58 protein-coding genes and 1 tRNA gene (2 of these 59 only partly in view) are annotated in these 55345 nt (G+C 61.0%); 32 read left to right on the top strand and 27 right to left on the bottom strand.

The genetic code is table 11. The annotated features are described in order from the left end of the window. Positions 1-257: the 5' portion of a DNA-3-methyladenine glycosylase gene (locus FBZ97_RS23060; RefSeq protein WP_186449535.1), read on the bottom strand. Its footprint begins 433 nt before the window's first position; the window shows 257 of its 690 coding nt (coding positions 1-257); the start codon lies at positions 255-257; its stop codon lies beyond the left edge, outside the window. Here FBZ97_RS23060 and gluQRS point away from each other — a divergent pair. Next, positions 256-1137, top strand: coding sequence for a tRNA glutamyl-Q(34) synthetase GluQRS (gene gluQRS, locus FBZ97_RS23055; RefSeq protein ID WP_113332376.1), 882 nt, complete (start codon positions 256-258; stop codon positions 1135-1137). The genes FBZ97_RS23060 and gluQRS overlap by 2 nt on opposite strands. On the opposite strand, the gene FBZ97_RS23050 is transcribed toward gluQRS, so the two are convergent. Further along, positions 1102-2049, bottom strand: a complete 948-nt coding sequence (locus tag FBZ97_RS23050; protein WP_145322074.1) for a YihY/virulence factor BrkB family protein — start codon at positions 2047-2049, stop codon at positions 1102-1104. The genes gluQRS and FBZ97_RS23050 overlap by 36 nt on opposite strands. 100 nt (positions 2050-2149) lie before the next feature. Here FBZ97_RS23050 and FBZ97_RS23045 point away from each other — a divergent pair, with 100 nt between their 5' ends. The 6 genes from FBZ97_RS23045 to FBZ97_RS23020 all read left to right on the top strand — a co-directional run bounded on the left by FBZ97_RS23045 (position 2150) and on the right by FBZ97_RS23020 (position 6919). Then, positions 2150-2983, top strand: a complete 834-nt coding sequence (locus tag FBZ97_RS23045; protein ID WP_113354210.1) for an SDR family oxidoreductase — start codon at positions 2150-2152, stop codon at positions 2981-2983. A gap of 121 nt (positions 2984-3104) precedes the next feature. Next, on the top strand, positions 3105-3308 hold the full coding sequence (locus FBZ97_RS23040; RefSeq protein WP_015341309.1) for a twin transmembrane helix small protein: 204 nt from the start codon (positions 3105-3107) through the stop codon (positions 3306-3308). Between the two features lie 111 nt (positions 3309-3419). Beyond that, positions 3420-3998 carry a cob(I)yrinic acid a,c-diamide adenosyltransferase gene (locus FBZ97_RS23035; protein WP_113354211.1) on the top strand — a complete coding sequence of 193 codons (579 nt, stop codon included), beginning with the start codon at positions 3420-3422 and terminating at the stop codon, positions 3996-3998. Between the two features lie 197 nt (positions 3999-4195). Further along, on the top strand, positions 4196-4945 hold the full coding sequence (locus tag FBZ97_RS23030; protein ID WP_113421399.1) for an electron transfer flavoprotein subunit beta/FixA family protein: 750 nt from the start codon (positions 4196-4198) through the stop codon (positions 4943-4945). Positions 4946-4966: 21 nt separating this feature from the next. Further along, positions 4967-5896: an electron transfer flavoprotein subunit alpha/FixB family protein gene (locus FBZ97_RS23025; RefSeq protein ID WP_113421398.1), complete on the top strand. Its 930-nt coding sequence runs from the start codon at positions 4967-4969 to the stop codon at positions 5894-5896. 144 nt (positions 5897-6040) lie between these two features. Further along, positions 6041-6919, top strand: a complete 879-nt coding sequence (locus FBZ97_RS23020; protein WP_113231607.1) for a 3-hydroxybutyryl-CoA dehydrogenase — start codon at positions 6041-6043, stop codon at positions 6917-6919. Positions 6920-7075: 156 nt separating this feature from the next. Here FBZ97_RS23020 and FBZ97_RS23015 read toward each other — a convergent pair whose 3' ends face one another. Continuing rightward, a complete protein-coding gene (locus FBZ97_RS23015; protein WP_113354214.1) occupies positions 7076-7741 on the bottom strand; it encodes a TlpA disulfide reductase family protein in 666 nt (221 codons plus the stop codon). Positions 7742-7764: 23 nt separating this feature from the next. On the opposite strand from FBZ97_RS23015, the gene argH reads away from it, so the two are divergent. The 5 genes from argH to FBZ97_RS22990 all read left to right on the top strand — a co-directional run bounded on the left by argH (position 7765) and on the right by FBZ97_RS22990 (position 14322). Further along, a complete protein-coding gene (gene argH / locus FBZ97_RS23010) occupies positions 7765-9165 on the top strand; it encodes an argininosuccinate lyase (RefSeq protein ID WP_113354215.1) in 1401 nt (466 codons plus the stop codon). A 99-nt stretch (positions 9166-9264) separates the two neighbouring features. After that, positions 9265-9459, top strand: a complete 195-nt coding sequence (locus FBZ97_RS23005; protein WP_015341316.1) for a lipoprotein — start codon at positions 9265-9267, stop codon at positions 9457-9459. A 13-nt stretch (positions 9460-9472) separates the two neighbouring features. After that, on the top strand, positions 9473-10744 hold the full coding sequence (gene lysA / locus FBZ97_RS23000) for a diaminopimelate decarboxylase (RefSeq protein ID WP_113421397.1): 1272 nt from the start codon (positions 9473-9475) through the stop codon (positions 10742-10744). A gap of 349 nt (positions 10745-11093) precedes the next feature. Next, entirely contained in the window at positions 11094-13841 is a 2748-nt protein-coding gene (locus tag FBZ97_RS22995) for a TIGR02302 family protein (RefSeq protein ID WP_113421396.1), read from the top strand. 55 nt (positions 13842-13896) lie between these two features. Next, positions 13897-14322: a cupin domain-containing protein gene (locus tag FBZ97_RS22990; RefSeq protein WP_113421395.1), complete on the top strand. Its 426-nt coding sequence runs from the start codon at positions 13897-13899 to the stop codon at positions 14320-14322. Between the two features lie 45 nt (positions 14323-14367). Here the strand turns inward: FBZ97_RS22990 and FBZ97_RS22985 are convergent, their stop codons facing one another. From FBZ97_RS22985 to FBZ97_RS22975, 3 genes are all read right to left on the bottom strand, one after another. After that, positions 14368-14727 (bottom strand): response regulator, encoded by a 360-nt coding sequence (locus FBZ97_RS22985; RefSeq protein ID WP_113332370.1) that lies wholly within the window; start codon positions 14725-14727, stop codon positions 14368-14370. Positions 14728-14886: 159 nt separating this feature from the next. Next, positions 14887-15435: a hypoxanthine phosphoribosyltransferase gene (gene hpt / locus FBZ97_RS22980; protein ID WP_069612924.1), complete on the bottom strand. Its 549-nt coding sequence runs from the start codon at positions 15433-15435 to the stop codon at positions 14887-14889. Positions 15436-15576: 141 nt separating this feature from the next. Continuing rightward, entirely contained in the window at positions 15577-16242 is a 666-nt protein-coding gene (locus tag FBZ97_RS22975) for a hypothetical protein (RefSeq protein WP_113421394.1), read from the bottom strand. Positions 16243-16452: 210 nt separating this feature from the next. Here FBZ97_RS22975 and ftsE point away from each other — a divergent pair, with 210 nt between their 5' ends. The 4 genes from ftsE to FBZ97_RS22955 all read left to right on the top strand — a co-directional run bounded on the left by ftsE (position 16453) and on the right by FBZ97_RS22955 (position 19849). Further along, complete coding sequence (ftsE, locus tag FBZ97_RS22970) at positions 16453-17112, top strand: cell division ATP-binding protein FtsE (RefSeq protein ID WP_015341323.1); 660 nt, start codon at positions 16453-16455, stop codon at positions 17110-17112. 88 nt (positions 17113-17200) lie between these two features. Beyond that, positions 17201-18148, top strand: a complete 948-nt coding sequence (locus FBZ97_RS22965; RefSeq protein ID WP_113421393.1) for an ABC transporter permease — start codon at positions 17201-17203, stop codon at positions 18146-18148. 69 nt (positions 18149-18217) lie between these two features. Continuing rightward, positions 18218-18940: a YdcF family protein gene (locus FBZ97_RS22960; protein ID WP_186449534.1), complete on the top strand. Its 723-nt coding sequence runs from the start codon at positions 18218-18220 to the stop codon at positions 18938-18940. A gap of 105 nt (positions 18941-19045) precedes the next feature. After that, positions 19046-19849, top strand: a complete 804-nt coding sequence (locus FBZ97_RS22955) for a 1-acyl-sn-glycerol-3-phosphate acyltransferase (protein WP_069612921.1) — start codon at positions 19046-19048, stop codon at positions 19847-19849. Between the two features lie 27 nt (positions 19850-19876). Here FBZ97_RS22955 and FBZ97_RS22950 read toward each other — a convergent pair whose 3' ends face one another. Then, positions 19877-20410, bottom strand: coding sequence for a gamma-glutamylcyclotransferase (locus FBZ97_RS22950; protein ID WP_186449533.1), 534 nt, complete (start codon positions 20408-20410; stop codon positions 19877-19879). A 50-nt stretch (positions 20411-20460) separates the two neighbouring features. Here FBZ97_RS22950 and FBZ97_RS22945 point away from each other — a divergent pair, with 50 nt between their 5' ends. Further along, on the top strand, positions 20461-21474 hold the full coding sequence (locus FBZ97_RS22945) for a DUF2125 domain-containing protein (RefSeq protein ID WP_113421390.1): 1014 nt from the start codon (positions 20461-20463) through the stop codon (positions 21472-21474). A gap of 3 nt (positions 21475-21477) precedes the next feature. Here FBZ97_RS22945 and FBZ97_RS22940 read toward each other — a convergent pair whose 3' ends face one another. From FBZ97_RS22940 to FBZ97_RS22925, 4 genes are all read right to left on the bottom strand, one after another. Further along, entirely contained in the window at positions 21478-21906 is a 429-nt protein-coding gene (locus tag FBZ97_RS22940; RefSeq protein ID WP_113421389.1) for a GNAT family N-acetyltransferase, read from the bottom strand. 27 nt (positions 21907-21933) lie between these two features. After that, complete coding sequence (locus FBZ97_RS22935; protein ID WP_113421388.1) at positions 21934-22863, bottom strand: prephenate/arogenate dehydrogenase family protein; 930 nt, start codon at positions 22861-22863, stop codon at positions 21934-21936. Beyond that, positions 22860-23969: a histidinol-phosphate transaminase gene (gene hisC, locus FBZ97_RS22930; protein ID WP_145322072.1), complete on the bottom strand. Its 1110-nt coding sequence runs from the start codon at positions 23967-23969 to the stop codon at positions 22860-22862. Before hisC ends, FBZ97_RS22935 begins: the two co-directional genes overlap by 4 nt. A 102-nt stretch (positions 23970-24071) precedes the next feature. After that, entirely contained in the window at positions 24072-24851 is a 780-nt protein-coding gene (locus FBZ97_RS22925; protein WP_069612917.1) for a class I SAM-dependent methyltransferase, read from the bottom strand. Positions 24852-24904: 53 nt separating this feature from the next. On the opposite strand from FBZ97_RS22925, the gene gloB reads away from it, so the two are divergent. The 3 genes from gloB (at position 24905) to FBZ97_RS22910 (ending at position 27392) form a co-directional block, all read left to right on the top strand. Further along, positions 24905-25675 carry a hydroxyacylglutathione hydrolase gene (gene gloB / locus FBZ97_RS22920; RefSeq protein ID WP_113421404.1) on the top strand — a complete coding sequence of 257 codons (771 nt, stop codon included), beginning with the start codon at positions 24905-24907 and terminating at the stop codon, positions 25673-25675. Further along, positions 25675-26100 (top strand): cupin domain-containing protein, encoded by a 426-nt coding sequence (locus FBZ97_RS22915; RefSeq protein WP_113333931.1) that lies wholly within the window; start codon positions 25675-25677, stop codon positions 26098-26100. Before gloB ends, FBZ97_RS22915 begins: the two co-directional genes overlap by 1 nt. A 134-nt stretch (positions 26101-26234) precedes the next feature. After that, complete coding sequence (locus FBZ97_RS22910) at positions 26235-27392, top strand: alpha/beta hydrolase-fold protein (protein ID WP_113421386.1); 1158 nt, start codon at positions 26235-26237, stop codon at positions 27390-27392. Between the two features lie 21 nt (positions 27393-27413). Here the strand turns inward: FBZ97_RS22910 and FBZ97_RS22905 are convergent, their stop codons facing one another. Next, positions 27414-28313 (bottom strand): EamA family transporter, encoded by a 900-nt coding sequence (locus tag FBZ97_RS22905; protein WP_145322070.1) that lies wholly within the window; start codon positions 28311-28313, stop codon positions 27414-27416. Positions 28314-28449: 136 nt separating this feature from the next. Then, positions 28450-29226 carry a DUF3108 domain-containing protein gene (locus FBZ97_RS22900; RefSeq protein WP_112336429.1) on the bottom strand — a complete coding sequence of 259 codons (777 nt, stop codon included), beginning with the start codon at positions 29224-29226 and terminating at the stop codon, positions 28450-28452. A gap of 237 nt (positions 29227-29463) precedes the next feature. Between FBZ97_RS22900 and rpmB the strand changes: the two genes are divergently transcribed. After that, positions 29464-29763: a 50S ribosomal protein L28 gene (gene rpmB, locus FBZ97_RS22895; protein ID WP_069612914.1), complete on the top strand. Its 300-nt coding sequence runs from the start codon at positions 29464-29466 to the stop codon at positions 29761-29763. Positions 29764-29880: 117 nt separating this feature from the next. Next, on the top strand, positions 29881-30516 hold the full coding sequence (locus tag FBZ97_RS22890; RefSeq protein ID WP_145322068.1) for a queuosine precursor transporter: 636 nt from the start codon (positions 29881-29883) through the stop codon (positions 30514-30516). Between the two features lie 98 nt (positions 30517-30614). Here the strand turns inward: FBZ97_RS22890 and FBZ97_RS22885 are convergent, their stop codons facing one another. From FBZ97_RS22885 to FBZ97_RS22870, 4 genes are all read right to left on the bottom strand, one after another. Further along, positions 30615-31610, bottom strand: coding sequence for an esterase-like activity of phytase family protein (locus FBZ97_RS22885; protein WP_145322114.1), 996 nt, complete (start codon positions 31608-31610; stop codon positions 30615-30617). 110 nt (positions 31611-31720) lie between these two features. Next, positions 31721-33622, bottom strand: coding sequence for a cobaltochelatase subunit CobT (gene cobT / locus FBZ97_RS22880; protein ID WP_145322066.1), 1902 nt, complete (start codon positions 33620-33622; stop codon positions 31721-31723). Between the two features lie 119 nt (positions 33623-33741). Beyond that, positions 33742-34731 carry a cobaltochelatase subunit CobS gene (cobS, locus tag FBZ97_RS22875; RefSeq protein ID WP_095436016.1) on the bottom strand — a complete coding sequence of 330 codons (990 nt, stop codon included), beginning with the start codon at positions 34729-34731 and terminating at the stop codon, positions 33742-33744. Positions 34732-35040: 309 nt separating this feature from the next. Next, positions 35041-35661 (bottom strand): J domain-containing protein, encoded by a 621-nt coding sequence (locus tag FBZ97_RS22870; RefSeq protein ID WP_069612909.1) that lies wholly within the window; start codon positions 35659-35661, stop codon positions 35041-35043. Between the two features lie 107 nt (positions 35662-35768). On the opposite strand from FBZ97_RS22870, the gene FBZ97_RS22865 reads away from it, so the two are divergent. Beyond that, on the top strand, positions 35769-36056 hold the full coding sequence (locus FBZ97_RS22865) for a BolA family protein (RefSeq protein ID WP_113333926.1): 288 nt from the start codon (positions 35769-35771) through the stop codon (positions 36054-36056). A gap of 15 nt (positions 36057-36071) precedes the next feature. On the opposite strand, the gene FBZ97_RS22860 is transcribed toward FBZ97_RS22865, so the two are convergent. The 3 genes from FBZ97_RS22860 to FBZ97_RS22850 are packed head-to-tail and all read right to left on the bottom strand — an operon-like array spanning position 36072 to position 39102. Then, the gene (locus tag FBZ97_RS22860) at positions 36072-37382 is read right to left on the bottom strand and encodes an HlyC/CorC family transporter (RefSeq protein WP_113333925.1); all 1311 of its coding nucleotides are present in this window, start codon (positions 37380-37382) and stop codon (positions 36072-36074) included. Then, the gene (gene aroB, locus FBZ97_RS22855) at positions 37382-38512 is read right to left on the bottom strand and encodes a 3-dehydroquinate synthase (protein WP_145322064.1); all 1131 of its coding nucleotides are present in this window, start codon (positions 38510-38512) and stop codon (positions 37382-37384) included. Before aroB ends, FBZ97_RS22860 begins: the two co-directional genes overlap by 1 nt. Beyond that, positions 38509-39102, bottom strand: a complete 594-nt coding sequence (locus tag FBZ97_RS22850; RefSeq protein ID WP_069612905.1) for a shikimate kinase — start codon at positions 39100-39102, stop codon at positions 38509-38511. The genes aroB and FBZ97_RS22850 overlap by 4 nt, the downstream gene beginning before the upstream one ends. A 160-nt stretch (positions 39103-39262) precedes the next feature. On the opposite strand from FBZ97_RS22850, the gene FBZ97_RS34510 reads away from it, so the two are divergent. From FBZ97_RS34510 to FBZ97_RS22830, 5 genes are all read left to right on the top strand, one after another. Next, positions 39263-39430 carry a hypothetical protein gene (locus tag FBZ97_RS34510; RefSeq protein ID WP_167078112.1) on the top strand — a complete coding sequence of 56 codons (168 nt, stop codon included), beginning with the start codon at positions 39263-39265 and terminating at the stop codon, positions 39428-39430. Continuing rightward, the gene (xerD, locus tag FBZ97_RS22845) at positions 39427-40416 is read left to right on the top strand and encodes a site-specific tyrosine recombinase XerD (protein WP_145322062.1); all 990 of its coding nucleotides are present in this window, start codon (positions 39427-39429) and stop codon (positions 40414-40416) included. Before FBZ97_RS34510 ends, xerD begins: the two co-directional genes overlap by 4 nt. A gap of 63 nt (positions 40417-40479) precedes the next feature. Continuing rightward, complete coding sequence (locus FBZ97_RS22840) at positions 40480-41433, top strand: acetyl-CoA carboxylase carboxyltransferase subunit alpha (protein ID WP_145322060.1); 954 nt, start codon at positions 40480-40482, stop codon at positions 41431-41433. A 230-nt stretch (positions 41434-41663) separates the two neighbouring features. Then, the gene (locus tag FBZ97_RS22835) at positions 41664-42977 is read left to right on the top strand and encodes a L,D-transpeptidase family protein (protein WP_145322058.1); all 1314 of its coding nucleotides are present in this window, start codon (positions 41664-41666) and stop codon (positions 42975-42977) included. After that, a complete protein-coding gene (locus FBZ97_RS22830; protein ID WP_113354234.1) occupies positions 42970-43203 on the top strand; it encodes a sulfurtransferase TusA family protein in 234 nt (77 codons plus the stop codon). The genes FBZ97_RS22835 and FBZ97_RS22830 overlap by 8 nt, the downstream gene beginning before the upstream one ends. 383 nt (positions 43204-43586) lie before the next feature. On the opposite strand, the gene FBZ97_RS22825 is transcribed toward FBZ97_RS22830, so the two are convergent. After that, positions 43587-44789, bottom strand: coding sequence for a GTP-binding protein (locus FBZ97_RS22825; protein WP_145322056.1), 1203 nt, complete (start codon positions 44787-44789; stop codon positions 43587-43589). 15 nt (positions 44790-44804) lie between these two features. Next, positions 44805-45923 carry a D-alanyl-D-alanine carboxypeptidase family protein gene (locus FBZ97_RS22820; RefSeq protein ID WP_183809896.1) on the bottom strand — a complete coding sequence of 373 codons (1119 nt, stop codon included), beginning with the start codon at positions 45921-45923 and terminating at the stop codon, positions 44805-44807. Positions 45924-46166: 243 nt separating this feature from the next. On the opposite strand from FBZ97_RS22820, the gene FBZ97_RS22815 reads away from it, so the two are divergent. Continuing rightward, positions 46167-47327: a M20 aminoacylase family protein gene (locus FBZ97_RS22815; protein ID WP_145322052.1), complete on the top strand. Its 1161-nt coding sequence runs from the start codon at positions 46167-46169 to the stop codon at positions 47325-47327. 122 nt (positions 47328-47449) lie between these two features. Next, positions 47450-47526, top strand: a tRNA-Arg gene (locus tag FBZ97_RS22810). A gap of 361 nt (positions 47527-47887) precedes the next feature. Here FBZ97_RS22810 and FBZ97_RS22805 read toward each other — a convergent pair. Next, a complete protein-coding gene (locus tag FBZ97_RS22805) occupies positions 47888-48154 on the bottom strand; it encodes a BON domain-containing protein (protein WP_113354283.1) in 267 nt (88 codons plus the stop codon). Between the two features lie 195 nt (positions 48155-48349). Here FBZ97_RS22805 and dxr point away from each other — a divergent pair, with 195 nt between their 5' ends. Both dxr and FBZ97_RS22795 read left to right on the top strand, forming a co-directional pair. Continuing rightward, positions 48350-49543, top strand: coding sequence for a 1-deoxy-D-xylulose-5-phosphate reductoisomerase (gene dxr, locus FBZ97_RS22800; protein WP_145322050.1), 1194 nt, complete (start codon positions 48350-48352; stop codon positions 49541-49543). A gap of 120 nt (positions 49544-49663) precedes the next feature. Beyond that, on the top strand, positions 49664-50293 hold the full coding sequence (locus FBZ97_RS22795) for a LysE family translocator (RefSeq protein ID WP_145322048.1): 630 nt from the start codon (positions 49664-49666) through the stop codon (positions 50291-50293). Between the two features lie 89 nt (positions 50294-50382). Here the strand turns inward: FBZ97_RS22795 and hemA are convergent, their stop codons facing one another. The 4 genes from hemA to FBZ97_RS22775 form a co-directional block, all read right to left on the bottom strand. Continuing rightward, positions 50383-51594 (bottom strand): 5-aminolevulinate synthase, encoded by a 1212-nt coding sequence (hemA, locus tag FBZ97_RS22790; protein WP_069612971.1) that lies wholly within the window; start codon positions 51592-51594, stop codon positions 50383-50385. A 219-nt stretch (positions 51595-51813) separates the two neighbouring features. Continuing rightward, complete coding sequence (locus FBZ97_RS22785; protein ID WP_113354285.1) at positions 51814-52608, bottom strand: xanthine dehydrogenase family protein subunit M; 795 nt, start codon at positions 52606-52608, stop codon at positions 51814-51816. A 15-nt stretch (positions 52609-52623) separates the two neighbouring features. Continuing rightward, the gene (locus tag FBZ97_RS22780) at positions 52624-54969 is read right to left on the bottom strand and encodes a xanthine dehydrogenase family protein molybdopterin-binding subunit (protein ID WP_113390820.1); all 2346 of its coding nucleotides are present in this window, start codon (positions 54967-54969) and stop codon (positions 52624-52626) included. Positions 54970-55050: 81 nt separating this feature from the next. Beyond that, positions 55051-55345, bottom strand: the 3' portion of a protein-coding gene (locus FBZ97_RS22775) for a (2Fe-2S)-binding protein (RefSeq protein ID WP_113354287.1). Its footprint extends 194 nt past the window's final position; 295 of the gene's 489 nt are visible here — the last part of the coding sequence; its start codon lies off the right edge, out of view; it ends in the stop codon at positions 55051-55053.

Below are 55345 nucleotides of genomic sequence, written 5' to 3'. Positions count from 1 at the left end.
ATGCCGGCGATCATTTTCCCCCAGATCGCGTCGGCACTGGCGCGGGAAACGACCTGCGACACGATGATATGGGCAAGCCCTTCGAAGCCCGGTTCGCGCAGGCGCAGCGGCAAGGTGCCGGCCTCTGCGGCAACGGGCCGCAGGCGAGGATCGATCTTCAGCAGCGCGGCCAGTCCCTGTTCGATATCGCGCTCGTTGCGAATGATCTGCATGACGCCTCGTGGTCCCCGGTTCAAATTCGTGGCAGAAGAAAGCATGATCGAGATTCCCCGTCAAAAGCCGAAGTTCCGTTTTGCCCCGAGCCCGAACGGCCCGCTGCATCTTGGCCATGCGCTGTCGGCGATCCTCAATCACGACATGGCGGCAAAGGCAGGCGGCGATTTCCTGCTGCGCATCGAAGACATAGATCAGGCGCGCTGCACACCCGATTTCGAAAAAGGCATCTATACCGATCTCTCCTGGCTCGGCCTTCGCTGGCGGGAGCCGGTGCGCCGGCAGTCCGAGCATTTTCCGGCCTATCAGACAGCGCTGCAGACGCTTGTCGAGCGCGGCCTCGTCTATCCCGCATTCCTGACGCGCGGCGAGGTCAAATCGCGCGTCGCCGCTTTCGAAGCGGATGGTAAATCCTGGCCACGCGATCCTGACGGCACGCCGCTCTATCCGCCCGATGACCGCGAGCGCAGCGATGCCGAGCGGCAGCGCCTGCTTGCTTCGGGCATGAAGCATGCCTGGCGTCTCGATATGGAAAAGGCGCTGGCGGCAGCGGACGAACCATTGCATTGGCGGGAAAGCGGCGATGGCGAGACGGGCATTATTCCGGCCGATCCCGCCACTTGGGGCGATGTCGTGCTGTCACGCTCGGATGCGCCCTCCAGCTATCATCTTTCTGTTGTCGTCGACGACGCCGTGCAGGGCATTACCCATGTCGTGCGCGGGCTCGATCTTTTCCACGCCAGCTCGATCCATCGCCTGCTGCAGACACTGCTCGGCCTGCCGGAGCCGCTTTATCACCACCACCGGCTCGTCCTCGGAGAGGACGGCAAGAAGCTTTCCAAGAGCATGGGCGATACCGGCATAGCCGAATGGCGCCGGCAGGGCCTCTCACCGGCGGAGCTTCGCCGCCGCATCGGCCTCTGATGCGTCCCTTGGCTCCGTCGATGCCTTTTCCGTCGGCACCTCAGCCGGGCGGCCTGCCGCCTTGCCGAACAGCAGGCGGCGCACGCGGAATTTCATCAGCGCCGCATTGATCTCCGCCCCCATGATGAAGATGACGGCGAGCATATAGAGGAAGATCAGCACGATCATCACCGACGCCAGGCCGGCATAGGTGGCGGTGTAATTGGCGAAGGTGGAGAGATAATAGGCGAAGAGCACCGCGCCGATCGACCAGAACACCAGCGTCAGTATCACGCCGGGAATGACGTCGAACAACCGCCTGCGTCCGGCCGCCAGCCACAGATGCAGGATCAGCAGGCCGGCCAGGAGCAGAAAAATCGTGCCGTAGATCCGCCAGCTGAAGACGATGTCGAGGATATCGGCAAGCTTCGGCAGCCATTGCCTGGTGTAATTGAGGGCGAGCGGCACTGCGACGAGCAGGATACTGAGGATGGCGAAGATCAGCACCGCGATCAGCACGTAACCGAGGCTGGCGAGGCGATTGAAATACCAGGGCCGGGTTTCGGGCACGCGATAGGCGCGGTTCAGCGATATGCGCAGCGCCTCGACGCCGTTCGAGGCGAAATAGGCGGCCGCAAGCACGGAGATCGTCAAAAGGCCGCCGCGCGGAATGGTCAGCACCTGCACCACCTGATCTGCAAGCGGCTTGGCGATCGCCTCCGGCCAGGTGTCGAAGATCAGATGCACAGCCGTCGACGAGAACTGGCTGGCGCCGAGAAAGCTTGCGAGTGCCGTGCCGAAGATCAGGAAAGGGAAAACCGCGAGCAGCGTCGACAGCGCCACATGACTGGCCATGGCAAACCCGTCATCTTCGACGAAATGGAACACTGCGTCGTAGATCACCTTGTAAGTCGTCCGCAGGGCTGTCGGCATCCCATCTCCGCTTGACGTCGGCGCTCACCTGCCGGTTGTCGATTGTATCGGGTTCCTGAATATGGGAAACGAGTCCCGGTTTGTACAGGAATCATCTTCCATGACGGAACAACGCACGATCCTCATCACTGGTTGCTCCTCCGGCATCGGCGCTTACTGCGCACGGGCACTGAAGGGCGATGGATGGCGCGTCTTTGCAACCGTGCGCAAGCAGGAAGATCTCGCCTCGCTCGAGGCAGACGGCATCGAAGCGCTGCTCCTCGACTACACAAAGCCCGAGACCATCTCCGCCGCCGTAGCGACAGTGCGCGAGCGCACGGGCGACCGCATCGACGCCCTCTTCAACAATGGCGCCTACGGGCAGCCGGGCGCCGTCGAGGATCTGACGACCGACGTGCTGCGCGAGCAGTTCGAGACGAATTTCTTCGGCTGGCACGAGCTGACGCGCCAAATCCTGCCGGTGATGCGAAAGCAGGGGCATGGCCGCATCGTCAACTGCTCGTCCATTCTCGGACTGGTTCCCTACCGTTTCCGCGGCGCCTACACGGCCTCGAAATTTGCACTCGAAGGGCTGACGATCACACTCAGAATGGAGCTGCAGGATAGCGGCATCCATGTGAGCCTCATCGAGCCCGGCCCGATCGCGACGCGTTTTACGGCCAATGCGCTCGCCAAGATCAACGAGCATATCGACCTCGAAGGCTCGCCCCATGCGGTGGAATATCGCAGGCAGCTGAAACGGCTTGATGGATCAGGCCCGATCAATAAACATAAATTGGGTCCGGAAGCGGTCTATGATGTGCTAAAATCCGCTTTGAACGTGAAAAACCCGCGCCCGCATTATCTGGTAACGACACCCGCCAAGCAGGGCGCCTTCTTGAAAAGGCTATTGCCGGCTAACCTTTTCTATCGTCTGATGCGCCGGCTGGACTAGAACAATCCTACGAAAGGCGCGAAGCGTGTTTTCCGCTTGGGATTGCTTGAAATGATGACCTTGAGTGACTTGAAGCTTCGACGGAGCGCTGAGCCACTCTGAAGACAAGGATGGAGGAGCCATGTCTACCGTTACCTATGTTGCCGCCATCATTGTCATGGGACTTGTCGCGATCGTTCTCATTCGCGGCCTGCTGAACATGATGAAAGGCGACAACCCGAACCTTTCGAACCGGCTGATGCAGCTGCGCGTGCTGCTGCAGGCAGTCGCAGTGATCCTGATCATGCTGACGCTCTGGCTGACGGGCGGCGGCCGCCCGGCCTAAAGCAATTCCAGGAAAAGCGCGAAGCGGTTTTCCGTCCGAAATTGCTTAAAATAAAGGGTTAGGGCATTTCGCGATTCAAAAAAGGCGAAAGGCTCTAACCACAGGAACCCGATGGTCAAGCTCAACAAGATCTACACCAAGACCGGCGACGACGGCACGACAGGCCTTGCCGCCGGCCCGAGGCGGCTGAAGCACGACCTGCGCGTCGAAAGCTACGGCACGGTCGACGAGACCAATTCCGCAATCGGCGTCGCCCGGCTGCACACGTCGGACATGCCCGAGATCGACGCGATGCTGATGCGCATCCAGAACGATCTGTTCGATCTCGGCGCCGATCTTTCGACCCCCGAAACAGACGAGCCGCCCGCCTATGAACCCTTGCGCATCATCGATCACCAGGTCGAGCGCCTCGAGCAGGATATCGACCGGCTGAACACCGATCTCGAGCCGTTGCGATCCTTCGTCCTGCCCGCCGGCAGCCCCGCTTCCGCCCATCTTCACCTTGCCCGCACGATAGCGCGTCGCGCCGAGCGCCTCATGGTGGCGCTGTCGCGGGAGCGAGGCGAACGGGTGAGCCCAGCGGCGCTGAAATATATCAACCGCCTTTCCGATTTTCTCTTCGTCGCGGCACGGCACGCCAATGATCGCGGCCAGGCCGATGTTCTCTGGGTTCCCGGCAAGAATCGATAGCGGCGCGAATTCGATCACCGAAGGCAGATATATTGACGTTAACGTAAACGTTATTTATGCCTTTCAAGCAATTCGTCTCTCGGCGGCCTGGAAGCGTTGTAATTGGGGAAAAAACGCGTATCCATGTCGCCATTCGACAAATGGAATGGCGCTAAGCAGCGCATGTTCTCGGGCGGTCATGTTGAAGGAAGGATTCCATGAAGATACTGGTTCCCGTTAAGCGGGTCGTTGACTACAACGTAAAGATCCGCGTGAAGCCGGATGGTTCTGGCGTTGAGCTTGCGAACGTGAAGATGTCGATGAACCCGTTCGACGAGATTTCAGTCGAAGAGGCGCTGCGTCTGAAGGAGGCCGGCAAGGCCGAGGAAGTGGTGGTCGTTTCGATCGGACCTGCCAAGGCTGAGGAAACTCTGAGAACGGCGCTTGCCATGGGTGCGGATCGTGCCATCCTCGTCGAGACCGACGATGCCGTCGAGCCGCTCGCCGTCGCCAAGATCCTGAAGGGCGTCGCTGAAGCCGAACAGCCGGGCCTCATCATCGTCGGCAAGCAGGCGATCGATGACGACTCCAACCAGACCGGCCAGATGCTGGCGGCCCTCCTCGGCACGGCCCAGGCAACCTTCGCCTCGAAGATCGAGATCGGGGATGGCAAGGCTCAGGTGACGCGCGAAGTCGATGGCGGCCTGCAGACCATCGAGGTCAAGCTACCGGCCGTCGTCACCACCGACCTGCGCCTGAACGAGCCGCGCTACGCCTCGCTGCCGAACATCATGAAGGCCAAGAAGAAGCCGCTCGACAAGAAGAGCCCGGCCGATTTCGGCGTCTCGACCGAGCCGCGCCTGAAGGTGCTGAAGACCGAAGAGCCGTCGGGCCGCAAGGCGGGCGTCAAGGTTGGCTCGGTTGCCGAGCTGGTCGAAAAACTCAAGACCGAAGCCGGCGTGCTCTGAGGATAGGAAAGGATAAGACCCATGGCCATTCTTCTTCTGGCTGATCACGACAATGCCCACCTCTCCGACCAGACCGCCAAGGCGCTGACGGCTGCCACAAAGATCGGCGGCGACATTCACGTGCTGGTCGCCGGCGCAGGCGCCAAGGCTGCAGCGGAACAGGCGGCAAAGCTTGCCGGTGTCTCGAAGGTGCTGGTTGCCGAAGATGCAAGCCTTGCCAACAATCTGGCGGAACCGCTGGCGGCCCTGATCGTATCGCTTTCCGGCTCCTATGACGTGATCATCGGCGCGGCCACTTCGGTCGGCAAGAACGTGCTGCCGCGCGTTGCCGCCCTGCTCGATGTCGCCCAGGTCTCGGAAATCATCGAAGTGGTTTCCGCCGACACCTTCAAGCGGCCGATCTATGCCGGCAACGCCATTCAGACGGTGCAGTCGACCGACGCCAAGAAAGTCATCACCGTGCGCACGGCCTCGTTCGCCTCCGCCTCTGAAGGCGGCTCGGCCGCGATCGAGACGGTGTCTGCAGCTGCCAATCCCGGCCTTTCCACCTTCGTCGGCGATGCCTTGTCGACGTCTGATCGTCCGGAACTGACCTCTGCCAAGATCATCATCTCGGGTGGCCGTGCACTCGGCTCGGCGGAGAAGTTCAGGGAAGTCATCCTGCCGGTTGCCGACAAGCTCGGTGCCGCCGTCGGCGCCTCTCGCGCGGCCGTCGATGCCGGCTATGCGCCGAACGACTGGCAGGTCGGCCAGACGGGCAAGGTGGTCGCACCGCAGCTCTATATCGCCTGCGGCATTTCCGGCGCCATCCAGCATCTGGCCGGCATGAAGGATTCGAAGGTCATCGTCGCCATCAACAAGGATGAGGAAGCCCCGATCTTCCAGATCGCCGACTACGGCCTCGTCGCCGACCTCTTCGAAGCGCTGCCGGAATTGCAAAAGGCGCTCTGATCGCGCCGATAGAGTTTCTCGCAGTTGCGAGAGACTGGAAAATCGTCTTTTATAGGTCTATCAATCTTTGCCGGGCTAGAAATGGCCCGGCAAATTTGAATTAAAAGCATAGCGCATCGCCAGGAGCGCGCCGGGGAGTTGGCAATGAGTTCGCTGAAGACGATCGGTATTATCGGCGCGGGCCAGATGGGCTGCGGCATTGCCCATGTGTCCGCCATGGCCGGCTACAAGGTCCATATCTACGATCTCTCGCAGGATCGCATCGAAAGCGGCCTTGCCACCATCAACGGCAATCTCGCCCGCCAGGTCGCATCCGGCAAGACAACCGACGAAGAGCGCAAGGCAGCGCTCTCCCGCATCACCGGCTCGGCCGATCTCAACGATCTCGCCCAGGTCGATCTCGCCATCGAGGCGGCGACGGAAGACGAAAGCGTCAAGCGCAAGATCTATGCGCAGGTATGTCCGGTGCTGAAACCCGAAGCGCTGCTCGCAACGAACACCTCGTCGCTCTCCATCACCCGCCTTGCCTCCGCAACCGACCGTCCCGAACGCTTCATGGGCATCCACTTCATGAACCCGGTTCCGGTGATGAAGCTCGTGGAGCTGGTACGCGGCATCGCGACCGAAGAATCGACTTTCTCCGCTGCCAAGGACTACGTCTCCTCGCTGGAAAAGACGATCACCGTCGCCGAAGACTTCCCCGCCTTCATCGTCAACCGCATCCTGCTGCCGATGATCAACGAGGCGATCTACACGCTCTATGAAGGTGTGGGCACCGTCGATGCCATCGACACCGCCATGCGGCTCGGTGCGAACCACCCGATGGGGCCTCTGCAGCTTGCCGATTTCATCGGCCTCGACACCTGCCTCTCGATCATGCAGGTGCTGCATGACGGGCTCGCCGATTCCAAGTATCGTCCCTGCCCGCTGCTGGTGAAATATGTCGAAGCCGGCTGGCTCGGCCGCAAATCGGGCCGCGGCTTCTACGACTATCGCGGGGAAACGCCGGTTCCGACGCGGTAAGATACCCTCGCCCCATTGGGGAGAGGATCGCGCGACAGCGCGGGGTGAGGGGGCGTTACCGGCAAACGGTACTGTTTACCCAGCAACGCGCTTGCTATGACACACCCCCTCATCCGCCCTGCCGGGCACCTTCTCCCCCAGGGGAGAAGGAGAAAATCAAATACCCGCCGCAGCCTTCACCAAGTTCTTGGCATCCTCGCTGTCCCAGGCAGCGGGTCCGTTCATGGCCGACAGCAGGCAGCCCTTGTCGTCGATGAGAAGCGTCACCGGCAGCCCAAAAGCGAGGCCCTGTTTCTTCAATACATTGAACACGCCCATCGTATTGTCGCGATAGTAGCCGAGCTTGTCGATCGCATATTCGGCACGAAAGGCCTTGGTCTTTTCGTCGTCGCCCGTATCGATATTGACGGCAACCACTTCGAACTTGTCGCTGCCGGCGCTCTTTTCGAGCGCGTTCAGGGCCGGCATTTCCTCGCGGCACGGCACGCACCAGGTCGCCCAGACATTGAGCAGCACAGTCTTGCCGGCGAAACTGCTGATCGACAGCAGCTGGCCGTCAGCCCCCTTGAAAGAAACACCCTGAAGCGAGATCGGCGCCGGCGGCACGCTCATGGCGGCGACCTGGCCCTTGGTAAAGGGCGTCAGGGCAGCGGCGCGATCCCTGGCGGTCCCGCATTGATCGGCCGAAGCCGTTTCACCAATGCCATTGCCATACCCCGCCTCCTTCACGTATACCGCTGCCGCACCGGCAATAACCCCGGCGACGGCAGCGAGCATAACGAGTTTCATGGACGGCAGACCGAACGGCTTCTTTGCTGTCATTTCATTCTCCAGGTGGGCATCTCATGACTGACGGCACGGACACCAAATCCTCCAACCAGATGTGGGGCGGGCGTTTCGCTTCCGGCCCCGCGGCAATCATGGAGGAGATAAATGCCTCGATCGATTTCGACAAGAAGCTGTTTGCCCAGGATATCCGCGGCTCAATCGCGCATGCGAGCATGCTCGCCAATCAAGGCATCATTTCAACCGAGGATAAAGACAAGATCGTTCACGGGTTGAACACGATCCTGTCAGAGATTGAAAGCGGCAATTTCGAGTTTTCGCGCCGCCTCGAAGACATCCATATGAACGTCGAGGCGCGGCTTGCGGCCTTGATCGGCCCGGCCGCCGGCCGCCTGCACACCGCCCGCTCGCGCAACGACCAGGTGGCGCTTGATTTCCGTCTGTGGGTGAAGGAAGAGCTGCAGAAGTGCGAACAGGCGCTGACCGATCTGATCGCCGCCTTCCTCGATCGCGCCGAGGAACATGCCGAAACCGTCATGCCTGGTTTCACCCATCTGCAGACGGCCCAGCCCGTCACCTTCGGCCATCACTGCATGGCCTATGTCGAAATGTTCGGCCGCGACCGCTCGCGCGTGCGCCATGCCATCGAGCATATGGACGAATCGCCGATCGGCGCCGCTGCCCTTGCCGGCACCGGCTTCCCGATCGACCGCCACATGACGGCCAAGGCGCTCGGCTTCCGCGAGCCGACCCGCAACTCGATCGATACCGTCTCCGACCGCGATTTTGCCCTCGAATTCCTGTCGATCGCCGCCATCGCCGGCATGCACCTGTCGCGCCTTGCCGAAGAGATCGTCATCTGGTCGACGCCGCAATTCGGTTTCGTGCGCCTCTCCGATGCCTTCTCCACTGGCTCCTCCATCATGCCACAGAAGAAGAACCCGGATGCCGCCGAACTCGTGCGTGCCAAGACCGGCCGCATCAACGGCTCGCTAGTGGCGCTGCTGACGATCATGAAGGGCCTACCGCTCGCCTATTCCAAAGATATGCAAGAGGACAAGGAACAGGTCTTCGACGCTGCCGAGAGCTTGGAACTGGCGATCGCCGCCATGACCGGCATGGTGCGCGACATGACGATCAACACAGCCCGCATGAAAGCAGCCGCCGGCTCCGGCTATTCCACCGCCACCGATCTCGCGGATTGGCTGGTGCGCGAAGCCGGCCTGCCCTTCCGCGATGCCCATCACGTGACGGGCCGGGCCGTGGCGCTTGCAGAAAGCAAATCCTGCGATCTGGCGGAGCTCTCGCTTGCGGACCTGCAGGCGATCCATCCGGATATCACCGACAAGATCTTCGATGTCCTGACGGTCGAAGCCTCCGTTGCCAGCCGCAAGAGTTTTGGCGGCACGGCGCCCTCGGAAGTGCGTAAACAGATCGCCTTCTGGCGCGCTCGCAACTGAGAAAATCGCCGAAAGTCACAACCAACAATCAGGGTGCACAAGGCCTGGAAACTTCGCTAAGAAGAGTGACTTCCGCGTTTGCCGCCCAAGAGGATTTCGATGCAGATCAACATGCCGCACATCATCCGCCTGACCGTCGTGCTTTCGGTCGTCGGCCTTGCCGTGGTCGGATGTGGCCGCAAGGGCCCTCTCGATCCGCCGAGTGCCCATGCTACCAAAGGTGGTGATGTCTCCAAGCCGACGAAGGAGCCGGGTACGGAGGACAAGAAGTTCTTCCTCGACCCGCTTCTCTAATTAGGCAACGACCGTGAACCATTTTGAGTATCGCGACGGCATCCTCTACGCCGAGGATGTACCGGTTCCGGAGATCGCCAAGGCGGTCGGTACCCCCTTTTACGTCTATTCGACGGCAACGCTGGAGCGCCACTACCGCGTCTTCGCCGAAGCCTTCGGCGATGTCGATGCCATGGTCTGCTACGCCATGAAGGCCAATTCCAACCAGGCGGTGCTGAAGACGCTCGGCCGCCTGGGCGCTGGCGTCGATGTCGTCTCCGTCGGTGAGCTGCGCCGCGCGCTGGCCGCAGGCATTCCGGCGAGCCGTATCATGTTCTCAGGTGTCGGCAAGACCGCGCAGGAAATGGATGTGGCGCTCGAAGCCGGCATCTACTGCTTCAATGTCGAATCCGAGCCGGAACTGGAAGTGCTGAACCAGCGCGCCGTCCGCGCCGGCAAGGTCGCTCCCGTTTCCTTCCGCATCAATCCGGACGTTGACGCCCGCACCCATGCGAAGATTTCGACGGGCAAGAAGGAAAATAAGTTCGGCATATCCTGGCAGCGCGCCCGCGCCGTCTATGGCCGCGCCGCCAGCCTGCCTGGGATCAAGGTCACTGGCATTGACATGCATATCGGCAGCCAGATTACCGAGCTGCAGCCATTCGACGACGCCTTCAAGCTGCTGCGCGATCTCGTGGAGACCCTGCGTGGTGACGGTCACGACATCTATCACGTCGACATCGGCGGCGGTCTCGGCATTCCCTATCGCGACGACAACAATCCGCCGCCTTTGCCGGATGCCTATGCCGAAATCGTCAAGAACCAGCTGCGCGGCCTCAACTGCCGGATCGTCACCGAGCCCGGTCGCCTGATCGTCGGCAATGCGGGCATTCTCGTGACCGAAGTCATCTATGTGAAGGATGGCGGCGACAAGAGTTTCGTCATCGTCGATGGCGCCATGAACGACCTCATCCGTCCGACGCTCTATGAGGCCTATCACGAGATCCGCCCGGTCGTAACGAATGCTGCCGATATCAAGCGCATCAAGGCTGATGTCGTCGGCCCGGTCTGCGAGACGGGCGACTATCTGGCACTCGACCGCGAGATGGCGCTGCCGAAGCCCGGCGATCTGCTGGCCGTCGGCTCAGCCGGTGCCTATGGCGCCGTGCAGGCCGGCACCTATAACAGTCGGCTTCTGGTTCCCGAAGTGCTGGTCAAGGGCAATGAATTCCACGTCATCCGCCCGCGCGCGACTTACGAGGATTTGATTGGCCTGGATTCCATCCCGGCCTGGCTCGAAGGTTAATCGGCTTTATCGGCAATTTCGGGCAGGACCGCAAAAGCTGCTTTGCCCGATCACGTTTCGGCGAAGTCCGGTGAAAAAACAGCCTTTTGCGCCCGTTGCCCTCGTCTTCGCCACAAAGAATGTTATCTTTGATTGAATGGCGTCTCGCCGGGCGCCGCGTGCGCGAGCGTGTGGGACGCCGCGCCATCCCCAACGGGCCACTAGAGCGGATGATTTTGGATCGAATCGATCGAAACTCTGAATTCGCTCTAGAATCAGGGAAGTAGAGCATGACGCCGTCCGAAAACCGCTTACACTTTTCGGCATCATGCTCTGGCCATCAACGTCAGATCGGGAGAAGACCGGACCGATGACCAGCCCCAGCAACCCTAAGAAGGGCGCTTTCGCCACCCGTCCGGCGCTGGCGCGCATGGTTGCGGTCAAGCGTCTCTTTGCGCAGCTGGTGCTCGTCAGCGAGCAGCTTCTGCCACGGCTGCTGTTGCCGGCATCCATTCTGGCTCTTTTCCTGTCCGTCGCCTGGTTCGGCATTTTCCGCATTGCGCCGGATGTCCTGCGCTTTCTGCTGCTTGCCGTTTTCGCGGTCGGCTTCGCCATCTCCCTCTATCCGCTGCGCCGCCTGCGCTGGCCGAACACCGTCGAGGCGGACCGGCTGCTGGAGGAGCGCAACGGTCTCGCCCACCAGCCTGTCACGGTGCAGGAAGAAGAGCCGGCGCTCGACACCCCCTTTGCCCGCGCGCTCTGGCGCGAGCACCAGACGCGTATGGCTGAGCGCATCGCCGCCTTGGATGCCGGCCTGCCACGGCCGGATATCACCCGCTACGACCGCTTCGCATTGCGCGCAGTCCCGGCTTTGCTGCTGGTAACAGCCTTCAGCTTTTCCATGTCCAATAGCGGCGGCTCGCTCGGTGATGCCTTCACGGCATCGAGCTCGACATCGAGCAACCCGGATGTCCGCGTCGATGCCTGGGTTACCCCGCCCTATTACACCGGCGAAGCGCCCGTCTATCTGACGGGCAATGTCGACAATGCCGGCAATAGCCTGAACGTGCCGCAATTCTCCGAACTCACTGTGCGTGTTTCGGGTGCTGCGACGGATGAGAAAGTGCTGTTCCAGACGACTGGCGCCGAAAAGGGCGTCGAAATCCCCGAGCAAGCCGCTGACGCTGACAAGCAAGGCCCCGCTGGCGCAAAGCCTGCAACGCCTCCTGCCGTACCACCGGCAGCGAACGGCACCGGCAATATTCCGGCCGCGGACGGAATGGTTGCCCGCACCCATGTTCTCAAGCTTGAAAAGGGCGGCGAGCTGACCGTCAACGGCAAGTCCTGGTCCTTCAATGTGGTCGTCGACAAGCCGCCGGAGATCACCTTCGACGGCATTCCGCACGCGACGGCGAGCGGCGCATTGGAACTCGGCTTCAAGGTCAAGGATGACTACGGCGTCGAGGAAGCCCATGCCGAGATCGTGCCGGTGGAATCCGATCCGGCTGCCAAACCCCTATACGGCTTGCCCGAATACAAGCTGGAACTTCCGCGTCGCGACCGCCGCAATGGCAAGGGTCTGGCGAGCCACGATCTGACGCAGGATCCGCTTGCCGGCAAGCGCGTCCGCATCACCCTCGTCGCCAAGGACGGTGCCGGCCAGACGGGCCGCAGCTCACCCTACGAGATGGTATTACCGTCACGCAATTTCAGCCAGCCGCTTGCCGCAGCCGTTGCGGAAGAACGCCAGGTGTTTGCGCTTGACACGCGGAAGATGCCGGAAGCGATCGAGCTCAACAAATCGCTGACCATACGGCCCGAAGAGACAATCCCCGATCTCGGCAATTATCTCGCCATCAAATCCGCACTGACGCGCATGAGGCTCGCGAGCAACGAGGCCTCGCTGAAGGATACCGCCGACTATCTCTGGCAGATCGCGCTCGGCATGGAGGACGCGCAGCTGACCGATGCGGAAAAGGCCTTGCGCGACGCCCAGCAGAAGCTTTCCGACGCCCTGCAGCGCAACGCCCCCGACGCCGAAATCAAGAAGCTGACCGACGAGCTGCGCAAGGCGATGGACGCCTACATGAAGGAGCTGGCCGAGCGCATGCGCAACATGCCGGCCCAGCCGAACCAGCGCTCCGCCAATATCCTGCGCCAGCAGGACCTGCAGCGCATGATGGATCAGATCGAGAATCTCGCCCGCTCCGGCAATCGCCAGGCCGCACAGCAGATGCTTTCCGAACTGCAGCAGCTGATGAACAGCCTGCAGGCCGGCAAGCCGCAGCCGGGGCAGCAGCAGAACCAGGCCAACGACAAGATGCGCGAGCAGATGGACAAGCTCGGCCGCATCATGCGCGACCAGCAGAAGCTGATGGATCAGACCTTCAAGCTCGATCAGGCCATGCGCGACCGCATGCAGCGCGGCGATTCCAACGAGGACGGCGACGGCCTGATGGATCAGCCCATGCCCGGCCTCAACGACCCGATGCGTCCGGATATGGGCCAGCGCAATCAGGGCCAGCAGGATCAGCAGCAAGGCCAGAACCAGCAGGGTCAGAAAGGCAAGGACCCCACCGATGGCATGACGGCCGATCAGCTGCGCGACGCGCTGAAGCAGCTGCGACAGCAACAGGAGGATCTCGGCAAGCAGCTCGGCGAGCTGCAGAAAGACCTCGGCTCGCTCGGCATGAAGCCGAACCAGAATTACGGCAAGGCGCAGCAGGAAATGAAGGGCGCATCCGGTCAGCTTGCCGAGGGCAATGGCGAAGGCGCCGTTCAGGGCCAGGGACGCGCGCTGGATGCCCTGCGCAAGGGGACGCGCGAGATGATGAACCAGCTCATGGCCCAGATGCAGCAGGGTCAAGGTCAGGGACAAGGTCAAGGCCAGATGCCGGGACAGATGGGCCAAGGCGGTCAAAACGGCCGCGACCCGCTCGGCCGGTCACGCAATGACGGTGGTTTCTCCGACAATCCCAACGACAACATGGTGCCAGAGATTTTTAAAGCAGAGCGCGCCCGTCAAATTCTCGACGCCATTCGCGAGCGGCTGAGCAACAATCCATCGCTCAGCGAAGAACGGCGCTATCTGGAACGTTTGCTGAATTTGGGTCAGTAAGGCAGCCTACCATCAAAGAAGTTGCCTGTTTTCATGCTTCGCAAAGGGGGATGAGATGGAGACCAAGCTTGCCCATATTTCGGATCTGCCTGTCACGACAGGTCTGCCCGGCGTTGCCGACGCGGATGCGAGGCTGAGCGGCAAGCACGAGATTCGGCTGGCCAAAGCTGTGGGCATCACGCAATTTGGCGTGAACCTCGTCACCCTCGATCCCGGAGGAATGTCTTCATCGCGCCACTGGCATATGGCGGAGGACGAGTTTCTCTATATTCTGACGGGCACCCCGACGCTGGTCGACGAAAACGGTCACCATATTCTCGGGCCCGGCGATGTCGTGGGATTCCCGGCGGGACAACCGAATGCGCATCATCTGCTCAACCATTCCGCCGCCGCGGTGACGATGATCGTTGTCGGCTCAAGAAAGCCGGCAGAAGAAACCATCTACTATCCGGATGACGATTTCGGCCCTATCCGCAAATGATGATGACGTCGGCACAGGAAACGACTGCGCCGATAGTCGGGAGCTTCAGGCAGCCAAGGCCCGGGCAACAGCCTTGCGGATGTCTGGCAGCGCGAAGGGCTTCGCAACGACGTCGACGATCTTTTCCATGAGGTCGTCGGCGCGCTCGCGCTGTTCCGCATAGCCGGTCATCAGCAGGATTTTCATGCCCGGGCAGGTCGAATGGGCCTGATGGGCAAGCTCGATGCCATCCATCACGGGCATGCGGATATCCGACAACAGGAGATCGTAGCCGCCCTCTTTCAGCTTTTCTAAGCCTTCCGCTCCGTCGGCCGCCTCTTCGGTCTCGTGACCGTCCAAGCGCAGCGCGCGGGCGACGAAGGTGCGAAGTGAATCTTCGTCTTCCGTGATCAGAATTTTTGCCATGGTCCGTGCTCCTGGTCCGTCATGTTCCGCGACCGAAATCACCAGAATTCCGTTTGCGATAGGTAAACGGCGGACAGGCGATCAAGCTCCGTGGTTAACGGATCGTCATCGCCGGAGCAGAATGGGACAGGCGGACAGGCCGCCTGCATTAACTTAAGATCAAGCCTCGGCGTCGCCCGTGACGACACCGACGAAGGGCAATTCGCGGAAGGCGTAGGCGACATCCATGCCGTAGCCGACAACGAAATAATCGGGGCATTCGAAGCCGACATAATCGGCTTCCAGCTCTTCCTGGCGCTTGACGCTCTTGTCGAGCAGGACGGCCAGCGTGACATTGCGGGCGCCACGCTCGTAGAGCAGCTCCTTGGCGAAACGCAGCGTGCGGCCCGATTCCAGAATGTCGTCGATCAGCAGCACGTCGCGATCCCGAACGTCGCTGTCGATGTCCTTGACGATGCGCACGCCCTGCGATGTCGTGCCGGCGCCATAGCTCGAAAGCGTGATGAACTCGACCTCCGGGGCAAGCCCGGTGTCATGCAGCGCCCGCAGCAAATCGGCTGCGAAGATGAACGAACCCTTGAGAATGGCGATGACAAGGAGGTCCTTTGTCGGCCCACTGGCGATTTCCTTGGCCAGGGCATGATTGCGCTCGGCGATCTGCTCGGCAGTGAAAAGCGGCTCGATATTCTTCCCGCGTACGACAGGCATTGATTGGCATGCTCCATGGCTGCGCGGCCCCTGGCCGCCGATCAAGCTCTACAGCGCCGCACGTCGTATACGACGCGCCAAGGTCGCTGTAGCACTCTAAAGCAGTAGCCCGTAGCACACTCAGCGGCTTGGACACACCCCCTATGGCATGAAGGAAAGCCGGACATCCGGCGTTTTTCCACCAGGATGCTGCAATCTTGTAGAGAATCCGCGGCTTTCATGCGGTCCGAGACGATCGACCGGCGTGTCAACAACGATACTTCTGACCAGCTGATCGCCGGCAAAGAGATCGGCACGCACCTGCGGAACCGAAAGCGTGGCACCGCTGACATTCTCGATGATGCCGTTCAATCTCAGGACCGGTAGCCCGTTCTCATCCCTCGGCGTCAGTGTCACATGCGAGAACTGCAGCGGATCGGATGTCGCCTCGGCGGATGCGCCGGAGAGACCGGAAAAACCGCCCGAAAGGCCGAAGATCAAGATTGCAAGGCAGATGATGAGCGCCACGAAGCTGCGCCGCGATGCCTGCTGCAAGACTTCCTCGGTTACGCGCAGAACGGTGAGAATGCGCGAGAAGGTAGTCTTGCGCGTCACTGGCTGCCGGTTTGATTGGGTGCGCCCGCCATAACGCATATTGACGCCCGATGCTGGCCGCCCGCGTGCGGCGGAAACAGTCACGAATTCGGCGTCGACGATATCGGGTTTCGGCATGACGTAATGCACCGGGCTCGACCCCGCTCCGCGTTCGGGCGGAATGAGGTCATAAATAAGCCCCGTCTGTTGTTGACGGTGGCGAAAAGCGCCCATGATGGCCTCCCGTTGCGGTGATCCACATGGTTTCGACGCCCATTGCCAATCTGGGCATTGAAACGAATCCTGCCCAGTCGTAAATTTTATTGGTTAATGCTTCGCAAAGATCGCCATGAATAGGGCGCCTTTCCAGAAAAATTTACCGGCTGTTAATGCCATTGGTTAACAAGTCGCCTGATTGAACCCTGCGGAAGACTGGACTGCCCGTTGATTCATTTTGAGAACGTCGGTTTGCGCTACGGCATGGGTCCGGAGATCCTCCGCGACCTGAGCTTCGACATACCGAGGAAATCGTTCCAGTTCCTGACCGGCCCTTCCGGCGCCGGCAAGACGACACTGCTGCGGCTGCTCTTCATGTCGCTGCAGCCGACGCGTGGGCTGATCCGCATGTTCGACCGGGAGATTTCCTCGATCCCGCGCAATGAGCTGCCGCTGCTGCGCCGCCGTGTCGGCATCGTCTTTCAGGATTTCCGGCTGCTCGAGCATTTGACGACCTATGAAAATGTCGCCCTGCCGCTCCGCGTGCGCGGCAAGGACGAAAGCTCCTACCGCACCGACGTCCTGGAACTGCTGAAATGGGTAGGCCTCGGCGAGCGCATCAATGTGCTGCCGCCGGTTCTCTCCGGTGGGGAAAAGCAGCGCGCCGCGATCGCCCGCGCCCTCATCGACCGCCCGGAAATCCTGCTTGCCGACGAACCGACGGGCAATGTCGACCCGCCGATGGCACGCCGCCTGCTCAATCTCTTTCTGGAACTCAACCGTCTCGGCACCGCCGTCGTCATTGCCACGCACGATCTCGCTTTGATGGACCAGATCGAGGCGAGGCGCATGATCCTATCGGGGGGGCATCTCGATATCTATGACTGATCCCCGCCCCCGCAGGACAGCCCCGAACACCGGAGCTCCGCAAGCACGGCAGGCGCCTGCAGCACCCGCAGAACGCAAGCGCCCGGAAATGCGCGTGCGCCCGACGGGACCGATCGTGCCGTCCTCCAACATTCAGGGCAATGCGCTGATTGTCGTCATCGCCATCATGGCCTTTCTTGCCTGCCTGACGCTCGGTGCGGTCAGCATGGTGCGCTCGACGGCGGCAAGCTGGGAGAGCCAAATTTCCCGCGAGATCACCATCCAGATCAAGCCGGACGACAATCTCGACATGGAAAAGTCGCTCGCGAGCGCCCGCGACATCGCATTGAGCTTCGTCGGCACCAAATCAGGCCAGATCGTCGACGAGGCAGCGACTGCACGCCTGCTCGAGCCGTGGCTCGGCGCCGGCCTCGACATCAAGGAACTGCCCGTCCCGCGCCTCGTCATCATCACCATCGACGAGACGCATCCGCCTGATTTCGAGGCGATGCGCAGCCTGCTCAAGGCACAGATCCCGCAGGCGACCCTGGACGACCATCGCACCTGGGTCGACCGGCTGGTATCCATGGCGCACACCACCGTTCTCATCGGCACCGGCGTCCTGCTGCTCGTCTTCACCGCCATGGTCCTGACGGTGGTCTTCGCCACGCGCGGCGCATTGTCGGGCAATCGCCATATCGTCGAAGTCCTGCATTTCGTCGGCGCCGAAAGCACCTTCGTCGCCAATGAATTCCAGAAGCATTTCCTGAAGATCAGCCTCAAAGGCTCGGGAGCCGGCAGCGCGCTCGCCGCCTTGTTTTTCGCAACAGCTGGCCTTCTGCAGAGCCATACGATCGCCACGCCGCAGACCGACCAGGCAACGGCATTGTTCGGGACTTTCTCCGTCGGCGCGCTCGGCTATGTCGGCATTCTCGCCACCATGATCATCATCGCGCTGCTGACGACGCTGACGGCGCGATTCACCGTCATGCGCACGATCTACGAGATCGATCTGGTCCGTTCCGATCCCGGGCGGACGGATAGCGTACCGAATTGACGCTTCAGCGATGTTTTTTTACCATTTGCCAGCCCGTTCCTTGCCGCAATTGGCGTATAATAGCGAATCATGAGCATGGATCTGACGACTCGCAAGTCCGTGAGTTTGCAGTCGCTGCGGGCACGACCCGGCGGCGATAGACCCGTGCGCCGCAGCCTGTTCCGCCGTCTCCTGCGCTGGGGCGGCTTCGCTTTCATTTTTTTGGTCGCCATCGTTTTCGGCGGTTTCCTGCATTTCGCCGATTCGATCACCACCTTGAAGCCGCCGCTCGAGCCGAAGGCCGATGCCATCGTCGTGCTGACGGGCGGCTATCAGCGGATCGATCAGGCGGTGGAGCTGCTGCGCACCGGTGCCGGCAACCGCCTGCTGATCTCGGGCGCGCATCCGACAACCACGCCGACGCAGATCCGGAAACTGACGCAGAGTTCCGCCAGCCTGTTCAGCTGCTGTGTCGACATCGGCTATGACGCGCTCGATACGATCGGCAATGCCCGCGAAGCGGCAAAGTGGATTCACGCCAGGGGCTACAAGAGCGTTCTCGTTGTCACGAACAACTACCATATGCCCCGCAGCCTCGCAGAATTGAAATACGTCGATCCCTCGACCGATTTCATTCCCTATCCGGTCGTCAACTCCGATCTGAAGACCAAGAACTGGTTCACGGACCCGAATGCGCTGCGCACGATGATCGCGGAATATGCCAAGGTGCTCCTTGCCGGCGCCCGCAACATCACGGGACTTGGACGTCCGACCGGCCTGCGTTCGCGTCAGCCGATCGAGGACGACGACTAAGGCCTGTCGCGCAAAACCGTGCAAGCACCGACTTTTTATTGACGTCGTAATCGTGTAGGCAAACCTTTGGATGCCGGTGCAAGCCGGTGCATTGGAAAAGCCTCGATGATTATCCTGCGTTCGATCCTGTTCAACACGGCCTTCTATGCCAATCTGATCATTCGCATGATCGTGCTGGCGCCGATTTACTTCCTGATGCCGCGCAAGGCGGCCTATGCGATCCCCAAGGCATGGGCGAAATCCAGCACCTGGCTGATGGAGAAGATCGTCGGCACCACCTTCGAGATCGAGGGCTTGGAAAATATCCCCAAAGGCAGCTTCATCTTCGCGCCCAAGCATCAATCCTTCTGGGATACATTTGCGCTGCTGCCCTATCTCGACGATCCGGTCTATATTCTGAAGCGCGAGCTGATGTGGATCCCATTGTTCGGCTGGTATGCCGGGAAACAGCGCATGATCCCAGTCGATCGCGGCGCCCGCGGCAAGGTCATGTTCGATGTCCTGAAGCGCACGCGCGAAGAGCTCGCCACGGGTCGCCAGCTCATCATCTACCCCGAGGGCACGCGACGGCCGCCGGGCGCCGAGCCGGTCTACAAATACGGCATCGCCCGCATGTATCGCGACCTAGGCATCCCCGTCGTCGCCGTTGCCATGCATCCGGGCCTTTTCTGGCCGCGCCGCACCTTCCGCAAATATCCCGGCCATATCAAGGTCCGCATCCTGCCGCCGATCGAGCCCGGCATGGACCCGGATGCCTTTTTCGCGCGCCTGATCGAGGAGACGGAAAGAGCAAGCGACGAGCTGCTGGTCGAAACGATCGCCAACAACCCGAACTTGCCGGTTCCGCCGACGGCGGCGCAGCGTCTGGCGGAAATCGCCAAGGCAAAACCCGTTACCGCCGCAGTCTGAGCGAGCTCTCAACGCCAGGCGACAGGTTCAGGATGCCTTTCGCATCCGCTCCACTTCGCCGGCAACCTGTTCGAGCCAATGATCGCGGATGCCCATGTCGCGCAGATGCGTCAGCGTATTGAAGACATAGGCATCGTTCGGGCCGGAACGCCCATTGGCAGCTTCCACCACATGCGCGGCCTCGATTGCATCCAGCGAGCCGGCATATTGCCGGTGGTTGCGATCGACGACATAGGCGACGGCGATCACGCGCCGCCCGTCGGCGAGCCGGATCGGCAGGGTCTTTTCCAGATAGACGTTGGTGACGAGTTCGCGCTCGCGCAGATAGGTCAGCACCTCTTCCCAATCGGAGGCCGGAACCCGGAAGGCCATGCCCCGGCAGGAGCCGCCGCGATCGAGCCCGAGGACGAGGCCGGGGTTTTCTTCCGTGCCGCGATGGACCCAGGAACGGACGCAGAGCGAGCGACGATAGCCAAAAATCAGGGCCTCGGCCCGCTCGTCATAACCAAAGCCCGGATTCCACATGAGGGATCCGTAGCCAAACACCCAAAATTCGTCCATATCCAACGCCAAATCACTGTGAAGCTTCAGTCCAACCATTGGAGAACAACATGGCAGCGTCAAGCCAGAGCGTAACGACCGGTCGAGGCAAGCGTCTGTGGCTCATCCTTTTTGGGCTGGTGGTGGTTCTAGCCGGTCTTTACACCGGCGGTTGGTACTATGCGACCAGTTTCGTCAGGACCAATGTCCTGAAGGCGCTCGGCCAGCAGAACAGCGCCGGCATTGCCGGCAAATGCGAGAACATGGCCTTCAACGGCTTCCCCTTTTCCATAGGCCTGACCTGCGACACGGTGACGGTCGACAACCCGACGCGCGGCGTCTCCACCAATTTCGACAGGCTCAGCGCCTCCGCACCGGTCTTCCAACCCAACCATGTGAGCTGGAGCCTGAAATCCCCCGCCGAATTGCGCACGACGGAAGGCCTGACCGTATCGGCCGAATGGGCCGATCTGCAATCGAACCTTATCGCCAAGGGCCGCGGCGTCGCGCAAACCCAGACTGTCATCAATGGGCTGAAGGCCGGCATCGTCTCCTCCGTCACCGGCCAGAGCCTTAATGTCACCGCTGCCCACACGGAGATGCACGCCAGTCAGAATGGCAGCGATCTGGATTTCGCGATCGGCGTCGAAAATGCCAATGCCGTCATCAAAGACTTCCCGCAGACATTGCCGACCGCATCGACCAGCGCCAAGGTGACGCTGTCCGGCAAGGCCGGCCTGCTCGATGGCAGCGACCGGGAGGGGCTTCGCGGCTCGGCAGGCATGCTGCATCAGGCCGTCATCGATATCGGCGATGGCCGCATCATGACGCTTTCCGGACCTTTCAACTTTGACGATGAGGGTTTTCTGTCCGGGCAGTTCAAGCTGGAGATCAATCAGATCGGGCCCTGGGGCGATAGCCTGACCACGACGCTTCCCGCCGCCAAGAACATCATCAAGACGGCGACGAAGATGCTGAAGGCGCTGGCCAATGGCGCGGATAAGGTCTCCGTCGATCTCACCGCCGATCGAGGTCGCCTCTCACTCAGCGGCTTCATCCCGCTCGGAAAGATCCCGCCGATCTGAAGCCTATCCTCTGCGGGCGTCGGAGATATCCTTCACAAAGAATATCTCCGGGCTCGGCTGGACGATACGGAGGTCGATGCTGCCAGCTGGCTTGAAGCCGTTGCGGCGGTGCCAGGCCTGTGGCTCGGCTTGCGCCCATTCGCTCGATGTCATCAGATGCTTGGCGCCCTCGTCGATCATGGCGCTTTCCCAGGCGTGGAACAGAGCAGTTCCGAGACCCTCGCGCCGGTGTAGCGGCAGCACGCGGATCATATCCATATAGGGTATCTTGCCCCAAAAGCGGCTGAAGCGCAGGAAGCCGAGGAGTTTGCCATCCCGCTCGGCCACAAAATATTCACCGAACGCAATGCAGCGCCCAATCCAGTCTTCACTGGCGTCATCATGCTCAAGGAGCCAGGACAAATCTTCGGAACGCGCGCGCCTGACGATCATAAGCGCCCCTCCGTCGTATAGGGATGCCTATTCCTTCACATCCAGCGCATGACGGCCGAAGTCAGGCACGTCGACATCCTGGCCGGCTTCGACGATCGAACGGCGAATGGCGCGGGTGCGGGTGAAAAGTTCGAAGATCTTGTCGCCGTCGCCCCAGCGGATGGCACGCTGCAGCGATGCCAGATCCTCGGAGAAGCGCGACAGCATCTCCAATATGGCATCCCGATTGTGCAGACAGACGTCGCGCCACATGGTCGGATCGGACGCGGCGAGGCGCGTGAAGTCACGGAAGCCGGAGGCGGAATATTTGATGACTTCCGATTCGGTCACCGTCTCCAGATCGTCGGCGGTCCCGACGATGTTATAGGCTATCAGATGCGGCAGATGCGAGACGATCGCCAGCACCTTGTCGTGATGCTCCGGATCCATCTCGTCGACGCGTGAGCCGAGAGTCTCCCAGAAATTGCGAAGCGTCTTGATCGCCGCCTCGTTAGTGCCCGGAACTGGGGTGAAGATGCACCAGCGCCCCTTGAACAGCCCCGGGAAACCCGCATCTGGGCCGGACTTTTCCGTACCTGCGAGCGGATGGCCCGGAATGAAATGCACATTGGACGGCATATGCGGCTGCATCTGCGCAATAACCGACGCCTTGGTCGAACCGACATCGGTGACGATAGCGCCCGGCTTCAGATGCGCCGCGATTTCTTTGGCGACGCTCTCGGAGGCGCCTACAGGCACGGAAACGATGACGAGATCGGCGCCTTTCACTGCTTCGGCCGACGACGGCGTATAGCGGTCGCCGAGCTTCAGCTCCTCGGCACGCTTCAGCGTCTCGGCGCTGCGTGTCGAGATCACCACTTCCTTTGCGATACCGAGGCGCTTGATGTCGTGGGCGATGGAGGAGCCGATCAGGCCGATGCCGATCAGCGCAATGCGATCGAACTGGATGTTGCTCATGCCTTGCGTCCCATAAACTCGGTCAGAGCGTCGATGACGCCGAGATTGGCCTCTTCGGTACCGATGCTCAGGCGCAGCGAATTCGGGAAGCCGTAAGCGCGCACAGCGCGCAGGATATAGCCACGGCTCGTCAGGAAATCATCGGCGTCCACGGCGCGCTTGCCGTCGCTGTCGGGGAAGTGGAACAGGACGAAATTCGCAACCGACGGCGTCACCTTGAGGCCGAGAGCCTCGAGCGCAGCCGTCATCTTCTCGATCCAGAGCGTGTTATGCGCGACCGCCTTTTCCGTGAAAGCCTGATCGCGAATGGCAGCCGCTCCGGCAGCAATGGCAGCGCTGTTCAGGTTGAACGGAGCGCGCACGCGGTTGATCGCATCGACGATATCGACAGGCCCGTACATCCAGCCGATACGAAGGGCTGCCAGGCCATAGACCTTGGAGAAGGTACGGGTCATGACGACATTCTGGTTCGCCGAAACGAGCTCAAGGCCGGCTTCGTAATCGTTGCGGCGGACATATTCGGCATAGGCCGCGTCGAGCACGAGAATGACATGCTTCGGGAGGCTCGCCTGCAGGCGACGGATCTCGCTGACCGGCACATAGGTTCCAGTCGGATTGCCGGGATTGGCGATGAAGACCATCTTGGTCTTCTCCGTGACTGCCGCGAGGATCGCGTCGACATCGACGGTGCAATCCTTCTCCTTGACGGTGACCGGCGTCGCGCCGGCGGCCATGATCTGGATCTTGTAAACCAGGAAGCCGTGTTCGGTGATGATGCCTTCGTCACCGGTGCCGAGATAGGTGTGGCAGAGCAGCCCAAGCAGTTCGTCCGAGCCGGCGCCGCAAAGGATATTGGCCACATTCAGCCCATGCACATCGGCGATCGCCTGCCGCAATTCCTTGGCCTGTCCATCCGGATAGCGCTCGAGATTGCCGGCAGCGCCCCGGAAGGCTTCGATGGCCTTGGGGCTGGCGCCAAGCGGCGTCTCGTTCGAGGAAAGCTTGAACACGCGCGCAACGCCCGGCGCATGCTCCTTGCCCGGCACATAGGCCGCGATATCGAGGATGCCGGGACGCGGGACGGGCTTGCTCATTTCCATGCTCATGGGATCGACCTTGGGAAAGACCGGAAAATTCCGGTTTATGACACCCCGTCGCATTAATGCGGATTGACAAATTTGTCGAGTGTCGGCGCTACGACGAAAGCGTCACGCGCCATCACGCGTCGTCGGTATGCCACGCGGCGCCAGCACCGGCACGAAGACACGGCGCGAGGCGCGAACGGCAACGGGCAGGCCCTGATAAAGCCGTTTCTGCGCCTCGACAATGATGACGCCGGAAAACGCCGGCCATAGGGTGCGGCCAACGCGCTCGAAGGCGCGGCGCAGCCGCAGCACGGTGCGCAGCTTCGAGGGCGGAAAAAACAGCGCTTCGGCGGTCGCGCCTGGCGTGAAATTGGTCTCGCGCAGCAGCGACGTCAGCTGGCCGCGCGAATAGGGCCGACCCGAGCCGAACGGCGTATGCTCCATGCGCGCCCACACGCCGGTTCGGTTGGGCACGACAATAACAAGCCGACCGCCGGGTGCCAGAACGCGCCAAAGCTCTTTCAGCGTCTCGCGCGGGCTTTCAGCGAACTCCAGAGAATGCACCATCAGCACGCGGTCGATCGAACTGTCGGGCAGCGGCAATTCCTCATCGAAGATCAGCGCTGTCGCCGAGGCCGACCCCATAGGCCAGTTCACCGCGCCCTGCCCCGCCGGCATGAAGGCGAAAGTGCGTTCGGTATCGGCACGAAAACGGTCGAGATAAGGAACCGCATAGCCAAGGCCGACGAGCCGCTCCTCCGGCATGCGTGCCCAGATGGAAGAAAGCGCCATGGCAATCGACTGCTCCGCCAAGCGACCAAGCTCGGAATGATAAAACTGGCGGAGATCGACAATATCGGTATGCATCGAAACAAATGTTATCAGCCGAACGTTGGACTTCAAGGCCGAACGGCTTACATTCTCTACTCACGGAAAAGATGAGGACGATTTCGATCATGAAACCATTGGAATTAGAGATTTTTATCTGCCGTTCCGACAATTACGGCGTCTTGGTCCATGATCCCGAAACCGGATTGACGGCATCGATCGACGCTCCGGAAGCAGATGCGATCCTGAAGGCCGCTGATCGTCGTGGCTGGACCATCAGCCATATCCTGACCACGCATCACCATACCGATCACGTCGAGGGCAACCTGGCGCTGAAGGAGCAGTTCGGCTGCGAGATCATCGGCCCGATCAACGAGGCCGTCGCCATTCCGGGCCTCGATCGCGCCGTCGCTGATGGGGATACGTTCGAGTTCGCCGGCCATACGGTCAATGTCATCGAAACGCCCGGGCATACCGCCGGCCATGTCTGCTATCATTTTGCCGACGACAAGCTGCTCTTTGCTGCCGATACGCTGTTTGCGCTCGGCTGCGGCCGCCTGTTCGAACGGCCGGCAGCGGATATGTGGGCCTCGCTGCAGAAGCTCGCCGTGCTGCCGGATGAAACAGCCGTCTATTTCGGCCATGAATATACGCTCTCCAACGCCCGCTTCGCACTGACCATCGATCCTGACAATGAGCGGCTGAAGGCGCGCGCCGCGGATATCGAAGCCTTGAGGGCGGAAGGCAAGTTCACCATCCCGACGACATTGGCGCTTGAGAAGGAAACGAACCCGTTCCTGCGCGCCGCCGATCCGGCAATCCGCCGCCATCTGCTGATGGAAAGCCGCAGCAACGAAGAAGTCTTCGCCGAGATCCGCAAGCGCAAGGACAATTTCTGATGCAGGCAAAAGAGATCATCGAAACGCTTTCCATGCAGCGGCATCCGGAAGGCGGCTGGTACGTGCAGACGTTTCGCGACGAGAACGGCGGCACGAGAGGCCACTCCACCGCCATCTACTATCTGCTGGAGGCGGGCGAGCGCTCGCACTGGCATCGGGTGCACGACGCCGCCGAGGTCTGGCACTACTATGCCGGCGCCCCCCTCGCTTTGCATCGCTCGGCCGACGGCAAGGCGAGTGAAAAACTCGTTCTCGGCATGGATCTGGCAAAGGGCGAGCGCCCGCAGGCGATCATTCCGGCCAACTGGTGGCAGTCGGCCGAAAGCCTCGGGCAATTCACGCTCGTCGGCTGTACGGTCGCACCCGGCTTCGAATTTTCGAGCTTCGAGATGGCGCCACCTGACTGGAAGCCGGCCTCAGACTGACCCTTTTCTACCTTTCATTGACATCACGCAGGATGCGGCCAGACAGCGCGCAGCGACGGTCTTGAAAAAGCGACGCGCTGTGTCAGCTTTACACGGGGAAAGTGAAAATTGATTCATCCGGAGGAGGTTTTTTCGTGCGTTTGTTGTTTCCTTTGCTCGTCGCAGCAGGCTGCGTCATGAGCGCCCCTGTCTTTGCCCTTGATGCTCCGGCCTCGCCGCCGGCCGACAAGCCACTGAAGAACTTCGTGACCGCGGTAGAGAAGGATGGGTCTATCACCTTCCGCCTCTATGCGCCGGCGGCAAAAGCGGTTTCGGTCACTTTGGGCTCGCGCGATCCCCTCGCCATGCAACGCAGCGACGATGGCACATGGAGCGCGAAGACGGAGGTGCTGAAGCCGAACCTCTACGAATATTACTTCAACGTCGACGGCTTCCGCAGCATCGACACCGGCACCAATGCGCCGAAGCCGCAACGGCAGGTCAATACCAGCCTGATCCTAGTGCCCGGCAGCATTCTTGATATCCGCAACGTGCCGCATGGCGACCTGCGGCTGGTGACCCTGCATTCCAAGGCGCTCGATTCGGAACGGCAGATGTATGTCTACACGCCGCCCGGCTACACCGATTCCTCCAAGCCGCTGCCGGTGCTCTACCTCTATCACGGCTTCGGCGATACCGTGGGGTCCTGGGTGCTCCAGGGCCGCGCGCCGCAGATCCTCGACAATCTCCTTGCCGAAAAGAAGATCGAGCCGATGATCGTCGTCATTCCGGATACGGAAACCGACGTGCCGAATGCGATCGCCGAAAACTTCCCCGCCGCCGATCGTCGCGCGAATTTCTATCCGGCCAATGCCGAGGCAGCCGATCGCGAGCTGACGGAAGACCTTATCCCCTACATGAAGAAGCATTATCGGGTGCGAAACGAGGCGAGCGGCCGCGCCGTTGCCGGCTTGTCGCAGGGCGGCTATCAGGCTCTCGTATCCGGCCTTTCACATCTGGATACCTTCGGCTGGGTCGCAACCTTCAGCGGCGTCAGCACGACGACCGTCCCGAACAAGACAGTCGATGCCGTGCTGAACGAACCGGAAAAGATCAACAAGGCGCTGCATAATTTCACAGTGACCGTCGGCAGCAAGGATCAGATCGTCGGCAAGGACGTAGCCGGCTTGAAGGCGACGCTCGACGCCAAGAAGATCAAGCACGAATACCATGAATACCCCGACCTCCAGCATGAGATGGATGTCTGGCGGCCGTCGCTCGCGGCCTTCCTGGAAAAAGTCTTCAAGAAATAAACGGCAGCGAGGGCGGCGGAGCTATTCCGCCGCTTCCGCCTGCGTCCGCACGACATCATCCCGGCGCAGGATCATGCGATGGGCGGCCAGCACCGCACCTCCCGTCACGAGCAGGCAGGCAAGCGCAATGCCCCAGCTCGGCTCGGCAAAACCGAACAGCGTCAGGATCAGCGTCGAGAGCAGCGGTGCGGCATAGCTTGCCGCGCCGAGGATCTGGATATCGCCGTTCTTGACGCCATAATCCCAGGCATAGAAGGCGGCTCCGACCGGAAAAAGGCCAAGGCCGAGAACGGCGATCCACTGGGAGATGCTCTCCGGCCAGATCGTCTCCTCCAGGCCAAGGTGGCAGAAAAAGGAGAGAATCGACGTGACCAGACAGAAGATGGTGACGACATCTGTGGAAACGGCCTCGAAGCGGCGCGTTATCAAGGAATAGCCCGACCAGGTGAAGGCACAGAGAAACGCCGCGCCATAGCCGACGGCATAGGCGCCTTCGAAATGAAAGCCGTTGCGGCCGACGATCAGAACCGTGCCCGCAAGCCCCATCAGTGCGCCGACAATATGATACCAGCGCAGCCGCTCACCTGGCAGCAATGCGGAGCCGACGACGATCAGCAATGGCCAGAGATAGGCAATCAGGCCCGCCTCCACCGCCGGCGCGTGACGCAATGCCGTGAAATAGAGAAAGTGGTAGCCGAACAAGCCGGCAATACCTGTGATCCAGACCTTGGCCGGCTCGCGCAGCAGCTGCAACCGCTCGGGCCTCAACAGAAGAACGATGATGCCCGGAATGCTGCCGATCGCAAAGCAGACGGCGAGCAGCTGGAAGGGTGGCATCTTGCCGGAGGCAACGGTCAAAAGCGCCAGAAACGACCACATCAGAATGGCTGAAAAGCCTGTCAACGTCGCGCGAAATTTCATCCCTGCCCCCAGCTTGTCGCCGCGGACGTCCCCAGCCCGCCAAAGCAATTCCACGAAAATGCACAGCAATTTTCGTGGAATTGCGTAGAAACAATGGCGAGAATCGTCAAGCGTTTCCGTGAAAACAGCAGCCGGTCTAGCTGCCGTATTTTACGGCCGTAATCGTCACCGTTCCGTATTGCGTCGGGATGCGGACGTAGACCGGGGCATAGACATTCATCGTATCCGCCTTGGCGAACCAGATCTCCATATTGTCGCTCTTGGCGAGGTAAAGATAATCCTTGCGGGTGCTCTTGTAGCCGCTCTTCGGCGTGAAGCGCACGCCACAGGCAATGGTCTTGCCCTTGAAGCCATCGGTCGAGAAAGGATGCGATCCCTTTGGCGACAGCTTCAGATCCATGCGCATCTCGCCATCGAAGACGGCCAGCGTCTGGTTGCAGAGGTTCAGGCTGGGCGTGATCGGGAAGATCATGCCCGATATCGGATCGAGCACGGACTTCAAGTCGCTTTCCGTGATGGGGACCCAGGTGTCCGGACGCTTCGGCTCGGGCGTGATCGTATTCGACGTCACATTGCCGTTGGTATAGGCGACATCATAGGTGCGCTCTTTCTTCCCGCTCTTGTAGAAGAGCGTGTAGTGGGTCGCCTGCAGCTTACTGTCGTTGACGACGCCGGTTACGTCGGTCTTCGCATCGATCGAGGTAACGAGATCCGCAAGGCCTGCCGAGGTGATGTCACCGCGAATGGTGAACTGTTTGCCGGTGACCTCGGTCTTGAAATCCGCCCTGGCGATCGGCAGGCCGGCCAGCGAAACGCGATAGCGCGTTTCATGCCGCAGCACGTCGGCCAGTGCCATCGACGGCATTGACGCGACGATCGCTGAAATAAGAAGCCACTTCCGAATTTGAACCATGATCAGGGCCTTCAACGAGGATCAGGCAAGTTATATAGTTGCTTTGCTCGCCTGCTGCGAGCGTCAGACAACAGCAGCTTTTTGACGGAATTGCGGGAAAACACAAGGTTTGGCTTGACGGGGCCAGCCTCTCTGACTATAGAACCGCAACTTTCCAATTATGGCCTGTTGGATTGCGCGCCGGGTTTTGCCCGGTATGTCTATCCGATGGCCGAGAAAAACAAAAGTAGGTGTACCATGTCCCGCATGTGCGAATTGACCGGCAAGGCCGTCCTCGTGGGCAACAACGTTAGCCACGCCAACAACAAGACCAAGCGTCGGTTCCTGCCGAACCTCTGCCAGGTCACGCTGATTTCCGACGTTCTCGGCCAGCGCTATCGCCTGCGCGTTTCCGCTGCAGCGCTGCGTTCGGTCGAGCATCGCGGTGGTCTGGACGCTTTCCTCTTGAAGGCAAGCGAAAACGAACTCAGCATGCGCGCTCGCCTGCTGCGTCGCCAGATCGTCAAGAAGTCCGCTGAAGCTGCCGTTGCTGCCTAAGCAGCGCTAGCATTTCGCGATTTCATACCGGCTAAGAGGCTTGCACGGATCATATCCGGACAAGCCTTTTTCCATGTCCGGTTTCTTTCAACTGGTGGCATCTCCCAGGATAAAAAAATGCTGACGATACGTCATACCCTTATCTACGTTCTGCTGATGACGCTGGTCGTCGTCGCTTCCAACATCCTCGTGCAGTATCCGCTGCAGGTCAGCTTCGCCGGCATCAATCTCGCGGATATCCTCACCTGGGGTGCCTTCACCTATCCAGTCGCCTTCCTCATCACCGATCTGACCAACCGCCAGTTCGGCCCCAAGGCCGCACGCAAGGTCGTCTTTGCCGGCTTCGTCGTCGGTGTCGCGCTGTCGTTCTACACGGCTCAGCCGCGCATCGCGATCGCCTCCGGTTCGGCCTATCTTGCCGGCCAGCTGCTCGACATCTCGGTCTTCAACCGCCTGCGCCGCATGGCCTGGTGGCGCGCGCCGCTGTTCGGTTCGCTCATCGGCTCGATGCTGGACACACTGATCTTCTTCTCCTTCGCCTTCGCGCCCTTCTTCGTCTTCTTCGGACCGAACGATCCCTTCGCGATCGATTGGGCTCCGATCCTCGGCGCTTTCTCCACCTCGGCTCCGCGCTGGGTATCCTGGGCGATCGGCGATTTCTCGGTCAAGGTGACCGTCGGCCTCGTGATGCTGCTGCCCTATGGCGCGCTGATGAACATGCTGAAGCCGATGCCGCAGGCGCCAACCGCCTGACAGCCGAATTGTCCGCTGCGCGACGCAGTATGGCGAGCGGCACCATTTTTTGACAAAGAAGGATGGCAGCGGCCGAGAACCAGACCGCTCGCCCGCTCTCAATTCTGGCTGACGATATTGTCATCATGCAGCTTGAACTCCAGCATCAGGCTGCGCTGCAGAATTGAATGGTTGTCATCCGAGATCATGACAAGATGCAGGGAGCCATCGGCAGCGTGGAAGACATCCAGGCCCTCCATATTGTCGATCTGATCTCCCGAGCCAGCCGCGAAAATCACCTTGCCGTCCACGACAGCGCCCGGCTTGATGTGAGCACCGACGATGCGGCGGATACGCACGCCGAGGCCATGGATCAGCCCGAAGCGCCGCTCCAGCAGCAATAGATCGCCATCAGGCAGAAAGACGCCGTCGCTGACATTGAAGCCGCCATGGCGCCTCACGGTGAAGCGCCCCTGAAGCGGCCCGTCCAGAACGGCGGCGAACAGATTACCCTGATCGTCCAGACTGTCTTCGGCGACGATGACAGCCCCGCCGGCAAGCGGGCTCGACTGCGGCGCGATCATCAGCGCCTCGAGGCTGCGATTAGACCGCAGTTCCCATCTCGGGATAGGAACGGGCATGCTGCCATCGGGCGGCGAAATTTCAAAGCCTGGATCGGGATAGGCATCGACGCGGTGATGTTGTTCATAGCTGACGAGGACGTGATTGCCGCGCAGCGCCAAGCCTTCGGCATCCATGACCCCATCGCCCGCATCCGTCTCGCCGAAGCGGTCGATCATAGGCGCAATCCGCGCATCGCTGATCCCCTTCAGCCGCCCCTCCTGGTCGCGTTCGATGGTGCCGGTGAACCAGTGGCCGGTATCCAGCACCGAAATGAAACGCCGCTGATCGTCATGAAAACGAATGGCCGAAACAGCGCCGAGAAGCGCATTATCCGAGCTGAACTCAAGACCGCCGAGAAATTCCAATGCGCCGAAGCGCGTTTGATCCGAGCCGCGTTTGAAGGTGGAAATGACCTTGGCCTGAATTGCCGCCTTGCCACGCTCGTCGGTGTCATTTCCGGAACCGCAGCCCGAAAGCAGGCCCGCGACCATCGCAATGAAACACACGGATTTCGCGGCAACCGGCCGGCGTCGCGAACCGGCGATCTCGTCCGAAAAAGACACCGGCCATAAGGCCGATGCCGATAAGCGCCACAGCGGGCTCAGCTGGCGCGGCGCATGCGCGAGCGCGGCATGCTCGTCTGATCCTCGAAAAGCGAGGCAAGCTGCTCTGTCATGGCGCCGGCCAGTTCGTCGGCATCGACGATGGTGACGGCGCGGCGATAGTAGCGCGTGACATCATGGCCAATACCGATGGCAAGCAATTCCACCGGCGAGCGCGTCTCGATCTGGTCGATCACGGCGCGCAGATGCCGTTCCAGATAATTGCCCGGGTTGACCGACAGCGTGGAATCATCGACCGGCGCACCATCCGAGATCATCATCAGGATGCGGCGTTGTTCACGGCGTCCGAGCAGGCGGTTATGCGCCCAGATCAGCGCTTCGCCGTCGATGTTTTCCTTGAGCAGGCCTTCGCGCATCATCAGCCCGAGGTTGCTGCGAGACCGTCGATAGGGCTCGTCCGCGGACTTGTAGATGATGTGGCGCAGGTCGTTCAACCGGCCCGGCGTTTGCGGCTTGCCGCTGGCGAGCCACTTCTCGCGCGCTTGGCCGCCCTTCCACGCCTTGGTGGTAAAGCCGAGAATCTCGACCTTCACACCGCAGCGCTCGAGCGTGCGGGCCAGAATATCGGCACAAGAGGCGGCAACCGTGATCGGACGACCGCGCATCGAGCCGGAATTGTCGATCAGCAGCGTCACCACCGTGTCGCGGAACTGCGTATCGCGCTCCATCTTGAAGGACAGCGCCTGCATCGGATCGATGATCAGCCGCGGCAGGCGTGCCGGATCGAGATAGCCCTCTTCCAGATCGAAGTCCCAGGAGCGATTCTGCTGCGCCATCAGACGGCGCTGCAGGCGGTTGGCGAGCCGGCCCACGGCACCCTGCAGATGGGCAAGCTGCTTGTCAAGGAAGGCACGCAGGCGCTCGAGTTCGGCCACGTCGCACAGCTCCTGCGCCGTCGTGGTCTCGTCGAACTCCTCCGTATAGACGTGGTAGTCGACCTTCTCGTTGAAATCGGCGAAAGGCGTGTTCGGACGACGGGTTTCGCCCGGCGTTTCCGAATCTTCCTCGCCCTCTTCGCTCATATCGTCGTCGGAGATCTCGCCGCCGTCTTCGGTCGCACCGTCTTCCATCTGCTCGTCGGAAGCTTCGCTATCCTCGGCTGGGGCGGCGTCGGCGCCTTCGTCTTCCTTGACGTCGTCGTCGTTCTGATCCTCGCCGCTCGGCTTGTCCTCTTCGCTCTGCTGATCCTCGCTGTCGGGTTCCGACTGCTCGTCGCCATACTCCTCGGCCATTTCCATGGCCGTCAGCATGTTGCGGACGACACGGGCGAAGCTCTGCTGGTCGTTGATGGCGGACAGCAGGTTATCGAGTTGACCGCCGGTCTTTTCCTCGATGAAGGGGCGCCAGAGATCGAGCACCTTGCCGGCAGTTTCCGGCGGCTTCTGGCCGGTCAGCTTCTCGCGCACGATCATCGCCATGGCTTCACCGATCGGCGCATCCTCGCGCCGTTCGATGCCGGAGAAATTCGCCTTGGCGTATTTCTCCGTATTCATGGAGTTGAGGTTGGCGGCAACACCGCTCATGCGCAGCGAGCCGATCGATTCGACACGCGCCTGCTCCACGGCATCGAAGATCGAGCGGGCGTCCGCGCCTTGCGGCGCCATGACGGCATGCACGCGGGCATCGTGACAGGCAAGCCGCAGGGCCATCGAATCGCCAAGGCCGCGCGTCACCGCGAGCTCATGGGCTGTCGGCCGCTTCGAAAGCTCCGGCAAGCGGATGCGCTCGCCGGTCATGCCCGGGCGTTCATTGGCAAAGGCCACCTCGACCTCGGCATCGCCGGCGATCGAGCGGACACAGCCGGTGATCGCCCGGCGCAACGGCTCCATGTCCACCGGGGCGCCCGGCTTCGCTTTGGAATTATCTCCGCGACCTGACATGATGTATCGGCTTTTCCCTAAAGCAATTCCAGGAAAAATGCATAGCATTTTTCTATCCGGAATTGCGTCAAAACAAAAAGATAGAACGTTTTCGCAATTCGAAGAAAAGCGGAAATGTTCTAGGCTTCGAGCACGATGTTGGCGGCACTTTCCTTCAGCTCGACGCCGAAGGCGCGCTGATAGTGCTCGGCGACCAGCGGTCGTTCCAGCTCATCACACTTGTTGAGGAAGGTGACGCGGAAGGCAAAGGCGACATCGCCGAAGATTTCCGCATTTTCGGCCCAGGTGATGACGGTACGCGGGCTCATGACGGTCGACAGATCGCCATTCATGAAGGCGGCGCGCGTCAGGTCGGCAACGCGGACCATCTTGGAGACGGTATCGCGGCCCTTGTCGTTGCGGAAGGACTTCACCTTCGCCAGCACGATATCGACTTCATTGTTGTGCGGCAGGTAGTTCAGCGTCGTCACGATCGACCAGCGGTCCATCTGCGCCTGGTTGATCTGCTGCGTACCGTGATAGAGGCCGGTCGTGTCGCCAAGACCGATGGTGTTGGCGGTTGCGAACAGGCGGAAGGCCGGGTGAGGACGGATGACGCGGCTCTGGTCGAGCAAGGTCAGACGGCCCGACGATTCCAGCACGCGCTGGATGACGAACATCACGTCCGGGCGGCCGGCGTCATATTCGTCGAAGACGAGCGCGACATTGTGCTGATAGGCCCAGGGCAGGATGCCGTCCTTGAATTCGGTGACCTGCAGGCCATCCTTGACGACGATCGCATCCTTGCCAACGAGATCGATACGGCTGACGTGGCTGTCGAGGTTGATGCGCACGCAAGGCCAGTTGAGGCGGGCGGCGACCTGCTCGATATGGGAGGACTTGCCGGTGCCGTGATAGCCCGAGATCATCACGCGGCGGTTATGAGCGAAGCCGGCGAGAATGGCGAGCGTGGTCTCGCGGTCGAAGAGATAGTCCGTGTCGAGATCGGGCACGTAGGCACTGCCCTGGCTGTAAGCAGGGACGCGGATGTCGGAATCAATGCCGAAGACTTCGCGGACCGAAACGGTGGTGTCGGGGATCTCGGAAATATCAAGGTCAATCTTGCTCATCATGTCTCCAGGGCGGGTGGCTCTCACCCTGCCATATCAAACTCAGCCGATTTATCCGAAACGCCGCAGCTTGTTGCCCGCATCCGTCCGGTCGGAACAGCGGCGATACTTCTCCGGGACTAAAGCAAAATCTCGGCGCGATAATATGATCGCTTGCGAGCATCCTTGAACAGAGTCCCCGGACAAGAAACGCCGCGTCCGGAAAGTTGACCGAGGTGCAGCCAGCCAAATGCGCACCCTGCCGCGGTTGCCCGCAGCTTCAGCCGATTTGGACCATACCTGATTGAAGGCGGAGAGCAAGGACGGGAATTAACAAAAACCGTTCTGCTTCAATAATTGATAGGCCTGAATCACTGCGCGGAAGCGCTCTTCCGAGCCGCGGTCGCCGCCATTGGCGTCGGGATGGTGCATTTTCACCAATTCCTTGTAGCGGCGCTTGATTTCCGGAGCCGAGGCATTGGCGCCGAGACCCATGGTGTCGAAGGCTTTCGCCTCCAGCGTTTTCAGCTTGCGCTGCTGCGGAAAACGCGGGCCGCGACCTTGGCCCTCGCCTTCCCTAACGAAGCCGAAGGGATCGCGAACGCGGGAATAAGCGCCCGAGCGGATATCGGAATGAAGCGGGCTGTTCCTGGCAGCCTTGTTCACGCCCACGGTCCAGGTCGGACGGTGGCCGGTGATGGCTTCCTTCTGATAGCGCGCGATTTCCCCGTCCGAGAGGCCGGAGAAATAATTGTAGCCCTTATTGTATTCCTTGACGTGCTCGAAGCAGAACAAAAAGAACTGCCCTTCAGCATTGCGCCCCACCGGGGCGCGATGCGTACCGTGCTTGTCGCAGCCGTCCCACTGGCACGTCGGCGGACCCTGTTCGGGCTCCTGCGCGCGCTTGCGGCGGGTGCGGATGCGATCGAAATATTTTGAATCAAGTCTCATGGCGTCCTAATTATGGGGCCTTGGATACCCCACAACAAGAATTGACAAACAGGAATGTTATAGGCTTTGTGGGAGCCTTTTTTCGCAAGCGAGGTCGACGCGGGAATATGGAAACGACACTGCAATCCCGCATTGAGCGGAAGCTCACCGACGCCTTCGCGCCCGAGCGCCTTGCCGTCATCAACGAGAGCCACCTGCATGCGGGTCATCAACCCGACATGACCGGGACCGGCGAAACTCATATAAGAGTTCGCATCGTGTCCGCCAAGTTTTCCGGCATGCCCCGCCTCGCGCGCCACAGGGCGATCAACGAGTTATTGAAGCCGGAACTGGAGGCGGGGCTGCACGCGCTGGCGGTAGAGCCGGCAGCTCCGGGAGAGACGGTGCGCTGGTAGGGCGCTGGGGACGCCTTAAGCCGGCTTCGCCTCTTCCGACTCCGCGGGACGGATGCGCAGCTTGGTGATGCGGTTCTTTTCGCGCTTCATGACGATGAAGCGCTTGCCGTAGAACGTGAAGGCCTGCCGCTCTTCGGGGATGGTCATCGATTCGTGGATGACGAGGCCGGCAATCGTCGTCGCCTCTTCGTCGGGCAAATCCCAGTCGAGCGCGCGGTTCAGGTCGCGAATCGGCACGACGCCGTCGACCACGATCGAGCCGTCGGCCTCCTGCCGCACGCCCTGGATATCCAGATCGTGCTCATCGGCGATGTCGCCAACGATCTCTTCCAGAATATCCTCCAGCGTGACGATGCCCTGCACCTCGCCATATTCGTCGACGACGACGGCGAAATGCTGCTTGCGACGCAGGAAGGCGTTGAGCTGGTCCTCAAGATTGGTGCTGTCGGGCACGAACCAGGGCTTTTGCGCGATCTTGACGATATCGAGATTTTCCGGCTCGACATTGCGTTCCGCCAGCGCCCGCAGCAGATCCTTGGCATGCACGACGCCGATGATGTTGTCGATGGTGCCGCGCCAGAGCGGCATGCGCGTATACGGACTGTCGAGGATCGCACGCACGACCACTTCTGGCGGATCATCGGCATTGATGGCGCGCATTGCCGTGCGGTGAACCATGATGTCTGACAGTTCCAGCTCGCCGAGATCGAGAACGCCGCCCAAACGGTCGCGGTCGGCCTTGACCACGGAACCCTCGCGGTGGAGCAGATCCACGGCGCCGCGCAACTCCTCGTGCGCCGACAGCATCGACACTTCCCGCGAGAGATTGACGCCGAAAATGCCCAGGATCTGGCGCACGATGGCATTGACGACGCTCGACACAGGCCCAACGACGATGACGAAAAGGCGTATCGCACTGGCGACATTCAGCGCGAAGCGATCCGGCGTCGCAATGGCCCAGCTCTTCGGCAGAACCTCCGCGAAAATGACGAGAATGACGGTCATGGCGGCAGTGGCGATCGCCACGCCGGAATTGCCGAACAGACCCAGGAACACGCTGGTCGCAAGCGAGGACGACAGAATATTGGCGAGATTGTTGCCGATCAGCAGCGCGCCGATCAATCGGTCGCGACGCTCTATCAAGAGCCGCACGATGCCGGCCCGTCTGTCTCCGTTGGCTTCCAATGTATGGATACGGCTGCGCGAAGCCGCCGTCAGCGCCGTCTCCGAGCCGGCAAAGAAGGCAGAAAGCAGCACCAAGGCCACGATCGATATAATCTCGGGCCAATATTCCCACAAAACAGCCAGCGTGCCCTCGACGGTCATCAGGGATGTTTTTCCTTCAGGAAACTCAGGACTTCGGAAGACGGTACATCGTCCGCAACGAAGGACTGACCGATGCCACGCGTGAGGATGAAGGTGAGCTTGCCGCTCTTGACCTTCTTGTCCTGCGCGATCGCATCCATCAGCGCTTCGGCCGGCGGCAGCTCGCCCGGAATATCGCCCATCCGCGTTGGCAGGCCCACGGCCTTCAAATGCGCCTCGACACGTTTGGCATCATCCGGGCTTGCCAGATTGAGGCGCGCGGAAAATTCATGCGCCAGCACCATGCCGATCGCAACACCCTCGCCATGCACCAGCCGGCGGCTGTCATAGGCAGTGGCGGCTTCCAGCGCGTGGCCGAAGGTATGGCCGAGATTGAGCAGCGCGCGAGGGCCGTTTTCGCGTTCGTCGGCAACGACGACATCGGACTTTGCCTGGCAGCTGGCGGCAATCGCCTCGATGCGAGCGGCACCACCTGAGAAGACATCCTTCCAATTGGCTTCCAGCCAGGCGAAGAAATCCGGCTTGTCGATCAGGCCATATTTGGCGACTTCGGCATAGCCGGCGCGAAATTCGCGCTCGCTCAGCGTATTCAGCACATCGGTATCGGCGAGCACGAGATCAGGCTGATGGAAGACGCCGACGAGGTTCTTGCCATGATGGGTATTGATGCCGGTCTTACCGCCGACGGACGAATCCACTTGCGACAGAAGCGAGGTCGGCACCTGGACGAAACGAACGCCGCGGCGCACGATGCCGGCAGCAAAGCCGGAGAGATCGCCGATGACGCCACCGCCAAGTGCGATCACCGCATCGTTGCGCTCCACACGCGCCGTCAGCACCGCATCGCAAACGGTAATCAGATGCTCGAAACTTTTTGTCTTTTCACCGGCGGGCAAAACGAGGCTGGAAGCCTGGATACCGGCCGCTTCAAGGCTCGCAACCAAAGCATCGAGGTAAAGCGGCGCGACATTTTCATCGGTGATGACGGCGGCCTTGCGCCCCTTCAGCCGGGCTGCGATCTCTTGGCCCGCACGCGCGATCAGGCCGGGGCCGATCAGGATGTCATAGGCACGCTCGCCGAGAGGCACGCGCACGAGACGCTCAGCGGAGGCCGGTATGATCGCATTCATGGTATTCTGCTTTCTGCTTTCTTTCCCTCGGCAATCGCAGCAAGGACTTCCCTGACCATGATATCCTTGCTTACGTCGCGGGAGAGAACCGTGATATCGGCTTCCGCATAGATCGGATAGCGCGCATTCATCAGGTTCTCGAGGGTCTGTTTCGGATTCTCGGTCTTCAGCAACGGCCGTGTGTCGCGCTTGTTGACGCGGTCCCACAAGACGTCGAGGTCGGCCTTCAGCCAGACGGAAAGGCTGCCGCGCTTGACGTGCAGGCGCGTGCTTTCGTTGATGAATGCGCCGCCGCCGGTCGAGACGACACGCGGGCCGCCCTTGAGCAGCCGCTTGATGACACGCGTTTCCAGCGCCCGGAACTCCTGCTCGCCATAGGCGGCAAACAGTTCGGCGATCGTCATGCGCGACACGCGCTCAATCTCGATATCCGTATCGACGAAGGGAAGGCCGAGCTGCTGCGCGACTGGCCGGCCGATCGAGGATTTTCCTGCTCCCATCAATCCTACGAAGACGAGATTGCGCTGACCGAGCGCAGCACGCGCCCTGTCTTTAAGGCTCTCGGCAAGGGTCAGGACTTGTTCACTCATCGGCCCATTCACAATTTCTTTGGAAACGGTATCGTCAAATGCACCGGTAGCGTCAAGACGCCGCTATCGTAAACATGTCTGCAATATCCTTCAGCTAACCCTTGAAGGACATAATTATTGCGCATCGCCGCGCCAATGAACGGCGAAGGAGAGTTCTCGAATGCCAACCCTATTTCGCTTCCTTGTCATCTGCGCGGTCATCGCCGGATCGATATATGGAGCGATGTGGGCTCTGGTGCTCTTCGTCGATCCCCAGCCACGTGATGTGACGATCCGCATTGCCCCCGAACGCCTCAATCCTCCGACGACAGGCTCGCTGAAACCATGAGCGCGCAAGCCGAAAATATACGAGCGGGCAAGAGAGATCTGGGGCGAGTGCATCTGGAAGCCTTTCTGGAAATGATGAGCGCCGAGCGGGGTGCTGCCGTCAACACGCTGCAATCCTACGAGCGCGATCTCGACGATCTCCATTCATTCCTATCCGGGCAAGGAGTTCGTCTGACGGAGGCCAGCTCCAGCGACCTGGGAGCCTATCTTTCCAGTCTGTCGAGCCAGGGCTTCAAACCGTCCTCGCAGGCACGCCGGCTCTCTGCCATGCGGCAATTCTATAAGTTCCTCTATGCTGAAGGTCTGCGCACAGACGACCCGACGGGGATCCTCGATGCTCCCAAGAAGGGCCGCGCCCTTCCGAAGACGATGGGCGTCGACGAAGTGACGAGGCTTCTGAGCCAGGCTGAGGAGGAGGCCGCGGCCGACGGACCGGACCGGCTGCAGCGCCTGCGCATGCTGGTGCTCCTGGAAATGCTCTATGCCACCGGCATGCGTGTAAGCGAGCTCATCTCTCTGCCGGCGAAGGTGCTGGATCAGGAAGGCCGCTTCCTGATGATCCGCGGCAAAGGCAACAAGGAGCGGCTGGTACCGCTGTCGCAGTCGGCCATTTCGGCGCTGAAAAGCTATGGGCGGCTGCAGGCCGAGATTGCGGCAAACGCCAAGAACCCTGCCACCGAAAGTCCGTGGCTTTTCCCCGCCGCGTCCAGGCAGGGCTATCTGCCGCGTCAGGTTTTTGCGCGCGATCTCAAGGACCTTGCCATTCGGGCGGGCCTGACGCCTTCGATGATTTCACCGCATGTGATGCGCCATGCCTTCGCGAGCCATCTTCTCGCCAACGGCGCGGACCTGCGCGTCGTGCAGGAACTTCTCGGCCATTCGGACATTTCGACGACGCAAATCTACACACATGTGCTGGAAGAACGCCTTCATCAGCTGGTCCAAATGCATCACCCCCTTGCCAAACAGGCAAAAAAACAGGATTAGGACCGGCACACAGGCTGAAGCCGCCATCTCTCGTCACGGGCAAAAGGATCGGAAACGCACCTCATGCACAATTATCTGGACTTCGAAAAACCCATCTCGGATCTCGAAGGCAAGATTCACGAGCTCAAGAAACTGGCGAGCGAAGACGAAAGCATCGACACGTCCGAGGAAGTCGGGCGGCTTGAAATCCGCGTCCGCGAGGCGATGGCTGACATCTATTCCAAACTCAACGCCTGGCAGAAGACGCAGGTCGCCCGCCACCCGCAGCGCCCGCATTTCGTCGATTATGCCAGTACGCTGTTTACGGAATTCACACCGCTGGCCGGCGATCGCCAATTCTCCGAGGATGCCGCGATCCAGGCAGGTTTTGCCCGCTTCCGCGGCCAGCCGGTCGCCCTCATCGGCCAGGAAAAAGGCAACGACACCAAGAGCCGCCTGAAGCACAATTTCGGCAGCGCCCGGCCGGAAGGCTATCGCAAGGCGATCCGTATCCTCGAAATGGCCGACCGCTTCCAGTTGCCCGTCATCACGCTGGTCGACACCGCCGGTGCCTATCCGGGCGTTGGCGCCGAAGAACGCGGTCAGGCCGAAGCGATCGCCCGCTCGACCGAGATGTGTCTCGGCGTGAAGGTGCCGATCATCTCCATCGTTATCGGCGAAGGCGGTTCCGGCGGCGCCATCGCGATTGCCGTCGGCAACCGCGTCTATATGCTCGAACACTCGATCTACAGCGTGATTTCGCCCGAAGGTGCGGCATCAATCTTGTGGCGCGATTCAACGCGCGCCAAGGAAGCAGCAACCAACATGAAGATAACGGCCGATGATCTGAAAAGCCTCGGCGTGATCGACGGCATCATCTCCGAGCCCGTCGGCGGCGCGCATCGCGATCCGAACGCGGTGATAAGCTCGGCCGGCGAGACGATTGCGACCGCACTTGCAGAGCTTTCCAGCCGTTCGGGCGAACAATTGCGCAGCGACCGCCGCCAGAAATTCCTCAACATCGGTCGCAATCTCTAAGCAGCATTCGGAAAAAGTGATCGCTGAAAGCGGGAATGAGGCCAAACCTTGGCCACATTTCCGTTATCGAAGCTTTTATGGCAAAGAAAAGCTTGCCGACGCGCTGCAGGCACGTCATAGGCTGGTAAGGAATTTTCAAGTATAAGCCATCTATGATTCCGTTTCATGCTTCGAGGGGAGTGGCGAAACAGATCGAGCTGCCACTCTTCGCATTTATGGACCAGGTCAGAATGCGCATTCGTCACCTTGCCTATGTTTCCCTGATGGCGCTGGCACTCGCCGGCTGCAACGACGCGCTGGATACCGCGTCGATCGACCTGTCGAAGGTGAAGAACAAGGTCGAACAGCCGCTTCCAAGCCATATCCTCGCCGACATGGCCAAGAAGGGCATGGACCGCAACTCGCCGATCATGATCCGCATCTTCAAGGAAGAAGGCGTGATGGAGATCCTGAAGGCGAACCAGAACAACCGTTTCGAAGTCATCGCGGATTACAAGATCTGCGCCTGGTCCGGCCGTCTAGGCCCGAAGGTGAAGGAAGGCGACCGGCAGGCGCCGGAAGGCTTCTACATGCTGACGCCGGCCAACCTGAACCCGAATTCGAAATACTATCTCGCCATCAACACTGGCTTCCCGAACCGCTACGATGCAGCCAATGGCCGCACCGGCAACAATCTGATGATCCACGGCGCCTGCTCGTCGTCCGGCTGCTATTCCATGACCGACCAGCAGGTGCTGGAGATCTATGCCTTCGCGCGCGACGCCTTCAAGGGCGGCCAGAAGGCCGTTCAGCTCGAAGCCTTCCCCTTCCGCATGACGGCGGAAAACATGTGGAAGCATCGCCTCAGCCCCAATATCGAATTCTGGAAGATGCTGAAGGTTGGCTACGACAATTTCGAAGTCACCAAGCGCCCGCCCGAGGTCGAGGTCTGCGAGAAGAAATACGTCTTCAACCAGCAGGCCAGCGGCCCGTTCAACGCCAGCGGCAAATGCCCCGTCATGACCACGCCGCCTGCCTTGCAGATGGCGCTTGCGACCTATGATAAGCAGTATCAGGCCGACTATGCCGCTGCCTCGAAGAAGTTCGACGGCATGGCCTGGTACGACCCGACCGAAGCCGAGCGCAAGGCCGTCGTCGCCAAGCAGCGCAAGGGCCACGATATCGCCTATGCTCCCACAGGCACCGCCCTTGCCGCCGGCAAGATGATGAAGGTCGCCGATCTCGAATCGATGATGGCGAACCAGTCGGCCCAGCAGATCGCGCGCGGTGGCACGGCAGTAAGCCCGACGGGCAACCCGACGACGGCAAGCATTCGCGTGGCTACGGCAAGTCCTGCGACAGGTGCTCCGATGGCACCTGCGCAGCAGCCCGCGGTCGGCCCCGTCATTGCGGCCAATGTTCCGGCAAATGTGCCGATCCCGACGGCAAACCCCATGAACCCCAGCCTCAACGCGCTCGCCTACGCGCCTGCGCCTCCTGTCGAGACCGCGCAGACCGAGGCCAAGAAACCGCCTTTCTGGAAGTTCTGGGCCAAGAGTGAATAGTCCGGATACCGAGATCTACGATCTGCGCGGCCTGAAATGCCCCTATCCGGCGATCAAGACGGAGAAGCGTCTGCGCGGCATGGCAAGCGGCGCGACCTTGACCGTGGAAACCACGGATCCGCTCGCCGTCATCGACATCCCGCATCTCTGCAACGAGAAGGGCCACACGCTTCTCGTGAACGAGAAGACGGATGGCGGCCATCGCTTCGTGATTCGCAAGGGCTGACCATTTGCACAGCCAGAGCCATCCACATGATTCGAGGGTCGCTGCGCTCCCGCCTCAAGACAGGCCGCTTGCATATGGCATGCGAGTGCCACGGATTCCTTCTCCCCTCGGGGAGCAGGGCTATCGCATATGGAGGCGGACGAGCGCCGTAAGCTCCTTCTCCCCTTGGGGAGAAGGTGGCCCGAAGGGTCGGATGAGGGGGTTATCGATTTGAATTCATGGATTTTGGTGGTCTTGGCAGGCACCCCCTCATCCGCCTGGCGGCACCTTCTCCCCGCTGGGGAGAAGGGGTTGCGTGGCGACCATCTCATATCCGATTAGCTTGGCCTTCACCCTGAGCCCGTCGAAGGGAGCGGCGGGTTGCCAAATCTCAAAGGCTGAAACTAGAACCGCATCCCCGGCACGGCCAACGGATTGTCCTCCAGCGCCGCTCTGTCAGGCGTATCGACGCGCGGCTTGCTGAGGAAGGCGTCGAACAGGCCCTTCACGAAATCTTCCGGCAAATCCTTCGTGATGATGACCATGCGCGTGCGGCGGTCTTCGGGATCGGGCCATGCCGGCAGGCGCACCGGCGCATGAAAGATATTCTGCACGCCATGCAGCACGACAGGGCGTTCCGGCCGATCCGACACTGCAACGATCGCCTTCATGCGCAGGAGCTTTTCGCCATGCGCCGAACGCAGCAGATCGATGAACATTTCGAGCGCCATCGGATCGATAGGCTGAGTCTCGACGATCGAGAACGACCGGATCGAGCTGTCATGCCGCGTGACGTCATGGGCGTGCTGATGCCGGTGGCCGTGGTGGTGCCCATGATGGTGATGGTGGTGTCCATGATCGCCATGATGATGGTCATGATCATGGTCGTGGTGATCGTGCTCATCATGGTGATGATGATCGTCGTCCGCTTCCAGCTCGTCCTGCAGCCAGCGGCCGACATCGGCGATCTTTGAAGCCGGGTCGTAAAGGCCGTTGACCAGAATGGCGGCGCGGCCGGCCTCGTCGCTATCGGCATTCAGGATCTGCGCGCGCGGATTGAGCGCCCTCAGCCTGCTCTCCAGCTGCGCTTCCGGCACGGCGCCGGCAATCCCCGTCTTGGACACGATCAGCCGGTCGGCGACCGCCACCTGCTTGCGCGCTTCTTCGTGATTGTCGAGCGTCTGCAGCCCGTTGACCGCATCGACGACGGTAATGACGCCATCGAGGTCGAAATTGTTGGCGATGACCGGATTGCCCATGATCGACTGCATGACGGGAGCAGGATCGGCAAGGCCGGTCGTTTCGATGACGACGCGCTTCAGCGGCCGGATGCGGCCGGTCTGCATCGCGTCCATCAGGTTCGCCAGCGTATCCACCAACTCGCCGCGCACCGTGCAGCACAGGCAGCCATCGGAAAGCTCGATGATGGAATCGCCGGAGCTTTCCACCAGCAGATGATCGATACCGACATCGCCGAACTCGTTGATGATGACGGCCGCATCGCGCATGGCCTCATCCTTGAGGATGCGGTTGAGCAGGGTCGATTTACCCGCACCGAGGAAGCCGGTCAGGATGGCAACCGGCACTCTTTGCTGCGAAACGCTCATGATTCCTGTCCGATATTAGAAAGTGGGCCGCGGCATCGGGACCGGCACATTGGACGCGCTGCCGGAGATCGCGATCTTGTTGTCCCTGGTCGCCTTGTCGCCTCTGGCCGTGACATCGTCCTTGTCGCTCTTGGCGGCCGTCGCGATATCCTGGCCGCCGATCAGACCGGCATAGACGAAATTGGGCTCGTGATCCATTTCGTGGATATAGGGCGACTGTACCTTGGTACGGCCGAACGGATCGCGGGTTTCGCTGCGCGCCTGCGCGCCCTTGGTGCTGCAGATGTCGGCCGTGACATCGGCGACATCGGCCGCAAGCGGCGCGTCGGGTCTCAAGGTTGCGAGCGTGTCGCGGGTGGAAAGCTGGTTCTGGAAGCCTTTTTCCAGGAGATTGGCGGAATCGTCGGCGCGTGCCGCCAGGCTGTCGGTGCCGAGAACGACCGAGATCAGCGTACGGCCGTTGCGGGTTGCCGAGGCGATCTGGTTGAAGCCGGCAGCGCAGATGAAGCCGGTCTTCATGCCGTCGGCGCCGTCGAAACGGCCGATGAGCATGTTGATGTTCGGCACCTGCTTAACGCCGTTGGTGAAGCCCTCGAGCGAGAAATAGCCGGCATATTGCGGGAACTCGCGGCGCAGCGCCACGCTGAGAATGGCAAGATCGCGCGCCGTCGTATACTGTCCCTTGCCGGGCAGACCGTTAGGATTGATGAAATGCGAGTCGCGCATGCCGAGGCGCGCGGCTTCCGCATTCATCCGCGCCACGAAGCCCTGCTGCGAACCGCCGACCGTCTCGGCCACAGCCATGGCAAGATCGTTTGCCGATTTGACCAGCATCATCTTCAAGGCGTTGTCGAGCGTCATCTTCTGGCCCGGCTTGAAGTACATCTTCGCCGGCGGCTGTGCGGCAGCAAGCTTCGACATGACGACGGGTGTATCGAGCCGGATCTGACCGGACTGGATGGCCCGGAAGGTCACATAGGTCGTCATCAGCTTCGTGAGCGAGGCCGGATACCAGCGGCGAAACGCCTCCTGCTGGTCGAGAACACGTCCGGTGCTGACATCGACGAGAATATGCGGATTGGCTCCGGCCGTTTGCGCGGTCGACAGGAAAAGCATGGATGCTGCTGCGGCCATAGGAACGAGCCGCAGGGCGGCATACAAACGATTCTGCTTCGTCGGCACGATCTATCCTTCAGAAGTCCGGAATTTTCTCGAAAGCTTCGTCTATTTAACCTATATGGCTAGGAGAAGGCAAAGGCGATTGACGACTTTATTTCCCGATGGCACGCCGCCAACGCCGCGATAAGCTAGCCAAGGCTGTGCCAAGGACCCGCAGGTTGAACCAGAATCGATATTGAGCAGCAGGAAAATCAGCATATGCCGATCTTGAACAGAGCCGCAGAACTCCAGGGCGAAGTGACCGAGTGGCGCCGCCATATCCATGCGCATCCCGAACTCCTCTATGCGGTCGAGAATACGGCCGCCTTCGTGGCCGAGAAACTGCGCGCCTTCGGCGTCGACGAGGTGGTGACCGGCATCGGCCGCACCGGCGTCGTCGGCCTGATCCGCGGCAAGGGCGAGGGCCGCACGATCGGCTTGCGCGCCGACATGGATGCCCTGCCCCTCACCGAAATCACCGGCAAGCCCTATGCCTCCCGGACTCCCGGCAAGATGCATGCCTGTGGCCATGACGGCCACACCGCCATGCTGCTGGGGGCTGCGAAATACCTCGCCGAGAACCGCAATTTCAACGGCAACATCGCCGTCATCTTCCAGCCGGCCGAAGAAGGCGGCGCCGGCGGCGACGCCATGGTCAAGGACGGCATGATGGAGCGCTTCCAGATCGCCGAGGTCTATGGCATGCACAATATGCCGGGGCTGCCGGTCGGCCACTTCGCCATCCGCAAGGGTGCGATCATGGCGGCGACGGATGAATTCACGGTCTCCATCAAAGGCGTCGGCGGCCACGCCGCCATGCCACACAGAACGATCGATCCGATCGCCATCGGCGCGCAGATCGTCTCCAATTTGCAGCTCATCGCCTCGCGCAGCGCCGATCCGCTGAAATCGGTTGTTGTCTCCGTCACGACATTCAACGCCGGCAATGCCCACAACGTCATCCCCAAGGATGCGAGCTTCACCGGCACAGTGCGCACGCTCGATCCCGAAATGCGCGACCTTGCTGAGCAGCGCTTCAAGCAGATCGTGACAGGCATTGCCGCAAGCCATGGTGGGGAAGCCGAGATCGAATTCCACCGCAACTATCCGGTCACCTTCAACCACGCCGACGAGACCGATTACGCGATTGCGGTGGCCGAGGAAATCGCCGGTGCAGGCAATGTCATCCCGAACATCGACCCGATGATGGGCGGCGAAGATTTCTCCTACATGCTGCTCGCCCGCCCCGGCGCCTTCATCTTCGTCGGCAACGGCGACAGCGCCGGCCTGCATAACCCGGCCTACGACTTCAACGACGAAGCCATCGCCCACGGCATTTCCTACTGGGTACGCCTCGCCGAACAGCGCCTCAACGCCTGAGGCCTGCCTCGATACCTCCGCGTGGTCTTTGAGGCCACGCGGAGCCTGCTCAAGACAGATTGTCTCCACGACGCAAAAAGGCTTGGCTTCGGGCCTTGGCTTTTGTATGGATCATGCCGAGTGGTCTCGTAGCTCAGCAGGATAGAGCATCAGATTCCTAATCTGAGGGTCACGCGTTCGAATCGCGTCGAGATCACCATTATACTCAAGCACTCAGTATCGCTCTTAGTCCGCGTTTCGAGCTGGCGAAGGTTGCGGCGATCACGATCTTTTCATGCGTTTCGCCTCGAGAACGGAGTATCCCGTGAGCCCCAAGGCAAGCGTACATGAAACGACGCCGTTGCCGCGTCCTCCTTCTCCCCTCGGGGAGAAGGTGCCGACAGGCGGATGAGGGGGGTGTTGCCAAGGGTGCGAAAACCCACATTCAAATCGGTCAGCCCCCTCATCCGACCCTTCGGGCCACCTTCTCCCCGAGGGGAGAAGGAACTTTCGCCCATATGCGATCACTCTGCCGTGAGCCCCATCGGGCGCCGCGTAAACGCGAACTTAAAAGGCGGATATCACCCCACCGCGATCCTGTTCCTCACCAGCCGCACACCAGGAATGGATTCTGCAACCGCGGTTGCCCGCGTCACCTCCTGATAGGTCGCGACCGAACCGTGCAGGCGGATTTCCTGGCCTGCCGCAATCACGGTGACATCGGAAGCATCGATTCCGCCAGCAACGGCCAGCGCATTGGCAACCGCGGATTCCAGCGCCGAGCGCCTGGCCTGGTCGTTTTCCAGATAGAGCTCCATGCCGTGAAACGTTGCCGCCTTGAAAACCATTCGTTACCTCCGCATTCAAGTGGTCGGAAAACGCAGCAGTTTGCATTTGGTTCAATGCAGATCGAAAAAAATATGACTAATTGCGCATTCGCCTTCCGCGTGTGCCGGTAGAGGAGCGGTTGCATGGCTCCGGACTTGCCGCTCCGCCCAATCCCCTGTAGAGCCATGGGAGCAGCAGCAAATGCGGATACCTGAATGAACACCGCCAGCACGGCGCGTCGTCGCCTGACGATATTGGGTTCGACCGGCTCCATCGGCCAGAATACGCTCGACGTCATTGCCCAGCTGGGCGGGCGCGATGCCTTCGATATCGCCGCCATCACCGGACATGACAATATCGGCCTGCTGGCCGCACAGGCAAAGGCCTGCGGTGCCGCTTTTGCCGTGACAGCCAATGAGGAGCGCTATCAGGATCTGAAGGATGCGCTGGCTGGATCGGGCATTGCCGTCGGCGCGGGCAAGAATGCCTTGATAGAGGCCGCCTCCATGCCCTCGGACTGGGCGATGGCGGCGATCGTCGGCACAGCCGGCCTGGCGCCGACGCTGGCAGCCGCCCGCCGCGGCGCCGATATCGCGCTTGCCAACAAGGAATGTCTTGTCTCCGCGGGCGATCTCTTCGTGCGCGCCGTTGCCGAAGGCGGCGGCCGCCTTATCCCGGTCGATAGCGAGCACAGCGCGATTTTCCAGGCACTGGAGGACGATCAGCAGCATGCGGTGGAGCGCATCATCATCACTGCATCGGGCGGCCCCTTCCGCACCTGGACGCGGGAGCAGATGGCCAATGTCACGCCGGCGATCGCGCGTGCCCATCCCAACTGGTCGATGGGCTTAAAGATTTCGATCGGCAGCGCCTCCATGTTCAACAAGGCGCTGGAGATGATCGAGGCCAAGCACTTGTTCAATGTCCGCCCCGATCAGATCGAAGTGGTGGTGCATCCGCAATCCGTCATCCATTCCATGGTCGGCTATACGGATGGCTCGGTGCTGGCGCAGCTCGGCTGTCCCGACATGCGCACCGCCATCGGTTATGCGCTGACCTATCCCGCCCGCACCAGGCTCAATGTCGACCGGCTGGATTTCACCAAGCTCGCCCGGCTCGATTTCGAGGCGCCGGACGAAGTGCGCTTCCCGGCACTGCGCCTTGCCCGCACAGCACTGGAGCGCGGCGGCCTGCAGGGCGCAATCATGAATGCGGCAGAGGAGATCGCCTTCCACGCCTTCGTCGACGGCCGCATCGGCTTCCTCGAAATGGCCGATATCGCCGAGGCCGTCATGGAGGAGATGATTGCGATCGGCAGCGCCGACACCATGGATGCGGTCTTTGCCGCCGATGAGGAAGCACGCGGCCGCGCCGCCGCACTCGTCGACCAGCGGGAAAAGGCTGCGTAAGCATAATCTTACAATAGATCGCAACGTTCCGCATTCGCTACGCAACCACATATACGGCGGTTGCCATTCCTGGCGATGATGCTAGAGAGGAATTCCGGCTTCACTTTCAAGGGAATCACGATGCCGGACTTTTCCACGATCATTCTTTTTGTCGCCGCCGCGCTGGTGCTCACCGCCACGCCCGGTCCCGACATGCTTCTCATCGCCTCGCGCAGCGTCAGCCAGGGCCGCTCCGCCGGCTTTCTCACCTATGCCGGCATTGCGCTCGGAACCTATTGCCACGCCATGGCGGCAGCCCTCGGACTGTCGCGGCTCTTTCTCACCGTGCCGGTCGCTTATGAGATCGTCCGCTGGGCAGGCTGCGCCTACCTGCTCTATCTGGCCGTCAAGACGCTCCGCTCCCAGGGTTCTGCGTTCACACCGTCGGCCGGGCTCAAGCGCCTTTCAGGTAAGCGCATCTTCGTCGAGGGCCTGGCAACCAATATTCTTAACCCGAAGATGGCCCTGTTCGTGCTTGCGCTCTTCCCGCAATTCGTCGATCCCAGCGGCCCGATGATCCTGCAAATGGCCTTGCTCGCCACCATTCTCAACGGGATCGGCTTCCTGGTGAACGGCTCCGTCATCCTGCTTGGCAGCCACATCCGCGGCCGGTTCTCGGCGATCAAGCGCCTTCCGAAGCTGCCGCAATATCTGCTGGCGACGGTATTTGCCGGCCTCGCCTGCCGCCTGGCTTTGGGAAGCCGCGGCTAACGACGGCACAAACAATCATTGCGGAAATCGGCACCGCACCGATATTCCGCAATGAAGCGCATTTTGATTTTTGAGGCGGAAGCCGTCTCTTACGCAACGGCCCGGGCAAGCGCACAGCGCGACCAAAGCGCGTGCAGCGCGCCGACCAGCTGCTCGATATCGCCATCGGAATGCAGCGGCGTCGGCGTGATACGCAGGCGCTCGGTCTTCTTCGGCACAGTCGGATAGTTGATCGGCTGCACATAGACGCCGGCGTCCAGCAGCAGATCGGAAATCCACTTGCACTTGGCAGCATCGCCGACCATGACCGGAACCACATGGCTCGGGTTCGGCATGTGTGGAATGCCAGCCGCATCGAGCTGGGCGCGCAGCTTGCGCACGCGATCCTGATGGCGCATGCGTTCGAACTGGCTGACCTTGAGGTGTTGGATCGAGGCGACGGCACCCGCAGCCAGAGCCGGCGGCAGCGACGTCGTGAAAATGAAGCCCGACGCAAACGAGCGGATGAAATCACAGAGCGCGGTCGAAGCGGCGATATAGCCGCCCATGACGCCGAATGCCTTGCCGAGTGTGCCTTCGATGACGGTCAGACGATCCATCAATCCCTCGCGCTCGGCAATACCGCCGCCGCGCGGGCCGTACATGCCGACGGCATGCACTTCGTCGAGATAGGTCATCGCGCCATATTTGTCGGCGAGATCGCAGATTTCCTTGATGGGCGCGATATCGCCATCCATGGAATAAACGGATTCGAAAGCGATCAGCTTCGGCGCCTTGGGATCGGCAGCCTTCAGCTTGGCTTCGAGATCGTGCAGGTCGTTATGCTTCCAGATGACCTTGTCACACTTCGCATAACGGATGCCTTCGATCATCGAGGCATGGTTGAGCGCATCCGAGAAGATGATCAGGCCGGGAATGCGCGCGCCGAGCGTGCCGAGCGTCGCCCAATTGGAGATGTAGCCCGAGGTGAAGATCAGGGCGGATTCCTTGCCGTGGAGATCGGCGAGTTCCTGCTCGAGCAGAACATGGTAGTGGTTGGTGCCAGAAATATTCCGGGTGCCTCCCGCACCCGCGCCACAGTGATCGATCGCCTGCTTCATCGCCTCGATCACTTTCGGATGCTGGCCCATGCCGAGATAGTCGTTGGAGCACCAGACAGTCACTTCCTGCGGGCCATTCGGGGTATGTCTGACAGCGCGGGGGAAATTGCCACGGCGGCGTTCGAGATCTGCGAAAACCCGATAACGGCCCTCATTGTGCAGGCCTTCCAGCTCGCCTTTAAAAAATGCTTCGAAATCCATCATATGCTCCAGTACCGTGCGACCGTTTTCGAGAATGCCGGTTCACACGTCAACCCCTCCGCATTGCTTTCGCGCCCACTGCGGCAAATGGCCCCTAATTTTGAACAATTCCAGACAAGAATAACCATTCACGTCAAATTGACAATCGAAACCATGCTGGAAACACTCTCTCCGGAGCGGAGGGTAAACCCTGCCGCTCCGGGCTTGTTCATGGCGAATCTAGGCGGCAGCCACAGCGCGCTTGGCCATAACCTTGATCAGATTGGCGCGATATTCGGCCGTGGCGTGCAGGTCGGACAGCAGCGCGGATGGGTCCACCGTCACGCCGGTAACCGCGTCCGGCAGAAAGTTCGCCGCAAGCGCCTGCTCCAGTTCGGTATGGCGGAACACGCCGTCCGCACCGGCACCGGTAATGGCAACGCGCACGCCCCCCGCCCCCTTGGCGACGAAGACACCCGTCATCGCATAGCGTGAAGCCGGATTGGGGAATTTTGCGTAAGCTGCCCTTTCCGGTGCGTCGAAGGCGATGGAGGTGATGAGCTCCGCCCCTTCCAGTGCCGTTTCGAACAGACCCCGGAAGAAGTCGTCAGCCGCGAGCTGGCGCCGGTCGGTGACGATGGTGGCATTCAGCGCCAGCATTGCCGAGGGATAATCCGCCGCCGGGTCATTATTGGCGATGGAGCCGCCGATCGTCCCCATGTGCCGGACATGCGGATCGCCGATCATGCCGGCAAGGTCGCAAAGCGCCGGGCAGACCGCACGGATCGCTGCCGAAGAGGCAACCTCCGCATGGGTGGTCGCCGCGCCGATCGTGACCCTGCGGCCATCGACGCGAATTCCCTTGATCGAAGGGATATGCCGGAGATCGACGAGATCGCTCGGCGATGCCAGACGCTGCTTCATGGTGGCGATCAGCGTCATGCCGCCGGAGACATATTTGCCTTCGTCGGCATCAGACAGAAGCTTCACGGCTTCGTCGACCGAGGAGGCGCGATGGTAATTCGTTGCGTACATTGTCCTATCCTCCTCTCAGCCAGCCGCCCGCGCCGCTTCCCACACCTTGAGCGGGGTTGCCGGCATGGTCAGCCTGTTGTTGCCGATCGCATCGGTGATGGCGTTCATCAACGCCGGCGGCGAGCCGATCGCACCCGCCTCGCCACATCCCTTGATCCCCAGGGGATTGTTCGGGCATGGCGTATTCTGATGCGAAAGCTGGAAGGACGGCAGATCATCGGCGCGCGGCATGGTGTAGTCCATGAAGCTCGCCGTCAGAAGCTGGCCGCTCTCGTCGTAATGTACGCCTTCCAGCAGCGCCTGACCGATACCCTGCGCGATGCCGCCATGCACCTGTCCCTCGACGATCATCGGATTGATGATGTTGCCGAAGTCGTCGGCCGCGACGAACTGCACGATCTCGGTCTTGCCCGTCTCCGGATCCACTTCGACCTCGCAGATGTAGCAGCCGGCCGGGAAGGTGAAGTTCGCCGGATCGTAGAAGGCGGTTTCCTTCAGGCCCGGCTCCATGCCGGCAGGCAGATTGTGGGCGGTATAGGAGGCGAGCGCCACCTGGAACCATGGCAGCGCCTTGTCGGTGCCTGCCACTTTCACTTCGCCGTTCTCGATGACGATATCGCTCTCATCGGCCTCCATCAGATGTGCGGCGATCTTTTTTGCCTTCGCCTCCACCTTGTCGAGCGCCTTGACGACCGCGGACATGCCGACGGCGCCGGAGCGGGAACCATAAGTGCCCATGCCCATCTGCACCTTGTCGGTATCGCCGTGGACGATGGAGACGCTGTCGATCGGCACGCCGAGGCGATCGGCGACCAATTGCGCGAAGGTCGTTTCATGCCCCTGTCCGTGGCTGTGCGAACCGGTAAGCACTTCGATGGTTCCGACCGCATTCACCCGCACTTCGGCCGATTCCCAGAGGCCGACGCCGGCCCCGAGCGATCCTACCGCTTGCGATGGCGCGATACCGCAGGCCTCGATGTAGCAGCTCATGCCGATGCCGCGCTTCATGCCGCGGGCGGCGGCTGCTGCCTTGCGGGAAGGGAAACCTGCCCAATCCGCCTGCTGCATGGCGGCGTTGAGTGAAGCTTCGTAGTCGCCGGCATCGTAGTTCATGATGACGGGCGTCTGATGGGGGAAGGAACGGATGAAGTTGATCCTTCTTAGCTCCGCCGGCGAAACGCCGAGTTCGCGCGCAGCCGTTTCCACCGTGCGTTCTAGCAGATAGGTCGCCTCCGGCCGCCCTGCCCCGCGATAGGCGTCGACGGGCACGGTATTGGTATAGACCGTGCGGACATTGGCATGGATTGCCGGGATATCATATTGGCCCGACAGCAGCGTCGCATAGAGATAGGTCGGCACCGCCGAGGAGAAGAGCGACATATAGGCGCCGAGATTGGCGATCGTGTCGACCTTCAAAGCCGTCATGCGGTTCTGTGCATCGAAGGCCATCTTGACCTTGGAGACATGATCGCGACCATGCGCATCGGTGAGGAAGGCTTCCGTGCGATCGGCCGTCCATTTCACAGGCACGCCGGTCTTCTTCGATGCCCAGAGGCAGACGATTTCCTCCGGGTAGATATAGATCTTCGAGCCGAAACCGCCGCCGACATCGGGCGCGATGACGCGCAGCTTGTTTTCCGGCGCGACATTATAGAAGGCGCTCATGACGAGCCGGGCCACATGCGGGTTCTGGCTGGTCGTGTAACAGGTATAATGGTCTTCGGCCGCATCGTAGATGCCGAGCGTAGCGCGCGGCTCCATGGCATTCGGCGAAAGCCTGTTGTTATGAATCTCGATTTCGGTGACATGCGCGGCCTCGGCAATCGCCTTGTCGGTCGCCGCCGCATCGCCCAGTTCCCAGTCGAAGATCAGGTTACCGGGCGCTTCCGGATGGATCTGTGGCGCGCCGGCTTTCAGCGCATCCACCGCCTCGACAACGGCAGGCAGTTCCTCGTAGTCGACTGCCACGGCTTCCGCCGCATCGCGTGCCTCGCCAAGACTGTCGGCCACGACGATGGCGACGGCATCGCCGGCATAGCGGACGGTATCGACCGCCAGCGGCCGCCACGCGCCCATCTTCATCGGCGATCCATCCTTAGAATGGATCATCCAGCCACAGATCAGGTTGCCGATGCCATCATCAAGCAGCTGCTTGCCGTCGAGCACGCCGATCACGCCCGGCATGGAGAGTGCTGCCGATGCATCGATGCCCTTGATCTTCGCATGTGCATGCGGGCTGCGAACGAAATAGGCATATTTCATTCCCGGCGTCACCATGTCGTCGGTGTAGCGCCCCTTGCCCGTCAGAAATCGCTTGTCTTCCTTGCGCGCCACGCGCGCGCCAATGCCTTCAACGCCCATCACATCCTCCATTGGGGTTCCGGGCCTGGCAATCCGCCAAGATCACAGCCCGGGCGTTTAGCCAGACGGTCTCGGTGGAATTTATTCGGCCGCTTGGCTCGCGGCATTCATCGCGGCATTGGCTGAAAGCACCGCCTTGACGATGTTGTGATAGCCGGTGCATCGACAGATATTGCCTTCGAGTTCACTGCGCACCGTCTTCTCATCCAGCTTGCCGCCATGACGATTGATCATGTCGACCGATGTCATCACCATGCCCGGCGTGCAGAAGCCGCATTGCAGGCCATGATGCGCCTTGAAAGCGGCCTGAACCGGATGCAGCTCGCCGTTGGCGGCGAGACCCTCGATGGTTGTGATCTTGGAGCCGGAAGCCTGA

It is taken from the genome of Rhizobium sp. ERR 942 (assembly GCF_007828395.1).
GTDB lineage: Bacteria > Pseudomonadota > Alphaproteobacteria > Rhizobiales > Rhizobiaceae > Rhizobium > Rhizobium dioscoreae.
This window is presented reverse-complemented; position numbering and strand designations above follow the sequence as displayed.

Coding starts and splice junctions, on each gene's coding strand:
- gluQRS (WP_113332376.1), top strand. CDS start 256: ATGATCGAGATTCCCCGTCAAAAGCCGAAGTTCCGTTTTGCCCCGAGC.
- FBZ97_RS23050 (WP_145322074.1), bottom strand. CDS start 2,049: ATGCCGACAGCCCTGCGGACGACTTACAAGGTGATCTACGACGCAGTG.
- FBZ97_RS23045 (WP_113354210.1), top strand. CDS start 2,150: ATGACGGAACAACGCACGATCCTCATCACTGGTTGCTCCTCCGGCATC.
- FBZ97_RS23040 (WP_015341309.1), top strand. CDS start 3,105: ATGTCTACCGTTACCTATGTTGCCGCCATCATTGTCATGGGACTTGTC.
- FBZ97_RS23035 (WP_113354211.1), top strand. CDS start 3,420: ATGGTCAAGCTCAACAAGATCTACACCAAGACCGGCGACGACGGCACG.
- FBZ97_RS23030 (WP_113421399.1), top strand. CDS start 4,196: ATGAAGATACTGGTTCCCGTTAAGCGGGTCGTTGACTACAACGTAAAG.
- FBZ97_RS23025 (WP_113421398.1), top strand. CDS start 4,967: ATGGCCATTCTTCTTCTGGCTGATCACGACAATGCCCACCTCTCCGAC.
- FBZ97_RS23020 (WP_113231607.1), top strand. CDS start 6,041: ATGAGTTCGCTGAAGACGATCGGTATTATCGGCGCGGGCCAGATGGGC.
- FBZ97_RS23015 (WP_113354214.1), bottom strand. CDS start 7,741: ATGACAGCAAAGAAGCCGTTCGGTCTGCCGTCCATGAAACTCGTTATG.
- argH (WP_113354215.1), top strand. CDS start 7,765: ATGACTGACGGCACGGACACCAAATCCTCCAACCAGATGTGGGGCGGG.
- FBZ97_RS23005 (WP_015341316.1), top strand. CDS start 9,265: ATGCAGATCAACATGCCGCACATCATCCGCCTGACCGTCGTGCTTTCG.
- FBZ97_RS22995 (WP_113421396.1), top strand. CDS start 11,094: ATGACCAGCCCCAGCAACCCTAAGAAGGGCGCTTTCGCCACCCGTCCG.
- FBZ97_RS22990 (WP_113421395.1), top strand. CDS start 13,897: ATGGAGACCAAGCTTGCCCATATTTCGGATCTGCCTGTCACGACAGGT.
- FBZ97_RS22985 (WP_113332370.1), bottom strand. CDS start 14,727: ATGGCAAAAATTCTGATCACGGAAGACGAAGATTCACTTCGCACCTTC.
- hpt (WP_069612924.1), bottom strand. CDS start 15,435: ATGCCTGTCGTACGCGGGAAGAATATCGAGCCGCTTTTCACTGCCGAG.
- FBZ97_RS22975 (WP_113421394.1), bottom strand. CDS start 16,242: ATGGGCGCTTTTCGCCACCGTCAACAACAGACGGGGCTTATTTATGAC.
- FBZ97_RS22965 (WP_113421393.1), top strand. CDS start 17,201: ATGCGCGTGCGCCCGACGGGACCGATCGTGCCGTCCTCCAACATTCAG.
- FBZ97_RS22960 (WP_186449534.1), top strand. CDS start 18,218: ATGAGCATGGATCTGACGACTCGCAAGTCCGTGAGTTTGCAGTCGCTG.
- FBZ97_RS22955 (WP_069612921.1), top strand. CDS start 19,046: ATGATTATCCTGCGTTCGATCCTGTTCAACACGGCCTTCTATGCCAAT.
- FBZ97_RS22950 (WP_186449533.1), bottom strand. CDS start 20,410: ATGGACGAATTTTGGGTGTTTGGCTACGGATCCCTCATGTGGAATCCG.
- FBZ97_RS22945 (WP_113421390.1), top strand. CDS start 20,461: ATGGCAGCGTCAAGCCAGAGCGTAACGACCGGTCGAGGCAAGCGTCTG.
- FBZ97_RS22940 (WP_113421389.1), bottom strand. CDS start 21,906: ATGATCGTCAGGCGCGCGCGTTCCGAAGATTTGTCCTGGCTCCTTGAG.
- FBZ97_RS22935 (WP_113421388.1), bottom strand. CDS start 22,863: ATGAGCAACATCCAGTTCGATCGCATTGCGCTGATCGGCATCGGCCTG.
- hisC (WP_145322072.1), bottom strand. CDS start 23,969: ATGAGCATGGAAATGAGCAAGCCCGTCCCGCGTCCCGGCATCCTCGAT.
- gloB (WP_113421404.1), top strand. CDS start 24,905: ATGAAACCATTGGAATTAGAGATTTTTATCTGCCGTTCCGACAATTAC.
- FBZ97_RS22915 (WP_113333931.1), top strand. CDS start 25,675: ATGCAGGCAAAAGAGATCATCGAAACGCTTTCCATGCAGCGGCATCCG.
- FBZ97_RS22905 (WP_145322070.1), bottom strand. CDS start 28,313: ATGAAATTTCGCGCGACGTTGACAGGCTTTTCAGCCATTCTGATGTGG.
- FBZ97_RS22900 (WP_112336429.1), bottom strand. CDS start 29,226: ATGGTTCAAATTCGGAAGTGGCTTCTTATTTCAGCGATCGTCGCGTCA.
- rpmB (WP_069612914.1), top strand. CDS start 29,464: ATGTCCCGCATGTGCGAATTGACCGGCAAGGCCGTCCTCGTGGGCAAC.
- FBZ97_RS22890 (WP_145322068.1), top strand. CDS start 29,881: ATGCTGACGATACGTCATACCCTTATCTACGTTCTGCTGATGACGCTG.
- FBZ97_RS22885 (WP_145322114.1), bottom strand. CDS start 31,610: ATGGTCGCGGGCCTGCTTTCGGGCTGCGGTTCCGGAAATGACACCGAC.
- cobT (WP_145322066.1), bottom strand. CDS start 33,622: ATGTCAGGTCGCGGAGATAATTCCAAAGCGAAGCCGGGCGCCCCGGTG.
- cobS (WP_095436016.1), bottom strand. CDS start 34,731: ATGAGCAAGATTGACCTTGATATTTCCGAGATCCCCGACACCACCGTT.
- FBZ97_RS22870 (WP_069612909.1), bottom strand. CDS start 35,661: ATGAGACTTGATTCAAAATATTTCGATCGCATCCGCACCCGCCGCAAG.
- FBZ97_RS22865 (WP_113333926.1), top strand. CDS start 35,769: ATGGAAACGACACTGCAATCCCGCATTGAGCGGAAGCTCACCGACGCC.
- FBZ97_RS22860 (WP_113333925.1), bottom strand. CDS start 37,382: ATGACCGTCGAGGGCACGCTGGCTGTTTTGTGGGAATATTGGCCCGAG.
- aroB (WP_145322064.1), bottom strand. CDS start 38,512: ATGAATGCGATCATACCGGCCTCCGCTGAGCGTCTCGTGCGCGTGCCT.
- FBZ97_RS22850 (WP_069612905.1), bottom strand. CDS start 39,102: ATGAGTGAACAAGTCCTGACCCTTGCCGAGAGCCTTAAAGACAGGGCG.
- FBZ97_RS34510 (WP_167078112.1), top strand. CDS start 39,263: ATGCCAACCCTATTTCGCTTCCTTGTCATCTGCGCGGTCATCGCCGGA.
- xerD (WP_145322062.1), top strand. CDS start 39,427: ATGAGCGCGCAAGCCGAAAATATACGAGCGGGCAAGAGAGATCTGGGG.
- FBZ97_RS22840 (WP_145322060.1), top strand. CDS start 40,480: ATGCACAATTATCTGGACTTCGAAAAACCCATCTCGGATCTCGAAGGC.
- FBZ97_RS22835 (WP_145322058.1), top strand. CDS start 41,664: ATGCGCATTCGTCACCTTGCCTATGTTTCCCTGATGGCGCTGGCACTC.
- FBZ97_RS22825 (WP_145322056.1), bottom strand. CDS start 44,789: ATGAGCGTTTCGCAGCAAAGAGTGCCGGTTGCCATCCTGACCGGCTTC.
- FBZ97_RS22820 (WP_183809896.1), bottom strand. CDS start 45,923: ATGGCCGCAGCAGCATCCATGCTTTTCCTGTCGACCGCGCAAACGGCC.
- FBZ97_RS22815 (WP_145322052.1), top strand. CDS start 46,167: ATGCCGATCTTGAACAGAGCCGCAGAACTCCAGGGCGAAGTGACCGAG.
- FBZ97_RS22805 (WP_113354283.1), bottom strand. CDS start 48,154: ATGGTTTTCAAGGCGGCAACGTTTCACGGCATGGAGCTCTATCTGGAA.
- dxr (WP_145322050.1), top strand. CDS start 48,350: ATGAACACCGCCAGCACGGCGCGTCGTCGCCTGACGATATTGGGTTCG.
- FBZ97_RS22795 (WP_145322048.1), top strand. CDS start 49,664: ATGCCGGACTTTTCCACGATCATTCTTTTTGTCGCCGCCGCGCTGGTG.
- hemA (WP_069612971.1), bottom strand. CDS start 51,594: ATGGATTTCGAAGCATTTTTTAAAGGCGAGCTGGAAGGCCTGCACAAT.
- FBZ97_RS22785 (WP_113354285.1), bottom strand. CDS start 52,608: ATGTACGCAACGAATTACCATCGCGCCTCCTCGGTCGACGAAGCCGTG.
- FBZ97_RS22780 (WP_113390820.1), bottom strand. CDS start 54,969: ATGGGCGTTGAAGGCATTGGCGCGCGCGTGGCGCGCAAGGAAGACAAG.